This window comes from Paraglaciecola sp. (assembly GCF_051252315.1).
In the GTDB taxonomy this organism is placed as follows: Bacteria; Pseudomonadota; Gammaproteobacteria; order Enterobacterales; family Alteromonadaceae; genus Paraglaciecola.
In genome coordinates this window covers 1-44,375 of record NZ_JBPOFP010000032.1, presented here as the reverse complement: position 1 = coordinate 44,375, position 44,375 = coordinate 1, and the positions used below count along the sequence as shown (strand labels likewise).

44 protein-coding genes are annotated in these 44,375 nt (G+C 39.2%); 35 read left to right on the top strand and 9 right to left on the bottom strand.

All coding sequences use genetic code 11. From position 1 onward, the window contains the following. The 22 genes from ACSHXM_RS08495 to ACSHXM_RS08390 form a co-directional block, all read left to right on the top strand. Positions 1 to 280: hypothetical protein (locus ACSHXM_RS08495; protein ID WP_435688322.1), on the top strand; the 280-nt coding region annotated here is incomplete at its 5' end. Positions 281 to 1,043: 763 nt separating this feature from the next. Next, entirely contained in the window at positions 1,044 to 1,829 is a 786-nt protein-coding gene (locus ACSHXM_RS08490; protein WP_435688321.1) for a DUF3450 domain-containing protein, read from the top strand. 12 nt (positions 1,830 to 1,841) lie between these two features. Continuing rightward, entirely contained in the window at positions 1,842 to 3,239 is a 1,398-nt protein-coding gene (locus ACSHXM_RS08485; RefSeq protein ID WP_435688320.1) for a MotA/TolQ/ExbB proton channel family protein, read from the top strand. A gap of 8 nt (positions 3,240 to 3,247) precedes the next feature. Further along, the gene (locus ACSHXM_RS08480; RefSeq protein ID WP_435688319.1) at positions 3,248 to 3,772 is read left to right on the top strand and encodes a MotA/TolQ/ExbB proton channel family protein; all 525 of its coding nucleotides are present in this window, start codon (positions 3,248 to 3,250) and stop codon (positions 3,770 to 3,772) included. Between the two features lie 32 nt (positions 3,773 to 3,804). Then, a complete protein-coding gene (locus tag ACSHXM_RS08475; RefSeq protein WP_235311970.1) occupies positions 3,805 to 4,212 on the top strand; it encodes an ExbD/TolR family protein in 408 nt (135 codons plus the stop codon). A 32-nt stretch (positions 4,213 to 4,244) separates the two neighbouring features. Further along, a complete protein-coding gene (locus ACSHXM_RS08470) occupies positions 4,245 to 4,853 on the top strand; it encodes an energy transducer TonB (protein ID WP_435688325.1) in 609 nt (202 codons plus the stop codon). A gap of 4 nt (positions 4,854 to 4,857) precedes the next feature. Beyond that, positions 4,858 to 6,192, top strand: coding sequence for a tetratricopeptide repeat protein (locus tag ACSHXM_RS08465; RefSeq protein ID WP_435688318.1), 1,335 nt, complete (start codon positions 4,858 to 4,860; stop codon positions 6,190 to 6,192). 281 nt (positions 6,193 to 6,473) lie between these two features. Continuing rightward, positions 6,474 to 7,388: a porin gene (locus tag ACSHXM_RS08460; RefSeq protein WP_435688317.1), complete on the top strand. Its 915-nt coding sequence runs from the start codon at positions 6,474 to 6,476 to the stop codon at positions 7,386 to 7,388. Between the two features lie 349 nt (positions 7,389 to 7,737). After that, on the top strand, positions 7,738 to 9,231 hold the full coding sequence (locus tag ACSHXM_RS08455; RefSeq protein WP_435688316.1) for a methyl-accepting chemotaxis protein: 1,494 nt from the start codon (positions 7,738 to 7,740) through the stop codon (positions 9,229 to 9,231). 67 nt (positions 9,232 to 9,298) lie between these two features. Further along, positions 9,299 to 10,210 (top strand): LysR substrate-binding domain-containing protein, encoded by a 912-nt coding sequence (locus tag ACSHXM_RS08450; RefSeq protein ID WP_435688315.1) that lies wholly within the window; start codon positions 9,299 to 9,301, stop codon positions 10,208 to 10,210. 107 nt (positions 10,211 to 10,317) lie between these two features. Beyond that, entirely contained in the window at positions 10,318 to 10,860 is a 543-nt protein-coding gene (locus ACSHXM_RS08445; protein WP_435688314.1) for an RNA polymerase sigma factor, read from the top strand. Continuing rightward, entirely contained in the window at positions 10,853 to 11,554 is a 702-nt protein-coding gene (locus tag ACSHXM_RS08440; protein WP_435688313.1) for a hypothetical protein, read from the top strand. The genes ACSHXM_RS08445 and ACSHXM_RS08440 overlap by 8 nt, the downstream gene beginning before the upstream one ends. A gap of 10 nt (positions 11,555 to 11,564) precedes the next feature. After that, positions 11,565 to 12,518: a hypothetical protein gene (locus ACSHXM_RS08435; protein ID WP_435688312.1), complete on the top strand. Its 954-nt coding sequence runs from the start codon at positions 11,565 to 11,567 to the stop codon at positions 12,516 to 12,518. 124 nt (positions 12,519 to 12,642) lie between these two features. Then, entirely contained in the window at positions 12,643 to 13,767 is a 1,125-nt protein-coding gene (locus ACSHXM_RS08430) for a beta-ketoacyl-ACP synthase III (RefSeq protein WP_435688311.1), read from the top strand. A 43-nt stretch (positions 13,768 to 13,810) separates the two neighbouring features. After that, positions 13,811 to 15,829, top strand: coding sequence for an XrtA/PEP-CTERM system histidine kinase PrsK (gene prsK, locus ACSHXM_RS08425; RefSeq protein WP_435688310.1), 2,019 nt, complete (start codon positions 13,811 to 13,813; stop codon positions 15,827 to 15,829). Between the two features lie 25 nt (positions 15,830 to 15,854). Next, a complete protein-coding gene (gene prsR, locus ACSHXM_RS08420) occupies positions 15,855 to 17,213 on the top strand; it encodes a PEP-CTERM-box response regulator transcription factor (protein WP_435688309.1) in 1,359 nt (452 codons plus the stop codon). A 168-nt stretch (positions 17,214 to 17,381) separates the two neighbouring features. Beyond that, positions 17,382 to 19,094, top strand: a complete 1,713-nt coding sequence (locus ACSHXM_RS08415) for an Lcl domain-containing protein (protein ID WP_435688308.1) — start codon at positions 17,382 to 17,384, stop codon at positions 19,092 to 19,094. Next, complete coding sequence (locus ACSHXM_RS08410) at positions 19,091 to 19,591, top strand: DUF1566 domain-containing protein (protein WP_435688307.1); 501 nt, start codon at positions 19,091 to 19,093, stop codon at positions 19,589 to 19,591. The genes ACSHXM_RS08415 and ACSHXM_RS08410 overlap by 4 nt, the downstream gene beginning before the upstream one ends. Positions 19,592 to 19,684: 93 nt before the next feature. Next, entirely contained in the window at positions 19,685 to 20,455 is a 771-nt protein-coding gene (locus tag ACSHXM_RS08405; protein WP_435688306.1) for a DUF2884 family protein, read from the top strand. An 89-nt stretch (positions 20,456 to 20,544) separates the two neighbouring features. Continuing rightward, positions 20,545 to 21,630: a 6-phosphofructokinase gene (locus tag ACSHXM_RS08400; protein WP_435688305.1), complete on the top strand. Its 1,086-nt coding sequence runs from the start codon at positions 20,545 to 20,547 to the stop codon at positions 21,628 to 21,630. A gap of 14 nt (positions 21,631 to 21,644) precedes the next feature. Further along, positions 21,645 to 22,388 carry a DNA alkylation repair protein gene (locus ACSHXM_RS08395; RefSeq protein ID WP_435688304.1) on the top strand — a complete coding sequence of 248 codons (744 nt, stop codon included), beginning with the start codon at positions 21,645 to 21,647 and terminating at the stop codon, positions 22,386 to 22,388. Beyond that, the gene (locus tag ACSHXM_RS08390) at positions 22,385 to 22,861 is read left to right on the top strand and encodes an N-acetyltransferase family protein (RefSeq protein WP_435688303.1); all 477 of its coding nucleotides are present in this window, start codon (positions 22,385 to 22,387) and stop codon (positions 22,859 to 22,861) included. Before ACSHXM_RS08395 ends, ACSHXM_RS08390 begins: the two co-directional genes overlap by 4 nt. A 73-nt stretch (positions 22,862 to 22,934) precedes the next feature. Here ACSHXM_RS08390 and ACSHXM_RS08385 read toward each other — a convergent pair whose 3' ends face one another. The 4 genes from ACSHXM_RS08385 to srmB form a co-directional block, all read right to left on the bottom strand. Then, positions 22,935 to 24,032: an SMP-30/gluconolactonase/LRE family protein gene (locus tag ACSHXM_RS08385; protein ID WP_435688302.1), complete on the bottom strand. Its 1,098-nt coding sequence runs from the start codon at positions 24,030 to 24,032 to the stop codon at positions 22,935 to 22,937. A 104-nt stretch (positions 24,033 to 24,136) separates the two neighbouring features. Beyond that, complete coding sequence (gene hemW / locus ACSHXM_RS08380) at positions 24,137 to 25,300, bottom strand: radical SAM family heme chaperone HemW (protein WP_435688301.1); 1,164 nt, start codon at positions 25,298 to 25,300, stop codon at positions 24,137 to 24,139. 10 nt (positions 25,301 to 25,310) lie between these two features. Beyond that, the gene (locus ACSHXM_RS08375) at positions 25,311 to 25,943 is read right to left on the bottom strand and encodes an XTP/dITP diphosphatase (protein ID WP_435688300.1); all 633 of its coding nucleotides are present in this window, start codon (positions 25,941 to 25,943) and stop codon (positions 25,311 to 25,313) included. Next, positions 25,943 to 27,199 carry an ATP-dependent RNA helicase SrmB gene (gene srmB / locus ACSHXM_RS08370; RefSeq protein ID WP_435688299.1) on the bottom strand — a complete coding sequence of 419 codons (1,257 nt, stop codon included), beginning with the start codon at positions 27,197 to 27,199 and terminating at the stop codon, positions 25,943 to 25,945. The genes ACSHXM_RS08375 and srmB overlap by 1 nt, the downstream gene beginning before the upstream one ends. 154 nt (positions 27,200 to 27,353) lie before the next feature. On the opposite strand from srmB, the gene ACSHXM_RS08365 reads away from it, so the two are divergent. After that, entirely contained in the window at positions 27,354 to 27,971 is a 618-nt protein-coding gene (locus ACSHXM_RS08365; RefSeq protein ID WP_435688298.1) for a lysoplasmalogenase, read from the top strand. 25 nt (positions 27,972 to 27,996) lie between these two features. On the opposite strand, the gene ACSHXM_RS08360 is transcribed toward ACSHXM_RS08365, so the two are convergent. Beyond that, a complete protein-coding gene (locus ACSHXM_RS08360; protein WP_435688324.1) occupies positions 27,997 to 28,350 on the bottom strand; it encodes a RidA family protein in 354 nt (117 codons plus the stop codon). Between the two features lie 202 nt (positions 28,351 to 28,552). On the opposite strand from ACSHXM_RS08360, the gene ACSHXM_RS08355 reads away from it, so the two are divergent. Both ACSHXM_RS08355 and ACSHXM_RS08350 read left to right on the top strand, forming a co-directional pair. Next, the gene (locus ACSHXM_RS08355) at positions 28,553 to 29,134 is read left to right on the top strand and encodes a DUF2239 family protein (RefSeq protein WP_435688297.1); all 582 of its coding nucleotides are present in this window, start codon (positions 28,553 to 28,555) and stop codon (positions 29,132 to 29,134) included. Continuing rightward, the gene (locus ACSHXM_RS08350; protein WP_435688296.1) at positions 29,127 to 30,542 is read left to right on the top strand and encodes an MATE family efflux transporter; all 1,416 of its coding nucleotides are present in this window, start codon (positions 29,127 to 29,129) and stop codon (positions 30,540 to 30,542) included. Before ACSHXM_RS08355 ends, ACSHXM_RS08350 begins: the two co-directional genes overlap by 8 nt. A gap of 46 nt (positions 30,543 to 30,588) precedes the next feature. Here the strand turns inward: ACSHXM_RS08350 and ACSHXM_RS08345 are convergent, their stop codons facing one another. Both ACSHXM_RS08345 and ACSHXM_RS08340 read right to left on the bottom strand, forming a co-directional pair. Next, positions 30,589 to 31,281 carry a YceH family protein gene (locus tag ACSHXM_RS08345; protein WP_435688323.1) on the bottom strand — a complete coding sequence of 231 codons (693 nt, stop codon included), beginning with the start codon at positions 31,279 to 31,281 and terminating at the stop codon, positions 30,589 to 30,591. 34 nt (positions 31,282 to 31,315) lie between these two features. Beyond that, complete coding sequence (locus tag ACSHXM_RS08340) at positions 31,316 to 32,194, bottom strand: hypothetical protein (protein ID WP_435688295.1); 879 nt, start codon at positions 32,192 to 32,194, stop codon at positions 31,316 to 31,318. A 242-nt stretch (positions 32,195 to 32,436) separates the two neighbouring features. Between ACSHXM_RS08340 and ACSHXM_RS08335 the strand changes: the two genes are divergently transcribed. The 3 genes from ACSHXM_RS08335 to ACSHXM_RS08325 all read left to right on the top strand — a co-directional run bounded on the left by ACSHXM_RS08335 (position 32,437) and on the right by ACSHXM_RS08325 (position 36,674). After that, positions 32,437 to 33,366, top strand: coding sequence for a family 16 glycosylhydrolase (locus ACSHXM_RS08335; protein ID WP_435688294.1), 930 nt, complete (start codon positions 32,437 to 32,439; stop codon positions 33,364 to 33,366). A 259-nt stretch (positions 33,367 to 33,625) separates the two neighbouring features. Beyond that, on the top strand, positions 33,626 to 35,482 hold the full coding sequence (locus ACSHXM_RS08330; RefSeq protein ID WP_435688293.1) for a DUF5060 domain-containing protein: 1,857 nt from the start codon (positions 33,626 to 33,628) through the stop codon (positions 35,480 to 35,482). Between the two features lie 292 nt (positions 35,483 to 35,774). Further along, the gene (locus ACSHXM_RS08325; RefSeq protein ID WP_435688292.1) at positions 35,775 to 36,674 is read left to right on the top strand and encodes a WYL domain-containing protein; all 900 of its coding nucleotides are present in this window, start codon (positions 35,775 to 35,777) and stop codon (positions 36,672 to 36,674) included. 22 nt (positions 36,675 to 36,696) lie between these two features. Here ACSHXM_RS08325 and ACSHXM_RS08320 read toward each other — a convergent pair whose 3' ends face one another. Further along, complete coding sequence (locus ACSHXM_RS08320) at positions 36,697 to 37,254, bottom strand: AAA family ATPase (protein ID WP_435688291.1); 558 nt, start codon at positions 37,252 to 37,254, stop codon at positions 36,697 to 36,699. A gap of 141 nt (positions 37,255 to 37,395) precedes the next feature. On the opposite strand from ACSHXM_RS08320, the gene ACSHXM_RS08315 reads away from it, so the two are divergent. The 5 genes from ACSHXM_RS08315 to ACSHXM_RS08295 all read left to right on the top strand — a co-directional run bounded on the left by ACSHXM_RS08315 (position 37,396) and on the right by ACSHXM_RS08295 (position 41,716). Then, positions 37,396 to 40,206, top strand: a complete 2,811-nt coding sequence (locus ACSHXM_RS08315) for a bifunctional aconitate hydratase 2/2-methylisocitrate dehydratase (RefSeq protein WP_435688290.1) — start codon at positions 37,396 to 37,398, stop codon at positions 40,204 to 40,206. A gap of 131 nt (positions 40,207 to 40,337) precedes the next feature. Beyond that, positions 40,338 to 40,571 carry a hypothetical protein gene (locus ACSHXM_RS08310; RefSeq protein WP_435688289.1) on the top strand — a complete coding sequence of 78 codons (234 nt, stop codon included), beginning with the start codon at positions 40,338 to 40,340 and terminating at the stop codon, positions 40,569 to 40,571. A gap of 9 nt (positions 40,572 to 40,580) precedes the next feature. After that, complete coding sequence (locus tag ACSHXM_RS08305) at positions 40,581 to 40,859, top strand: hypothetical protein (protein WP_435688288.1); 279 nt, start codon at positions 40,581 to 40,583, stop codon at positions 40,857 to 40,859. Between the two features lie 22 nt (positions 40,860 to 40,881). Further along, on the top strand, positions 40,882 to 41,328 hold the full coding sequence (locus ACSHXM_RS08300) for a DUF192 domain-containing protein (protein WP_435688287.1): 447 nt from the start codon (positions 40,882 to 40,884) through the stop codon (positions 41,326 to 41,328). A gap of 34 nt (positions 41,329 to 41,362) precedes the next feature. Further along, on the top strand, positions 41,363 to 41,716 hold the full coding sequence (locus ACSHXM_RS08295; RefSeq protein ID WP_435688286.1) for a VOC family protein: 354 nt from the start codon (positions 41,363 to 41,365) through the stop codon (positions 41,714 to 41,716). Between the two features lie 95 nt (positions 41,717 to 41,811). Here ACSHXM_RS08295 and queC read toward each other — a convergent pair whose 3' ends face one another. Further along, positions 41,812 to 42,468 carry a 7-cyano-7-deazaguanine synthase QueC gene (gene queC, locus ACSHXM_RS08290; protein WP_435688285.1) on the bottom strand — a complete coding sequence of 219 codons (657 nt, stop codon included), beginning with the start codon at positions 42,466 to 42,468 and terminating at the stop codon, positions 41,812 to 41,814. Positions 42,469 to 42,574: 106 nt separating this feature from the next. Between queC and queE the strand changes: the two genes are divergently transcribed. Next, entirely contained in the window at positions 42,575 to 43,249 is a 675-nt protein-coding gene (queE, locus tag ACSHXM_RS08285) for a 7-carboxy-7-deazaguanine synthase QueE (protein ID WP_435688284.1), read from the top strand. A 27-nt stretch (positions 43,250 to 43,276) separates the two neighbouring features. Then, complete coding sequence (locus ACSHXM_RS08280) at positions 43,277 to 44,143, top strand: amino acid ABC transporter substrate-binding protein (protein WP_435688283.1); 867 nt, start codon at positions 43,277 to 43,279, stop codon at positions 44,141 to 44,143. Positions 44,144 to 44,375: the final 232 nt, after the last annotated feature.

Genomic DNA, 44,375 nt, shown 5'->3' with positions numbered 1-44,375 from the left:
CGAGTTAAAATTAACTGGAGAGGACATTTGGAGATTGTCGTATCCGAATTACTTTAATTTCGTACAAAATTCTAAAGTATTTGCCAAGGGACATTGGCGCACAACGATTCTGGTTTCAGTAATGCTCATAGCTTTCCCGTCTGTATTTATTATTCCCGTAATTGGAGTTATATCTGCTTACAAATACTTTTCAGTTTTTAGTTCAATTTTGCTTTTACTATCCATGGCAATCTACGCATGTGGTTTTCTCCTAACATCAAACTACAAAGTGATGAAATAAAATATCCAAGGCGTTCAAAAAGCGGACAAGTAAAAGTTGGCTCGGTTTCGCTCCGATACACACCGACGACTTTTTTACTTTGCCGTTTAACGCGGCGTTAAATTGTTTTTCTTAGTGGCTACGCCATGCTTTTGATTGTTACGCGACTACAAATTCCCCGTTAAATTGTTGGCTTGTCGAATGTCCGAACATGGACGTTCGGACAAGGCAATCTTTTATAGCTGGGAGCGGCTTATTGCCGTTTCGACACAAGAGCCAATGATTTGATGGATCAGGAATTTGATCGGAGCGCGGCATTTTTCTGGTGACTCTTTTTTTGCTGTTGTAAAAAGAGTCACTAGCTCGAAGGGATTCGAGTTAAAAACGTCATGGATGACAATACGCAAAGCGTATAAAGTGGCGAAGCCATAAGGTGAACGCAGTGAATGCTTGGTAAGCAAAGCGCATAGGTAAACGAAGTGAATAAAGTGAGTGTCGCTCATAAACAAACCAAGTGTTTGCTTTGTTTGTATAGAAAACTTCCCGTGTGCAAATTCCCCCCTGTAAATATTATATTTGTGTCATATAAATGCAATCTTGTTGGTGTTTAATTTATCAAGGCTAGTTGTCTAAGTGCCTGCTAAATTTGGCATTTTTTAATTATGACTCTGCTGTCATTTTACTGTCATGTGATTGTAATATTTCTGTCACACAAAGTGCTTATCCTGCTCCCAGTTTTGAATAATCAGTAAACCACTGATTGACAATTTTTAGGGTTTGAAGCATGAAACAATTAACCAGGGTACCTACCGCATTGGCGAAAGTATCTGCTGCATTAATAACAATATTTGCAGCGACAAACGGTCTTGCTCAGGAAGAAAAGTTCCTAGAGCCAGCGGTTAAAAAAGCGACTGAAATTAATCAATCAGCTGCTAAGTCTCAAGAAAAAATCAATAAAATTACTGACCAGATTGGTACAAAGTTACAGCAATTTAAGGCTGTGAATAAAGAAACAACTGGCTTAGACGTATATAACGGTCAGTTATCTAAACAAATAAAAAATCAAATGCAAGAAATGGCGGATTTAAACGCAGCCATTGATGATGTGAGTGTTATTGAACGCCAAATCACACCACTAATGTTGCGTATGATCACAGGTCTTGAGCAATTTGTTAGTTTAGACGTGCCTTTTTTACCAAAAGAAAGAACTAAGCGTGTCGACGAGTTGAAAATAATGATGGACAGAGCGGACATCGCTCCATCAGAAAAGTTTCGCCGTGTAATGGAAGCTTATCAAGTAGAAATGGACTACGGACGCACTTTAGAAGCGTATAGCGGATTACATATTATTGACGGTCAAGAGCGTGATGTTGACTTTCTGCGTGTAGGCCGTACTGCATTAATCTATCAAACCCGTGACGCCAGTTTACAAGGCTCTTGGAATAAGAAAACCGGTAAGTGGCAAGCACTTGATTCTAGTTACCGTACTCAAGTTACTAAAGGTTTACGTATGGCCAAGAAACAACTGGCTCCAGACCTACTTATGCTACCTGTAGCGATGACAGACTAAGGCTTGATGAAAATGAAATTATTGAATAAAAACCTACTGTTAATTTGTGTCCTTAGCGTTGTGACGACTTTTACTCATGCTAATGATGACAAAGCACTTGATCTAGATGCTTTATTACAACAATTAGAGCAAGGGAAGTTTGCCCAGAACCAACAAAATACTCAACGTGAAGTCGAGTTTTCACAAAAGCGTTCTGAGCAAGATGCCATGTTAAGTCAGGCAAAACAGACGCGTAATGCTGCTCTAGCTTTATCTGAAAGATTAGAAACCCAATTTGAAGAAAATGAATTTAAATTGGCTGACTTAAATGAAGCGATGAACAAACGTTTAGGTTCATTAAAAGAATTGTTTGGCGTGTTACAACAAGTATCGGGTGATACAAAGAGTAAATTTCAAAATTCTATTATTTCGGCACAAATTCCTGGTCGCGCTGAATTTTTGGATGAATTAGCCCAATCAATGGGAGCCAGTTCTAAGCTTGCGTCTATTGAAGAAATTGAGCGTGTATGGTTTGAAATGCAACGTGAAATGACTGAATCAGGAAAAGTCACTAAGTTCACTACAGATGTAATAGAAGCTGGTGGCAATAAAGTCAGCAAAGAAGTGCTACGAGTTGGGCCATTTGCTTTAGCTGCCGATGGTAAATACCTTGATTACAACGGTACTACTGGTTCAGTTGCTGAGTTAATTCGTCAACCTGCTGGCCGGTACGGTGAGAGCGCAGCCTCTTTACAACAATCTTCTGGTGACATGGTGGAGTTTGGCTTAGATCCAACCGGTGGTTCGATTCTTAAGTTGTTGGTTCAAGCTCCAAGTTTAAAAGAGCGTGTTGAACAAGGTGGTACGGTTGGTTACATCATTTTGTCTGTCGGTGCAGTTGGTTTGTTAATTGCTCTATGGCGTTTCATCGTGTTGGGTATTGAAGGTGCTAAAGTTAGCCGTCAATTAAAATCGACGACATTCAAAACTAACAATTCACTAGGCCGTGTGATGAAAGCCCGTGATGATTACCCAGAAGCAGATACAGAAGCCCTTGAGTTACATTTAACCGAAGCCATTTTAGGTGAAGTGCCTAAGTTAGGTCGCTTCTTGCAAATTATCAAAGTGATGTCTGTGGTAGCTCCTCTAATGGGTCTATTAGGTACAGTATCTGGGATGATTAATACTTTCCAAGCGATTACTTTGTTTGGAACAGGTGACCCTAAATTGATGGCTGGCGGTATTTCAACTGCACTTGTTACCACAGTACTTGGTTTGGTGGTAGCTATTCCAATGACATTACTTTACGCCATGCTTAACACTCGTAGTAAGAACATTGTATTTGTTTTACAAGAGCAAGCAGCAGGTGTTATCGCTGAACGTGCTGAAGCGCAAAATTCAAACCCTCAATCTAGCAAAACTAAAGCGTAAGCAACGTCATGATTGAAGTATTAGAGACCATTCGAGATTTTACCGAGACCGGTGGGCAAGTCCTACTGGTTATCGGCGCGCTTATTTTTGTGATGTGGTTGATGATTTTAGAAAGAGCTATGTACGTGTTTGTTACACACAAACAATACAAAAAAGCGATTATTGCTAAATGGAAAGCTAGAGCCGAACGTTCGTCTTGGAATGCCGAGCAAGTTCGCCAAGCAATGATTTCTAGAGTGTCACTTAAGTTAGGTGCAGGTATACCGATTATTCAATCACTTGTTGCCTTATGTCCTTTATTGGGTTTGATGGGCACAGTGACCGGCATGATTGAAGTGTTTGATGTTATGGCTATTTCTGGTTCGGGTAATGCACGTTCGATGGCATCAGGTGTATCTAAGGCAACCATTCCAACTATGGCTGGCATGGTAGGCGCGTTATCTGGAGTCTTTGCTTCGAGCTGGTTGTCACGTACCACCAAGTCAGAGCGAGCCAAATTAGAAGATGCTTTAATGATGGAACGCCATCGTTAAGTACTGAATGTAGACAAGATTAAGAGAAAACTATGAAACAACATTTTCAAAACATGATGGATGACGAAGAAGCCGCAATTGACATGACGCCTATGCTGGACGTTGTTTTCATCATGCTTATTTTCTTTATTGTGACGGCTTCTTTTGTAAAAGAAGCGGGTATTGATGTAAACCGCCCGGAAGCAGCTACAGCGGTGAAGAAAGATCGCGCCAATATATTAGTAGCGATTAGCGATAAAGGCGAAATCTGGATCAATAAACGTAAAATTGATGTGCGTGCTGTTCAAGCTAACATTGAGCGTTTGTATGCTGAAAACCCTCAAGGCACAGTTGTTATCCAAGCTGATAAAAAAGCTACGACTGATGTGTTAATTAAAGTGATGGATGCATCACGCGCCGCGGGCATATTAGATGTCTCGATTGCAGCACAAGAGCCTTAGGTTTAGTTATGCTACAAGCCATGCCTCAGACAATTTCAAGACTAACCATTGCAATCCTATTGGCGAGTATCGTCACTTTAGGATTGTTTTTCTTAATGCAATCCTTGATTCAAAGTGGTGGCAGTGCATTAACCGACGCGCCCAAAGGCAGTGTGCTTGACTTTGTCAGGGTGAAAAAAGATGAAGCGGTACAGAAAAAAGACCGCAAACCTAAAAAGCCACCCAAGCCGAAAGAGCCTCCACCGGATATGGCTCCGCCACAAATGGATGCGCCTAATCCAGACAGCGCAACTCAAGGTATGGATTTTGGTGCTGATGTAGCTGCTGATATCGCTTTAGATGGAGGGCTAGCTTTAGACTCAGGTGATGGGGAGTTTTTGCCTATTGTTCGTGTTGCTGCAGTTTATCCTAGACGAGCATTACAACGAGGCATAGAAGGTTTTGTTGATGTGACGTTTACAGTAACTAAATTGGGTTCGGTTAGAGAGCCAAAAGTATTGCAAGCTTCACCAGCAGGGATTTTTGACCAAGCGGCACTTGATGCCACGCTTAAATATAAATACAAACCGCGCGTTGTGAATGGTGAACCAATGGAAGTATCTGGTGTAGAAGTGCGCGTAACATTTGAAATTGGAGGCTAAGCTTATGAATAAGCATATATTGTCTAATCTAAATCTGCTTAAGGGAGCTGCATTTCTGTTATTTAGTGGATTGGTTTTTACCAGTTTGCAAAGCACAGTTGCTCAGGCTGAAGAAGCAAAAACAGAACGTAAAACCAAACGGGTTCCTACTTTGCGTTCTAAGGTTTACGATCAATTGTCACGAGCCCAGACTTTAGCTGATGAAAACAAACAAGCAGAAGCCTTTGAAGTATTAGATTTGGTTAAATCAAAGGCAGGCTCGATGAATAGTTATGAGTTAGCCATGATGTATAACTTTTATGCTTTTATTCATTATGAAGCCGAAAACTACGATGAAGCGATTCAAGCGTTTGAAAACGTAGTACAACAGCAACCGATACCTGAAACATTCGAACAAGCCACTTTATTCAGTTTGGCGCAGTTACACATGATGCGTGGTAACTACGATAAAACCATTGCCTTCATCGAGAAATGGGAAGATATTCAGCTTGCTCTTTTTCCGACTAAAGATATTCCTGCCAAAAACTTGGTATTAAAAGCCCAGGCTATGTATCAAAAACAAGATTACCCAGAGTCGTCTAAATACATTAATGCTGCGGTGGAACAAGTAGAAACCAATGATTTAGGTTTTCAGGTTGATGAACAATGGTATGTTTTACAACGTGCGGTTTATTATGAGTTGAAGCAGCCTGAACAAGTGAAAAATGTGCTACTTAAACTAATTAAAAAGTTTGAAGCCCCCAAATATTGGATCCAATTAGCTGGCATGTATGGCGAGTTAGGCTTAGAGGACAAGCAGTTAGCTGTAATGGAAATAGCTGAACAGTTGGGCTACGTAATGACTGGCTCAGATATGTTCAATCTAGCTCAGCTTTATTATTATCATCAAATGCCCTACAAGGCTGCGATCTTAATGGAGCAAGCTGTTCAATCTGGCAAGCTGGCAGAAGACGAGCGTAATTTAACCTTCTTGGCCCAGTCTTGGAATTTTGCAAAAGAATCAGAAAAAGCTATTCCAGTGATGATAGCAGCGGCTAAATTGTCAGAGACCGGTGAGTTGTATGCGCAACTTGGTCAAATGTATCTGAATATGGAACAATGGGATCAGGCAATTGAGGTGTCTCAACAAGCGATTGGAAAAGGCGGTTTACGTAATAAAGGTATGGCTCATTTAGTGATTGGTATGGCGCGTTTTAATGGCGGTGACTATAACGAAGCGATGAACGAACTTGCTAAAGCACAACAGTTTGATGGTAGTCGTGGAATGGCAACCCAATGGTTAAAGTTTGTTGAAGGTGAAAAGAAGCAGCTTGATACCTATGCTACAGTAGATAGCTAGATTGCAGTAATGCCTTAAACTTCAAAATAATTGTATAAGAAGCGCCTTCGGGCGCTTTTTTTTGGTTTATAGTCTAGTATTCCTATATTCGTATAAATATTGTGCGAAATTTCTTCTTTCCGCTAATTTATCAATCTTTTAGAATAAAAAGATATACTTACATATAATTTTTAATACCTAATATTTCATAAAAGTCACATAAAAGTGTCATAATAATTTCAAATTTATCTATATTTGCATATATAGTCATTTCATTATTCTTTTCATGTTGGAATTATTCTATGAACTTTAAACATTCTCTTGTTGCTTTGGCGCTTTCGTCAAGTGTACTTGTTTTTTCAGTTGCCGCTGACCCAATTACCGTTTATGGCAAAGCCAATATATCAGCTCAAATGACCGATGATGGTGAGGGCAGTTTTTCTGAACTCAAAAGTAATGCTTCTCGTTTTGGGGCAAAAGGTGATTTAGCTTTGGATAACGGTTTAACTGTCTTTTATCAAGTTGAATGGGGAGTGGATCTAGCTGATGCCTCAGGTAGTGACAATATAAAATCTCGAGACCAATACCTTGGTATAAAAGGTGATTTTGGTTCAGTCATTGTTGGCCGTAAAAATAGTGGACTTAAGAATTTAAGTAAACCCGTTGATACAATGAATGATTATGAAGGTGATTTAAAAGGATTAGGCTGGAAAGGCGAAAATAGATTCAGTGATTCTGTTACTTATATTAGCCCGTCTTTAAATGGCTTTTCAGTTGAACTTAATTATGCAGTTGAAGACAGTAAAGAAGGTGATAGTAGCTTAACTAGTGCTGTGTATTATGGTGATACTAAACTCAAAAAATCTAAGTGGTTTGCGGGGGTCGCTATGGAGTCTGACGTTAAGGGATATGACGTACAGCGTGCAGTGGCTCAAACAAAACTTGGCGCTTGGGTGCTGGGAGTTGTGGCACACAGTCAAGAAAGTGTAGCAACCGGCGATAGTGATTCTGGATTGGCTTTAAGCTCTCAATATTCAGTCAATGCTTGGAAATTAAAAGCCCAATACCAAACGTTAGAAGATGATAATAGTTTTAGCCTAGGTGCAGATTATAAGCTAGGTAAGTCCACTAAAGCATATGCGTTTTATACATCCAGAGATTTTGATGTAAATGAAGACCAGTCTTGGTTAGCGGTAGGCTTAGAACACAAGTTTTAATCAAGTATTGTTAGTTCAATTAAATGTAAATGTGTAGCCATTACTTTGAAAGTAATGGCTTTTTTTGGGAATACCGTTTACCTTTGGTTGGTCATTAAATAACCAAGACTATAGTTTTTAGGAAACTTGCCGATTAGTGGTATTGCAACTTTAATTATTTGCGAGTGAATCGTTTACAAGTATCGAATTAAGGATTAAATACATGTTCGACGTCATTAATAGCAATTTGAGAACAAAATTATTACTGTTATTCGCAAGCGTTATTTTACTTATAACGTTTTCCGTCTGGTTCGGCCTTAGCTCAATATTAGGCGTGGTAAATAAGTATGAGGACACGGTAAAAGGAGATGTGAAGTACGCTTCTCAGATTGCTGCATTAAACGTCGATTTTAAAATTCAGGTACAGGAATGGAAAAACACCCTTATTCGAGGTAAAGACGATAGCCAGCGAGATAAATATTGGGGGCGATTTAATCAGCGTGCCGATAAAATTCAAAAGTCATATCAAAGTATTTTACCTCAGCTGAACGCGAAACATCCTGCCTATGCTGATTTAGCTGCATTTGCCAAAAGTTATCCCCCTATGGTCAGTGCGTATCAAAAAGGTTATCAAGCATTTGTTGACGCCGGGTTTAATATTCCTATTGGCGACAAAGCGGTGTCAGGAATAGATCGAGAGCCCAGTAAACGTTTAACTGAAGCTGTAGATAAAATGAACCAGAATCTTGCTGTTGTTGAGCAGGAAAATAGTGATTATGCAACTTCAACTTTGACTTTTACTATCATTCAGTTACTAGTCGTGACAGTCATCGGATTTTTCGGATTTTATTGGTTTATAAGTAACAAAATATTAAAGCCGTTGAATGAAGTGACAGAAGTCTCTCGTTTAATAGCAGAAGGTGACTTTTCCAGTAATATAGAGGCCTCGGGAGATGACCAAATTGGACAACTTGCCGCACACTTTCGTTTAATTCAAAGCGATTTGAGCAATATGATTGGTGATGTCGTCAATGAAGTCAGCAAGCTTAGAAATATGACGCAAAAACTATTTGAAGCCTTCAGTAATGTTAAAGAAGGTTTAGACGAACAATCGCAAACCTCTTCTTCCGTTTCGAGTAGCATGACTGAAATGACTGAAATTGGTGAGTCTATTGGCGAATCGGTTGAAAAGGCTAACCAGTTCGTGAGCAACTCTACAGAACAAACCTCAAAAGGGTTAGAGATGTTTGTAAACAATGTTAAAACTAGCCAAAGTATGTTGGATGCAACAAATTCTGCCTCGGACATCATTGTTAAATTGAAAAAAGATTCTGACGATATTGGCAGCGTGGTGAGCGTGATTAATGGCATTGCTGAACAGACCAATTTGTTGGCTTTGAATGCTGCAATTGAAGCCGCCAGAGCTGGAGAGTCGGGTCGAGGTTTTGCGGTGGTAGCAGATGAAGTGAGAAGTTTAGCCACCAAAACCCAAGAATCTACGGAACAAATTTCACGTAATATTCATAAATTACAGCAAGCAGCTGATTCTGCGGTAAATGCAATGACTGAGGGTACCGAAAAAGCCACAACTAGTGTCGAACAAATCAAACAGTCACAATTGTTTATGCAAGAGTTAGCAGAGGTATTTGCTGAAATTGCCAAGTTAAACTCACAAGTAGATGAAGCTGTAACCTCGCAAAATATACAAAGTGGTCGAGTGAATGAGGGGTTAACTAGTATTTCTTCATTGGGTACGCGTTCACAAAATGAAGCGCAAGAAATGGAAACTGTTTCTACAGAATTAGCCTCTGTACTTGAGAATATTAGCCAATCTACTCAAAGGTTTAAGTTGAAACATCACTAACAATAAAATTGTGTAATATCAAAAAGCGATTTAAGATTCAGTTCTTAATCGCTTTTTTTGTATGTAGATGAAATTACCTAATCTAAAACACCTGCAGTATCTCGTTGCCTTACATCAAGAGCAGCATTTCGCCAAAGCTGCTCAACGTTGTTATGTTAGCCAATCAACACTTAGCACTGCCATTCAAAATCTTGAAGACCAATACTCAACTCAAATTCTTGAACGTGAACATAAAAACTTTGTATTTACCCCTTTTGGTATTGAGCTAGTAGAGCGCAGTAAACGTTTGCTTAATGAAGCGCATGAGTTAATCGACTTTGCTCACAGTGCCGGAGATTGGCAAGCTGGAAGTTTAAAAATAGGTGTTATTCCTACAATCGCCCCTTTTATGTTTGAAGGCGTTATTAAACAAGTTTCGTTGAATTTGCCTAAAATCGACCTGCAGCTTCAAGAAGATACAACAGCTAATTTATTGCTGAAGTTAAATGAAGGAAAATTGGACCTGTTAGTTTTAGCCTTGCCCATAGCAACACCAGGATGCAAAAGTTTGGTTATTGGTCATGATCCATTTCATTTAGTCGCACATTCAGACATGTTGAATTCGCTGCCAGATCCTTTTGATATGGTGGATCTCCCTAAACAAAGCGTATTTTTGTTGCATCAAGAGCATTGTATGACAGGGCATGCTGTGAGTGCGTGTGGTTTAAAGGACACGGAACAGGTGAGTTCATTAACAGCGAGTAGTCTATATACCTTGATCCAGTTAGCGAATAGTAAAATGGGATTTACCTTTATGCCCGAACTCGCCTTGAACAGCAATATATTGCTTTCGACTAGTTTACAGTCACGTCCTGCAGAGTCAGCGGCGTACCGGGAGATAGGGTTAGTGTGGAGAAATGGTACAACTCGAATTAGGTTATTTCGTTACTTAGCTGAGATATTCTCGCCACTCACTCCAAAGCCAACTTTTAACGTTTAAATTTTTAATATTGGAAACGATATAAATTTTATTTTTATAAAACTAAACTTTTTGCAGATAGCCCTCGACTTTGTCTATAACAACTTAAATTTAGGAAAACTAAAGCAGTGTTTGAAAAAAGCGATGAACAGCTAATTGAAAAAGCATTGCAGGGAAATAAACGAGCATGGTTGGATTTGCTCAAGCGTTATGAAAAACAAATATATAACTACGGAATGCGTATGACAGGCAAAAATGAAGACGCCTTGGACTTGATGCAGGAAGTTTTCATTTCGGTCTTTCGAAATTTGTCGACCTACAGAGGTGAAGGTAGTTTTAAAGGTTGGTTGTTTCGTATTGCACATTTTCGCTGTATTGAGTTTTATCGGCGCAAGAAACCCATGCAAGGATTAGAGGACGAACCAGAACCTGTGTGTGCCGATCCTGGAGTTGATGACAGTTTAAGTACTCATCAGGAAAATAAACAGTTAATAGAGGCAATGCAGCAATTGCCCTTGGCACAAAAATCAGTGGTTGAACTTAAATTTTTTGGACAATTTACTTTTGAAGAAATTGCCCATCAAACGGGTATTTCAGTCAATACTGTTAAATCACGATTATATGTGGCGTTAGATAAATTGAAGATGTTAATGGAGGTGGAATGTGTCTAATTCTAAATTAACCAACCCCGAGACTGGCCGCGAAAATAAGCAACAAATAAGTAATGAGATTTTGCTTGGACTTTGGTTAGACAATAATTTAAACCAAGAGCAAAGGTTGGTATTTGAGCAAAGGTGTATTCACGATGAGGCTTTTTCTCAGCAGGTTGAAATGGCAAATATTCTGAACGTGCAGGTAGAGTCCTATCAAGATGATGTCGTGCCAAATTGGGATAGAGAAGCAAGTTTTACTCAACCTGAAAAAGCAAAGTGGTGGCAATGGCAAGGATTACCCAGCCTATCATTGGGCGCGTCTGCATTAGCCATAGTGATGGTTTTAACGGGTGTACAGGTCAAACTTGACGATGGTTCAATGACGATCAGTTTCGCTGAACAACATAGTGCCCAAGAAATTGATCGTATCGTAGCCGCTAAGTTAAATGAGTTTAGCCAAAATCAACAATTAGCCTTGAATGAATACAGTTCTACTATGCAAGAACAACAATTGACTACCAGCGCTAAGCTCACTGAATATTTGCTTAAAGCGAGTCGACAAGAGCGACGGGAAGATTTTGCTGAATTAATAAAATATGTGAATGAACAACGTAGTGACGACCAAAATTTTTACGCTCGTCAATTAAATAAATTACAAAATGATATATACGACACTCCGGTAGAAACGGGCGTCAATAGTATTAATAAGTGAGGTACAAACCATGTATAAATTAATCAAAAAGACTGTAATCGCTCTAACTCTAGGTGGTTTGTTAATGAATACTGCGCAAGCAAAAAATGCACAGCCAGTGAGTAATATGCAAGAGATTAGAGATGAAGTTGGGATCATGCTGAATATTTTGCAGGCGACACTGAAACAGCGAACTACTAGCAGTAACATTCGTTTTAGAGCTGATGCGGCCACCTATTTGGCTGGACAAGGGGTTGTGTATGATATTGATACCGGTCGTCATCGTGGGCATTTTTTCGGTATCGACTTAGGCGGTATATTAAGTCAAATACCTAACGTACCCGCTGCGCCTAAAATTATTCAGACTGGCGAAAATCATATTGAGATAGATATAAATGAAGACGAAATAGAGAGAATGGTAAGAGCTTATGTTGGTCACGATGATGATTATGTTCATGATTCACAAGACAGAATTAGAGAAGTGGCTGAACAAGAAAGAGAACTAGCATGGCAAAAACGAGAGTATGAGCGTACGCGCCGAGATTTGGATTTTCAGAAACAAAGTTCAGATTCAGAAACCCGTAAAGAGTTAAATGAGGAAGTTGCTGAATTAGAAAGAAAGGTTGAAAAATTAGCTAAAAAAGCTAAAGAATTAAAGCAATACAAAGTAGAAATGACCACAGAGTATAAAAGAGAGTTAACAAAGCGACAAGCTGCCAAAAGCAAGCTTTACAGCCAGTCTTTAGCGTTATTTGAAGAAAAAGTGGGTAAAGTTTTGTGTCGTTATGGAGCTGGCTTTAAATCCTTGCCAGAGAATGAAAACATCTCTTTCGTTCTGTCGGACTTTATGCAGGCAGATGACGATAGTACTTTTCAAACTCATGATAAAGTTTATGTGTTTAACCAAAAAGATGTGCTTCAATGTGTGACAGGTAAACTGGAAAAAAATGAGTTGTTAAGTAGAGCCAACACTTATTTGTTCTAATCTAAGTTAATTTGTTTAAGATTAAAGTCAGCGATTAGCTGACTTTTTTGTTTTTAACAAAATGACTTTTTCGTTACAAACCGATAAGCTAAGCCCATTGCGATAATCAAAGTAAAAGGTTTATATGTCTTCTTCGGTAGTGATAAGTGGCTCTGGTTTATGGACCCCTGAATATAGCGTTTCAAATGAAGAGTTAGTCGATGCGTACAATGGATATGCGGAGCAATTTAATCTAACCAATAAAGACGCCATTAACAGTGGTGAAGTCGCCGCTAAACCATTTTCAAGTGCCGAATTTATTGAAAAAGCGTCCGGTATTTGTAGCCGATACACCTATATTAAAGATGGCATTTTGGACATTCATAGAATGCGTCCATTAATTCCTCAAAGAAATGAAGATGAATTGTCTGATCAAGCTGAGATCGCAATTCATGCTGCAAAATCTGCGCTTAAATCAGCCAATAAAACAGCGGATGATATCGATGTTGTCATAGTCGCTTGTGCATATACACAACGTTCGTACCCAGCTATTGCAATCGAAGTACAAGAAGCATTGGGTATTAAGGGATTTGGTTTTGACATGCTGGTTGCCTGTTCAGCGGCAACGTTTGCATTACATCGAGCCTATGAAATGCTTGCAGCAGGTACGGCAAAATCCGTTTTAGTGGTCAACCCTGAACTCACCTCTCCACAAGTTAATTATTGTGACAGAGACAGCCATTTTATTTTTGGTGATGTGGCCACAGCCGTTGTCGTAGAAAACAAAGAAACAGTGACATCTGAACATGCCTTTGAAATCTTAAGTACCAAAGCGGTGACACAATATTCAAACAATATTCGCTCTAATTTCGGTTATGTGAGTCGTGCAAACGATAGTGACCCTTTTGCTGCGGATAAATTGTTTCATCAAGCAGGTCGCAAGGTATTTAAAGAAGTCTGCCCTATGGCAGCGGAACATATTACAGAACACTTAGCTAGGCATCAGCTTACGTCTGAGCAAGTTAATCGTTGGTGGTTGCATCAAGCAAACATTAATATGAACACACTGATTACCCGTAAATTATTAGGTCGTGAACCTTCTAAACAAGAAGCACCCATAGTTTTAGATACCTATGCAAATACTGCTTCAGCAGGCTCTATCATTGCCTTCAATTTGTACCATCAGGATATGCAAGCCGGCGATTATGGGCTGTTATGCTCATTTGGCGCGGGTTATTCAATTGGCAGTTTGGTGTTGAAAAAATTATAGGCCCTCAGAAACAGATATTAGGGATAAAACAAAGGGCTTTATTATGATCACAACCATTGGTTATGCGATATGTTCGGTGGGATATGCATTTCTATTATTACTTTTATTAACGGTTCGAAAAGCGGGATTAGCTAAGTACCTGCTCATTTTGGCTACAGGATCTACTTGTGTTTGGTCTATAGCGCCATTCTTTATCCCGGCTATGTCTGTGGAGCAACTGTTATTATTTGATAATATTAAAAATGTATTCTGGCTGTTATTTTTAGCTTCTTGTTTAAAGGGCTATTTTAAAACCTTGGCGGATGTTATCTCTAGGGTGGATACTTGGTTAATTTTGTCTCTGCCTATCATTGCTATCATGTTATTGGTATTCGGCATACATGATAAACAACTGCAATTCTTACTTCAGACCATAATTGCTTTAGAAGTATTAGTTTTATTGGAGGTGATTTATCGACAGTCGGGCGAAAATGCTTGGGCTTTTAAACCACTTATTTTATACCTTGCTGCCACCAGTATTTTTGAGTTTGTGACCTTTACTAACGCACTAATGGTTGAACAAATTCATCCCTCTTACGTCATGGCTAGAGGTTATGTTTATACCGTTTTTATTCCATTTCTAATCTTAGCTATTCGCCGTGTTAAAACATGGGGGGTTGAAATTTATATCTCCCGTGAAGTGGTGATGCATAGCACTTTACTCATGGTCGCCGGTGCCTATTTATTAATTATGGCGTTAATGGGTTACGTGGTTCAGTATTTAGGCGGGGAGTGGAGTACAGCCATTCAAATAGTATTGGTTGCCTTGTCCCTAGCGTTATTAGCCAGCCTATTTTTGTCTTTAAGTTTTAGAACCAAAATAAAAGTGTTTATCACCAAACATTTTTTTGCTAATCAATTTGATTACCGTCAAGAATGGCTAAAGCTTACTACTTGTTTAGATAAAGGTGATGTTAACAATAATGTTTACGCCACTGGCCTAAACGGATTTATACAGGCGTTTGAATATAAATCAGGTAATTTTATTAAATTGAATAACGGCATCTTAGAGGTGTTAGCTGACGTTGATAAACCTCACGTTAGTCCCAATGAACATAAAGTATTATTTGAGTTTTGCGATTTTTTTCAAGCTAAAAATTGGATAATCGATATAGACGAATTGCGTGTTAAACCTTTTATGTATGAAGGGCTAAAAGTCAATCATGCCTTACTAAATGATGTGTCATTTCAACTCATTATCCCTATTTATAAAGAAGAAGTGTTATGGGGGCTAGTCACCATGGAAGGCGATGAAAATACCAGTAAAAAACTAAACTGGGAACTAAGAGATTATTTAACTGTGGTGACGGCGCAAATATCGAACTTTATTTTTCATCATCAAGCGGCCCATGAACTAGCAGAAAACGCGCAATTTTCTGCTTTTACGCGTATGTCTGCTTTTGTCGTGCATGATTTAAAAAATGTATTGGCACAGATTGATCTCATTTTATGTAATGCAGAACAACATAAAGATAACCCAGAATTTATTGCAGATACCTTTGAAACCTTGCATCATACTAAAGCGCGTATGGATAAAATGTTGCGACAATTAACTGAAAAAAATGTGGGTCCTGAAGGAACTGATTCATTGGTTCAGTTATCCACTTGTATCACTCAGGTCGTAGAACAACGTTGTGCATCATATTTGCCTAAACCAGGGATTGTCATTGTAGATGAAACTCCTGTGGTGTTAGAAGAAGACAAGTTTAGCAATGTGATATATCACTTAATTAGTAATGCACAACAAGCAACGAATGATGATGGAAATGTAAATATTTCCGTTGAAAAAACTATCGATGAACAGTTTATCGAAGTTAAAATAAAAGATAATGGAACAGGTATGAGTGAAGAGTTTATTCGCACTCGATTGTTTAAACCTTTTGATACGACTAAGGGCAACGCCGGTATGGGCATAGGTGCGTATGATGCCAAAGCCTATATGGAAAAAATCGGTGGTCAGTTATTAGTCGAAAGTGAAGAGCAAGTTGGCAGTACTTTTACATTACGTATTCCCGCAAATTAAAATTAAAAAAGTAAGGGTTTTATAAATGGATAAGATTTTAGTCGTGGATGACGATTTAGGGATTCAAAAACAGCTTAAATGGAGCTTCACTGGATATGAGGTGATATTTGCGGAAGATCGAGCCTCCACTATCGCCCAACTTAGGCGTCACGAACCTAAAGTGGTTACTTTAGATTTAGGTTTACCGCCCGATCCAACAAATGCTAGCGAAGGTTTAGCTACACTTGAAGAAATAATCGCCCTAGCGCCTCAAACCAAAGTGATAGTGGTAACGGGTAACAACGATAAGCAGAACGCTTTAAAAGCCATTGAGTTAGGCGCTTATGATTTTTATCAAAAGCCCATAGATTCAGATACCATCCAAATTTTAGTCAGCCGTGCTCTTAACTTATATAATTTAGAAATGGAGAACCGTCATCTTGCTGCAGTCGCGCCTTCCATGGATCGAATTTTAGGGCAAAGTGAAGGCATATTAGTAGCTAGTCGAAAAGCTGAACGAATTGCGCAAACAGACATTAGTACTTTGTTACTAGGTGAAAGTGGTACCGGTAAAGAAGTGTTTGCTCGTAGTATTCATGAGCATAGTTTACGCAAAGATAAACCTTTTGTGGCGATTAACTGTGCCTCTATTCCAGAAAACTTATTAGAAAGTGAATTGTTTGGTTACGAAAAAGGCGCGTTTACTGGTGCGAATAAAACCACACCGGGTAAAATTGAATCTGCTCAAAACGGTACATTATTTCTGGACGAAATAGGTGACATGCCGATTGGTTTACAAGCAAAAATGTTACGTTTTTTGCAAGAGAGAGTCATTGAACGAGTCGGTGGCCGTGCCGAAATTCCTGTGGATATTAGGGTGATTTGTGCCACACACAGAGATGTACAAAATATGGTGGCTGAAGAGACATTCCGAGAAGATTTGTTTTATCGTGTCGGCGAGATAAGTATTATGATCCCGCCATTAAGAGAGCGTGATAATGATGTGATATTGCTAGCTAAAACTTTCTTAGCGCAATACAACGAAGAATTTAAAACAAAAATTAAGGGGTTTAGTGACTCTGCAGTTTTGGCAATGCAACAACATCAATGGCCTGGCAATATTCGAGAACTACAAAACAAACTTAAGTCAGCCGTGATCATGGCTGAAGGCAGTCAAATTCAGGCTGATGACTTGAGTCTTATGGTGAAAGAAGATGGCCCTGCATTGAATACTCTAAATTTACGGGAAGTACGAGAACATGCAGAAAGTCGTGCAATTCGTAATGCTTATCTTGTGTCTGAGAAAAACATGTCTAAAACGGCAGAGTTATTAGGAGTGACTAGACCCACTTTATATTCGCTGATTGACAAGTATCACTTGGAAGATATCAAAACCGGCGTCTAGCGGGAATTTCACATAAACCAATTTCAAAAGGCAAATTATTATAATTTGCCTTTTTTCGTTAAAGCCAACAGAAATGACTAAATGAGTAGTTTGGTATAGTAAGTGCATTGGTTATCCAATACTTAAACATTTATTTTGCCTGTGGGCATTTGGTTTTGTTTTATCACTATGAATATATTGAAATATCCTTTTTCTATTATCGCTTTGTTGGGCTTCGTCCTAATGGCTTGTTCTGGAGGGTCGCTGGAAAGTGATACGAAACAAGTTCAGGACCAAGTATTGGTGAATGCAGGATCAGATAAAACCATTGATGAAGAGTCAGTTATTACCTTAAATGCGCAAGCTAGCGGGCAATCGGAAGAATTAACTTACAGTTGGACCGTTACACCTAATTTAACTATCACCCACGAAGATAATTCAACTGGCTCGGCTACTGTGATGGCGCCGATTACAACAGAACCCTTAGTATATACCTTTACAGCTACAGTCACTGATGCCAAAGGTAACCGTGGTACGGATCAAGTTATTTATACTGTATCTCCTATAAATGTTTTGCCAACGGCTATCCTCAGTGTACCTAAAATGGTGGATTTGGCCGTAAATCAGTTTCCAGCAGGTGAAACGATTGCCCTAGATGCGGCAGAGAGTTTAGACCCAGACGCAGCGGCAAACACCGTCCCCATTGCAGAGTATTTATGGCAACAAACCGCCGGGGAACCAGTGTTGGACGGGATCAGTACCCAAGGAAATGTTCTTTCTTTTACCACGCCAATTTTAGAAGATGAAAATACCGTCTCCATTACTTTGACAGTTACCGATCAGGAGGGAGGACAACACTCGTCTAATGTTGATTTGTTGATACAAAGTGCCAGTCAAACTTTACCTAAAGTTGCTGCCGGTATCAGTCACGAGGTTTTTACAGGAGAATCAATTAATTTATTTGGTGTTGCCAGTACTAATATCGTGTCATCTCAGCCCTTAACCTACCTATGGTTAAATGACTCAAATACCACTCCAATTATTAGTGATGTGAGTAGTTTACAAACCTATGCGGTTGCACCTAGAGTGTCTGAGCCAGAAGACATTACATTTACTTTATTAGTTCAAGATTTACTGGGCAATCAAGTCGAAGATACGTTGACAGTAACGGTTAAACCTTTGCCTATTCAGCCTATAAATGACACGGGTGTGTATCAACAAGCATCAAACACTCAAGTATTAACAAGCCGAAGTCATTTAGGAGATTTCCCTGGTCAGGATGGGCAGCGAGGCCAAGATATTATCCATGCCAATAATATGTCTGCAAAAGCAGGACGAGGTGAACAAGGATTTGATTTTACTAAGTTAGATATTGTTGGAGATGAAGTTGATGATCCTTCTCAAGACTGGAATTGTGTTAGAGACAATATTACAGGGCTAATTTGGGAAGTGAAAACGACAGCTGTTGCTGCCACGCTGCACAGTAACAATCATACTTACACTTGGTATCAAGATGAAATCAATGGTGGTTTTGATGGCGATATCACGGGTACTGCAGCAAGTTGCGGGCTCGCCGTTTGTAACACCAATGAGTATCTGGCTGAAGTTAATGCACAGGGATTATGCAATTTTAGAGATTGGCGTATTCCTACTCACGAAGAGTTGTTGTCTATCGTCCATTTTGGTCAACAAGCGGCTCCTACTGTCGATTCAAATTATTTTCCAAATACCACAGACTTGCTGACAGCACCTGTTTGGTATTGGACTCAAGATTCAAGTGCTGATGGAGTGTCTATCAATGGTGCGCAAAACGCATGGGCAATAGATTTTTCTTCAGGTAATGATAACTTTTTAGATAAATCAACGGCTGCATATGTGCGCTTAGTAAGGGCGGGACGATGAAATATATAATACTTCTGAGCGTTTTATGGACGACGAGTGTGTTGAGTCAAACATGTTTGTCCGATTTTGATGAGGAGGGCCAAGAAGAGGAATATATAGATAATGGTGACGGTACGGCAACAAATGCCACCCTTGGTTTAACATGGATGCGTTGTAGTTTAGGGCAAACTTGGGAAAATGAAACTTGTACCGGTGATGCCAGTGAACTCACTTGGTCACAAGCATTACAAGCGTCACACGGTTTTGTTTACGCAGGAAAGTCTGGCTGGAGAGTGCCAAATGTGAAAGAACTCGCCAGCTTAACTGAGCGTAGTTGTGTGCGCCCTGCCATTAATGAGATATTTTTTCCTAATACGCCCTCAGACGACTTTTGGACTTCTACACCTTCCGTGATTGACCCTCAACGGTCATGGGTTATTGCTTTTTTTAATAGCAGTAACTCGATCAAAGAAAAGAGCCTATTTGTGTTCACACGTTTGGTTCGAACGGCTGATTAACTTATCTTTTGCTTGTCTTGTCTTATCCTTTATTGATTTTTTTATTTTTGAAGGCACACTTAAGTATAGTTAATTGATTTGTTAAGAGGTGCCATGCGTATTGCAATTTTATTCTTCGCCTTAGTTAGCTCCTCAGTGTGGGCTGAATCGCAATGTGATGTGTCGTTGAACTATGGTGTAGTGGTGAGCCCTGAACAAATAAGGGTGTTAGGAGAAGGTGGGCGCACGGTTTATCAGATTAACGGTGCATCACAATTATTTGTCCAAGGCCATTGGATAGACCTAAACCAAGAACAAGAAAATAAGTTAACTCAATTATCTGTAGGCATTCATAAAGTCGTACCTAAAATGATTTTACTCGCTAACGAAGGCGTTGAGCTAGCTGTAGAAACGATTGAAAATGTTTATAGTGGATTAGTTAAAGACCAAGACAGTCAGGTGAAATTACAAAAGTCTCTTAAACGGGTCAAAAGCAGTGTAAAAGAAAAGTTTATTCGCGCTAATGACAATTTCTATATGGGACCTGGTCGCTTAGAGCAAGTAGACGAGCTCGTCGATGAAGAACTAGAAGAACAAATTGAACAAGCAATTAGTACTTCTGTTGGTGGCGTGTTGTCAGCCATCGGTGGCTTAGTGGCTAACGAACAAAGTACAGAAGACAAAATACAAGCGATTGCGCAACAACTCGAAAGTGTGGGGGAAAACATTGAGCAATCAATCGGCCCCAAAGCTGAAATGTTAAAACACAAAGCTAAATGGTTTTGTAATAAGTTCCGGGAATTAGATGCTATTGAAGAAGAATTAAAGTCGTCAATAACAGCACTAAAATCCTATGATGTCTTGTCTACTGGCAATGAATGGTGATCCTAAGTTGTTAATTGCAATACAAACTTTAAAAAATTCCAAGCCCGAACTATCCTGAGTTCAGACTAATTAATAATAGGAATGTTTTAGTGAGTAAATCTGGTTTACGTATAGGAATATTAACATCTGGTGGTGATTGTTCAGGATTAAATGCAGTTATACGTTCAGTCGCTAAAAGCTTAATGCTAAATCAAAATGCCGATATTATTGGTGTAAAAGATGGTTTTCTAGGACTCATTGAACAAAGAGTTACCCCCCTAACTTATCAAGACTGTAGTGGTATTTTGTCCTTAGGTGGCACCATTCTAGGTACCTGTAACAATGCCAACCCGTTTAGTTACAAGGGGCAAGATGTTTCCAAGTCAGTCATGGAATATTATCAACAATTAGAATTAGATGCGATTGTGGTAATAGGTGGTGACGGTTCTTTGTCGGTAAGCCATAAACTTTCACAGATGGGTATGAATATTGTGGGGGTGCCCAAAACCATTGACAATGATTTAATGGGAACAGACCGTACATTTGGTTTTGACACCGCGACAACAGTGGTAACCGAAGCATTAGACAGATTACAAACCACAGGACAATCACACAAAAGATTAATGATTCTAGAAACCATGGGGCGTTATGCTGGCTGGATTGCATTACATGGCGGAATGGCTGGTGGTGCAGATGTCATTTTATTGCCAGAGTACCCCTATGATATTGACGAAGTGATCCGTGCTTGTGAAAAACGTATGTGTGAAAAACATTATTCTATTTTGGTGGTGGCTGAAGGAGCAAAGCCTAAAAATGGAGAGCTAACAGTCCGTGAACGTGTTTGTACTAGCCACGATCCTCTCAGGCTAGGAGGGATCGCAGAAGCTCTCAAACAGCAAATAGCGGTTAAACTTGATGCAGAAATACGTGCCACTACTTTAGGCCATATTCAGCGCGGGGGCAGTCCTTCATCATTTGATCGTATTTTTGCAACTAATTTAGGATGTTATGCCGCCTCATTAGTCGCAAAGAAAAGTTTTGGGGTAGTGGCCGTGATGCAAAATAATCAAATGACAAGTTTGCCTTTAGAGCAAGTCGCGAATAAGTGTCGTTTGGTGACTACCAGTGATCAAACTTTTATTAGTGCTCGGGCACTAGGTGTGAGCTTTGGCGTAACGGATGATAATTTTGATTAAGCCGAATTCACCTTTTGCCTGAAATATATGTAGAACACCTCAAGCAGCAACTTGCTATAGTCAGTACGCTTCAAAAAGCCCAAGCTGCAAGGCGTTATTTCCCCCATGGCATTCAATGTATTGGGGCTAATGCGGCCGATATTAGGCTCATCATTAAACAATTTCATATTGATAATAGTGAGTTAACACCTAGCGAACTATTATCAATAACTGAGTCACTCATTCAAACTTCACAGTACAGTGAAGAAATTATGTTGGCCTATGGGCTCATTAACAAAAGCGTTAAAAAACACTATGACGATGATTTGCTGCAAAGGTTTGAATATTGGTTAGAAAACTACGCTAATAACTGGGCCTTGGTTGACGATCTGTGTATGAAAACTTTGTATAACTTTTTAATAGCGCGCCCACATCTAATCGAACAAACTCAAAAGTGGGCATACTCAGAGGTGTCCTGGTGTCGGCGAGCAAGCAATGTCGCCTGGGTGAAATTTATTCATCGTAAAATCGGTAAAACTGTCTATCAATTAGATAAAAGATTGGTTTTTAAAAACTGTGACTTATTGATCCATGATCCTGATGAATATGTACAAAAAAGTATTGGATGGTTGTTGAAAGTGACAGCTGTGCACCATAAAAATGACGTAATAAATTACCTTAAACAACATCATGATGTTATGCCTAGGGTAACTATTCGTTATGCGATAGAAAAACTGCCTCAAGAAGAAAGAGCACACATACTCAAGGAGTGCAGGTGATAGGCAATATTCGTTTTAGACAGGCTAATGATAAAGATGCCGACGCAATTAGTGCGCTAGTTTGTAAGCTAACCCAAGAAATAACTCAAAAAACTGGCGCAAGGTTGGAAAGTAATTTGGTTACCACGACAGCCTTATGTCGGCAGCTGATACGAGATGATAAATACGCCGCTTTATTAGCTATTGTAGATGACCAGATTATTGCACTTGCTACTTATGTTTTGACGCATGCGTTATATGCAGGGGGAAAAATGGGAGTCATACAAGAGTTTTACGTATGCCCAGAGTTTCGTAGGCAAAATATAGGCTCTTTGTTGTTAGCAGAATTAAAGGCCTACGGAAAATCAGAGTCTTGGAAGTGTATTGAGCTATGTACGCCTCCTTTACCCGAGTTTGACTCGGCTCTTACTTTCTATCAAAGAAATGGTTTAGTGCCAGTTGGTGGTCGCAAAATGCGAGAAAACTTGAGTTAAACCAATCCGAACTCCTGATAGTTGATGCTGTTTGGTCTGACACCAATTATCTAAAGTTCGGTCTTGTGAGTTGTTATTTAAGGTTTACGCTCAGTAGATAACCGTCTGACGTAATGTATAAGGTTTTTTCATCAGTCGTTAAAGTGCAGTTACCGTTTTTTTGCGTGGTACGAATTTTAGCTAACACTTCAGCTTCGGGCGTTAACAACCATACACCGCCGGGGGCTGTCGCAAAGATAATACCAGACGAATGCACTGCCATACCGTCAAAATTGCCTTGCTCACCGGGAAGGTCGATTAAATGTGTACCGTTGATAAACATACGTTTGTTACTGACCATGCCATTATCATCCAAATCGTAAGCATGAATCCCCGCATTATTTAATTCTTTGCGGCCGTCTGATACTGCAACATAAAGTGTTTTACCATCAGGAGATAAGTCGATTCCATTTGGAAAAGTAAGTTCATCGTCTAGCAAAGTGGGCGTGCCATCAGGATCGATTCTAAACACGCCTTGGTATGGCAATTCCTTTTTAGGATCTTTCAACATTTTCTTTAAACCATAAGGTGGATCAGTGATAAACAGTGAACCACTTTTATGCAGAACCACATCATTTGGACTGTTAAAACGTTTACCTTGGTAGTGTGATTGTACCGTTTCGAAGTCAGCTTCGGGATTGAGTACATCTGATTTCATTCTAGCTATTCGACGGTCGCCGACCTGCATAATTAATAGGTTGCCATCTTTATCTAGGTTAAGACCATTGGAGCCTTTGGAGTAATCATCCGGATATAGGTTAGTTGAACCAGACGGGGTTAAATAGACAGAGGTACCTTCTCCTGGTTTGAATTTGTAAACTGTGTTTTGTGGAACGTCTGAGAAGAGTAAAAATTGGCCTTTTTCTACCCATAAAGGACCTTCCATCCAATTAAAATTGTTTGCCTCGACTTTAATTTCTAAGTTTTTAGCTAATAAATCGTAAGCTTTGTCAGACAAAATCTCAATGTGGCCAATACTGCTCCCCACAGGTAGCATTTTTTTACCGTCGAATTGGTTGGTAAGCGCAGTTTTTCCCGTATTAGACTCAGATCCTGTATTACATCCAGTTAATCCAAACACACTTAACAGCAGCGTTGCGAACAGTATTTTATTTTTAGAATTTTTAACCATGATTCTTAGTGCACTTATTTAAAGGAAAAACAAATATTAACCTTTAAATAATTAATTTTAAACTATTGAATATTATTGAGGTGTTATTATGTGTAACTTTGGGGCTAAACCATCATTTCTAAAAGTGAGTTAAGGTAACGTCTTCCCAAAGGTGTTACCTGCCAGTATTCACTTGTTTCAAGCAGTAAACCTTTTGATATAGCCGTTTTCAAATTAGCACGGGTGTTATGATCAAGCGTTGTACCGGTGAAATCTTCAAAGTCTGATTTAGGGCAAGGTTCTACTAACCTAAAACGGTTCATAAAAAATTCAAATGCTAACTCATCTTGTACTATGGGTTTTGAATCACTTAAGTAGGGACGCGTGAGGTCCATATATCCTTTGGGATGTTTTACCTTTACCGTGCGAATGATTTGTTGTTTTTCAGTCAGCGTAATTTTTCCATGGGCGCCACAACCAATACCGAGATAATCACCAAACCGCCAATAATTTAGGTTGTGCTGACACTGGTAACCCGTTTTGCTATAGGCTGATATTTCGTATTGCTCATATCCATTGTCTGTTAACAGAGCATGGCCTTTTTCTTGGATATCCCATAACAACTCATCTTCAGGTAATTTAGGCGGTTTAGAATGAAATTGTGTATTTGGTTCAATGGTGAGTTGATACCAAGATAAATGGGGGGGAGATTGATTGATTGCTTGTTCTAAGTCAAAAATTGCGTCGTCTACATTTTGCTTCGGTAAACCATGCATTAAGTCTAAATTAAAACTATCTAGTCCAATTTTTTGCGCTGTATGTGCCGCGGCTTTAGCTTGTAGATCGTCATGAATTCGTCCTAGTTGGGTGAGTTTATCAGTTTGAAAGCTCTGTACCCCAATAGACAAACGTGTGATTCCAGCCTTTACAAAATCGGCAAATTTTTGCTCTTCAAAGGTACCAGGGTTAGCTTCCATGGTTACCTCTGCATTGGGTGAAAGATTAACTCTTTGTTTCACCCCTTCTAATAAGGTATGAATTGCATTTGCCGAAAACAAACTCGGCGTGCCTCCACCAATAAAAATACTATGTATGAGCCGCTGGCCTACTAATTTTGCATCCTGCGCCAAGTCATCTAATAAATGACTAATGTATTCTGACTCGGGTAACTGCTGATTTTTTTGTCCATGTGAGTTGAAGTCACAGTAGGGACATTTTTGCACACACCAAGGAATATGAATGTATAACGCTAGAGGTGGATTCTTTAGTTTTACATTGCAAGAGGGCATTACCAAAGAATTAACCAAGCTGGTTGTCTGTAATTTGAGTCTGTAATTGTAGTACGAGTTGTTTTAATGCTTTTCCACGGTGGCTTAATGCGTTTTTTTGCTCGCGAGTTAACTCGGCTGAGCTACAGTTTTGTTCATCTACCCAGAACACTGGGTCATAACCAAAACCATTTTCGCCCTGTTGGTTTTGAGTGATGTTACCCAGCCATTCTCCTTGACAGATAATAGGCGTGGGGTCATTAGCATGACGCATAAATACCAATACACACAAGAACCTAGCTTGCCGTTGACCTAGCGGCACATCTTGCATTTCAACTAATAACTTGTCGATGTTGGTTTGATCTGTGGCGTTTTCACCAGAGTACCTAGCCGAGTAAACTCCAGGAGCGCCACCAAGAGAATCAACGGCTAAACCCGAGTCATCAGCGATAGCCGGTAAACCTGTAATTTTGGCTGCATGACGGGCTTTGATAATGGCATTTTCAACAAAGGTCGTGCCCGTTTCTGCTACTTCATCAACTGCCAATTCATTTTGAGAAAAAACCTCAATGTCTAGTGCGGCTAACATATCGCCAAGCTCTTTGACTTTGCCTTGGTTACCTGTAGCCAGCACTACCTTTTCGAAATTCTCAATAGAAGGCATTACGCTTTTTTACCTCTACCTTTTTTCTTTTTCTTACTGCTGGCTACGCGTTTAGCTTTTAACGCAGCTTTTTTGGTTTTGGTGCTAATCTTTTTCTTAGTTGGCGGTTTAGCTTCTTTATTTTTAGGTCTAAGTTCGCTGATTACACGGCGTTTAAGCACTTGTTCTGTGTAGCGTTCAATTTTAGGAACAATACCAATATCGTGAGCTTCTACTAATGAAATTGCTGTGCCCTTATTGCCCGCGCGACCCGTTCGGCCGATTCTATGTACGTAGACATCTGCCGTGCGCGGCATGTCGTAATTGATCACGTGACTAATGTTGTCCACATCTATTCCACGAGCCGCGACATCTGTTGCCACCAATATTTTGACTTCGCCCGTTCTAAAGCGCTCCATTGCCGCATTGCGTTTATCTTGTGGCATTTCACCTTGTAACCAACCACATGGAATATCAGCAGAGTTTAGTTGGCCAACTAATGTGGCCAAACGCTCACGTGTCTTGACAAATACGATGGCGGTTTCAACTTGGTTGCTTAAAATATGTGTCAGTAAGGCTAATTTATGATTAGCGTTATCAGCTAAATGTATCCACTGATGGATCACGCCTTTTTCTTTTCGACTTGATTCGGCTTCAAGCTCTACTGGCTCATTGAGTAAGTCGTCAGAAAAACGAGCAATGCCTGTGCCTTCCAAAGTGGCAGAAAACAACATGGTTTGTTTACGCCATCTGGCCTCTGCAGCTATTTGATTTACTATGGCAGAGAAACCCATATCCAACATGCGGTCTGCTTCATCTAAAATGAGACATTCAATATCTCGACAATCAAAACTTTCGGTTTCGATATGTTCAAATAATCGTCCCGGTGTGGCCACCAAAATATCTAGATTTTTTTCTAGCAAGTCACGGTCAGTTCCGTAATTGATCCCACCCGTTATTACGCCGCAGTTAATATGCGGCAAGTATTTACACAGTGCTTTTGCTTGTTCGAAAATTTGTAAAGCCAACTCTCTAGTTGGCGTTAAAATTAATATGCGCGTCGCACCGGGTTGACGTCTTGGGTAATCTAATAAAAATTGGCATGCAGGCAACAAAAACGCAGCTGTTTTACCTGTGCCAGTTGGGGCAGAAGCAAGAATATCTTTGCCTGCCATTGCCTCTGGAATAACCAAAGACTGGATGCTAGTAGGGGTTTTGTACCCCATATCCACAACCGCGTGGATCAAATCATCGTCTAATTCTAATTGTTCGAACATTTACTCTGCCTAAGCTTTTTATGCGGGCTAACTCGTTGCGGTGGATTATAAATGAGTTAAAAGGTAATTGCTTAAATATTATGAACCCTTTAAGTTTGGGAGGCTTAGTGTGTTACGTTATTTGGAGTTATAAAATGAAGGCTAGCTGGTAATTATGACCAAAAATACTCGATTATCTTTTGCAGTTTTGTCAATTGGCTATGTAGCCTCATTACATTTAAATATACCCGTATCGGGTTTGTTTAAAATTTTGCCTTTATTGGTATTGTTTATTGCCGTCACTATTTATGCATCTCCGCCCAAAAGACACTTTTTATTAGTAGCGCTGTTTTTTAGTATGTGTGGTGATTTGTTATTAAATGAAAACCAGTTTGTTTTCGGTGTTGCTGCATTCTTATTAGCCCAATTAAGTTACGCATTTTTATTTGTACGAGATTGGCAGGGCATGACTAAACGTTTACCCATAAGCGGCTTTTTGTTGCTTTATTTAGGTGTGGTTTTGTATTTATTACTGCCTAATTTAGGCTCTTTATTAATCCCAGTAATGGCTTATATCTTTGCTATCGGTTTTATGGGGTTTGCAGCTATACAATCTAAATTGAACGCAAAGTATTCCGTGGCAGGCGCTTTAGTGTTTATCTTGTCTGATTCGTTGATTGCTTTTGAGAAGTTTTTACTGCCCATACCCTACAATGACTATTGGATAATGAGCAGTTATTACTTGGCCCAATGGTTACTTATAGAAGGCTTTTTTAAGCAAGACCAAACTTAGTTAACCGGAGCTCAGGGTAAGCCGTTTATTTTTGCGCAGCGACCACAGATATTTCAACCAATAATTCAGGTCTTGCCATCGATGCCTGCACACAAGCTCTGGCTGGGGCGTGACCTTCTGGAACCCAAGCATCCCAAACAGCATTCATGGCTTTAAAGTCCAGCATATCTTTGATGTAAATAGTGGCTGATAAAATGTGCTCTCTGTCGCTTCCGGCATCGATTAATAATCCATCTACTTTATCTAACATGGTTTGTGTTTGCTCGGTAATATCCTTGTCGGCATCAGCTGCAACTTGTCCGCACAGATAAACTGTACCTTGATGGACCACAATGCGACTCATACGTTGTTTGGTTTCTTTTCTAATAATTTCGGTCATTTGGATTCTAAATATACTGGATAATTTGACGTGAATAATACCAGTCACTGCAATGTTCGTCATGGTGGATCCTGAATAAGGTATGACGACCTTTAGTTTTAATGTATTACCCGGGTAATATTGATCTTTTATTTATATCAGGGTAATATTGGTTTTGTGTTTTTATCTGGGTAATATTCCGGGTAATTAACTGGACAATTAAATGAGAAAAATTATGTCAAATCACTATGTAGCCATTTATCAACAGAAGTTTTTAGCAAAAGGTTTTTTAGATGAGATTATCCAACAGGTTAAGGCTATTGGCCTAGATATCGAGCCAATAGTCATTGAAGTCGATACTTGTCAGCGAATTGATTTTAGTTGGCAAGGTAGTGCGAAAACAGTACTCGATAGTTTACCCAGCAATTTATTAGCGGGAAGCTCGGTCATACACAAGCGAGGTCGACCAAAGTTAGGGGTGAAATCGAAAGAAGTTACTTTATTACCAAGACACTGGGAGTGGTTGGCCAGACAAAGAGGTGGTGCGTCAGCAACCCTAAGAAGGTTAGTAGAAGAAGCCCAAAAAAATCCATCGACTGAAGAGCTAATTTTGGAAAAACAGCAACAGTTAGATACCTTTATGTCGATATTTTTAGCTGATGAAACAGGTTACGAAGAAGCTAGTCGCGCTTTGTATCGAAATAGTCGCGTGAGTTTTGATTCGGCGATCCAATCTTGGCCAGCGGATATAAAACAATTTGTTTTAGAAAAATTTAATCAGATACACGATTTACATAATGGATAGCATAAAATTGGATAGCACTGAAATGGAAACAACAGAACAATCACCCAAGGATAATAAGTTTTTGCAAGGCTCCTTATCGTCCGTCTTTTTTAAGACCGCGGCACCCATCATATTTATGATGTTAGTGAATGGTTCGTTTACCTTGGTCGATGCATATTTTTTAGGCACCTTTGTCAGTGCCCATGCCTTGGTTGCTGTTACCTCTATGTTTCCTATTTTCATATTTTTAATCGCATTATCTACTTTGGTGTCGAGTGGTTTTTCGAGTGTCATGGCTCGGTTGTTGGGTGCAAATAAGTTAACTCTAGCAAAAGAAGTATTTACACAGGCGATTACGTTGTCACTGTTAGTGGCAGGCGTATTAATCCTTCTATTTTTAATGTTAGGTGAACCTTTAAGTCGCGCCTTAAATAACGACGATTTGGCTCTGGCAAACATGAGTTACACCTACGTATCTATCCTGTTACTGGGTTCGCCTTTAATGTTTTTATTAAATGTAAATAGCGACAGTTTACGCTGTGAAGGTCATATCGGCATGATGGCAGTTGTTTCTTTGTCGTCAGTTTTATTAAACGGCGTGTTTAATTATGTATTGATTGTGCATCTTGAATATGGCGTTGCGGGCTCTGCTCTAGGCACCTTGTTGGCCCAGTCAAGTTCGTTGTTATTGATCGTTGTTTTTAGATTAAAACGACAGGGATCCATGCAGGCTAATGTACTGTCTTGCTCTTGGTCGAGGAGTTATTGGCGCGAGTTTTTGGCTATAGGCGCCCCTTCAAGTTTGACTCATCTTGGATTTGCTTTGTCTTCCGGTGCGATTTTTTATAATTTGCAGATTTGGGGAGAAGGAGCCTATGCAGATACCGTTGGGGCATATGGGATCATGACCCGCTTAATGACTTTTATATTTTTACCTCTATTGGGTTTAAGTTTGGCGTTTCAAACTATTGTGGGTAACAACTTAGGTGCAAAACAATTTCAACGGGTTAACTCAAGTATCAAAATAGCGGTAGTGGCTTCTTTCATTTATTGCTTAACATGGCAATTAATTATTTATTTTAATCATCAACACTTAGGTGCGTTATTTGTTAGTGATGTTGGCATTATCAAAGAAGTGAGCCGTATTACACCTGCCTCAACCATGAGTTTGTTTTTACTCGGGCCAGTGATGATGATTACTATGTATTTCCAAGCAATCGGAGATGCTAAACGAGCAGGGTTATTGAGCATGGCAAAAACCTATGCTTTTCTATTGCCATTATTGTTTCTTATGCCCTTGGGGTTTGCAGAGTGGGGCATATGGTACGCGGGACCAGTGGCTGAGGTGTTGGGTTTGATGTTAACTATTGTGGTGTTGTTTCACCGACAAAAATCTGCTGGGTATAAATTGGGTTTGTTTAAAGTCTAGTTCTTGCCCATCAGAATATAAATATTCTGATGGGGATGTCTGTTGATTACTCTGACAAAATATCCACTAATTCTTTTACTTCAGTGAGTTGTTGCGTGAGATCAGCAACTTGTTGTTCAAGTTGGGCGATGCGTTGTAGTGCATCATTATCTATTTGTTGGGGAGCTGGTGGTGTCGATGAGCTGAAATTACTCGTTATCACTTGTTGGTTAGTCGCAATTAACTCTGGCTCGCCACTAAACAAATGGGCGTATCGTGAGTCGCGTTTACCGGGTTCTCTTTCAAGTTTAACCACCAAACATTCGTCGTTTAGATTTGTGAGTTGTTGTAAGGCTAGTTCAACCTCTTCTACATTGGTAAATTCTGCCAATCGATTAGTGCGGGTTCTAAGCTCTCCTGGCGTTTGAGGGCCACGTAATAATAGGACACAAACTATGGCAAGTTGTTGGCGATTAAATTTTAAGTCGCTAAATTCAGTATTACAAAACCTGTGTTTGTACTTAACCACTCGACTACCCACACCTGTGTATTCCAATATCAATTTTTTATGGGTTAGGTCATCCAATATATTTTGTACTTCAGTTTCACTAAAACTAACAACAGGCTCTCTATTACTTTTTTGATTGCAGCCTTGGGTCAAACCATTTAACGAAAGTGGGTATTGGTCTGGTGTGGTGATTTCTTTTTCGAGTAATACGCCGATGACACGGGCTTCATTTGGGGTAAGTTGAATTAAAATAATGATTTCCTTTTTTTCAGGGGGAATGTTTAGCCTAGAATAATTTGAGCCATAATTCTTTTCTATGAATTGGTGTCGAATCAGGTAACAAAGGGTTTTGCAATTGAATAATTTTTCGCTTATTTAAGTTCAGCTCGTCTAAACTTTTTTGGTGAAACTCTAAAAATATCTTATCAAAACTGCCATCTTTTATTGCACTTTCTAACCCATTTAACACTTGTGTATGCAAAAATTTATTTGCCTTATTCACGAAGAAATACATAGCTGTTGGATAGTATATAGCAATATGTTTATCGATAATTAATGGTAATGTCTTGTGCCTACTTAAGTCGTTTTTTATTTCTGCGATACTTCTGGGAAAGTAATCAAAACGTTTTAGCGCTAACATTTTAAACAAAGCATTGAAGTTGACCCCATTTGTAACACTAATCCCATTATGACGAAGAATTTTAGCATCTGACCAGGCATCTAACTGGCCTGCTGAATGTGACCGCAAGTCTTTGAGGATCATGGTTTGTTTAAATAGGTTTTCCGATTGTTGGTGGATTAGTGGGATGCGTAAACCTAATAGCCCTTTTAATAGAGGTATTTGAACAGCTAGATAACCTTCGTCTCTGTCGTTTCTTGAGGTGCTCCATAATATTTGTACAATTTCGTTTTGTTCTAAAAGTTTAAAGTTTCGTGCAGTAGGAATGCTTTGGCCATTAGCTTCGACTAAAAACTGGTGTTCACTATAAGACAAGGCATGTTTTAACAGTTCAATTTGATATTTTGAGCGTAGATTACTTTGTTTAACACCTGGGTAAAGTAGTGGGTATATATTCTGTTGCTTTAAGTCAGCCTGTGTTTGCGCTTTCACTTGAATTAGCGAAGGAATAAATAACAAACTTATTAACAATAAGAATTTACGCATTAACTTGCCTGTATAAAAATTAAAATTTTAACCACTCTTTTACTTTTATCAATAGCTTAAGATTAACCTATAGCATGATTCAGTGGTTAGATAAAACCTTAACCTTTATTTTTTGAATGTTAATAAATTAGTACACCTGGGTACTCCATTTAAATATGCACTTGCTTTTTCATATCTGGTTGAGTGGCGTTTTTTTTAGGTGTATTATTGTTAACAATTTTTTAGTTAATGGTGTGTATACAATGTTTTGTCGTTTTGTGGTGTTAATTAGTATTTTTGCTACTTTGTTTAGTTGCTCTAACTCTTCAATAAATCATATAAATAAACCTGATTGGGACGGGCTATCTTTACCGTCAAATGTAGGGAAATTAGACAACTGGCAGCTGATTACAAAGGTCAGTGACAATTTTAATTATTCTGGTAAAACCGCTGAGTTTAATCAGAAGTGGCATGACAATCACGCCCGCGGTTGGAAAGGCCCTGGAGCCACGTATTTTAGTGCCAAACACAGTCAGTTGTTAGATGGTAACTTAGTACTTAGCTCAGCTGTGGTTCCTGAACCTGAACAGGGAAAAATTGTTGATTATGGAAATTTTAAATCTAAAAAAACTATTTATACTGGATTTGTTACGGCTAAAGAATCAATCACTTATCCTATCTATGTTGAAGCGAGTATGAAAATTTCTAGTATCGCTTTAGCCAGTAATTTTTGGATGCTCAGTGATGATGATAAATATGAAATAGATGTGACTGAAACCTACGGTGACACTAAACATAATGTACAACAGATGTCGACTAACTATCATATTTTTAAGCGCGACCCAGTTACCAATGAATACCTTGAAGACTATGGGCATAAAGCTAAGCACTATAAAACCTCTGATAAAGCATTGTTAAATCAGGATTTTCATCGTTTTGGGTTTTATTGGAAAAGCCCGACACATATGGAGTTTTACTTGGATGGAAAGTTTGTGCGTGAACTTTCATCGAACACCGATTTGACTGATCCTGATGGCCATTTTTTTGATAGACCAATGCGCATTATTTTTGATATGGAAGATCATGTATGGCGTGCCAGAAAAGGTATTACCCCTACAGTTCAAGAATTGAATGATCCGACTAAAAATAGAATGTATGTAGATTGGATCCGAGCTTATCGCCCTGCTCAATAACGAGAAGCTCCACTATGCAAACCTGATAAAAGTTATATTATAATATTTATTTGATTATTTGTGTATTTTGTTATTTGGATCGCAATGTTAAATAGCTCAATATAGCATTGTTAACAATCATCAGTTGAGAAGAAGTGTTGGCTCAACAAAAATGATTAATCGGTCACTTTTGACAACAATTTGCATTTTGATAGGTTGCTTGATCGTTGGCCTTAATAATAACTAACCCTGAACTATTAATTAAAATAAGGAGAGCGTTATGAGGTTTACTAAGATTAGCAAGCTAAGCTGTTTGCTTATTGCTGCTATGCTTACCGCTGCTTGGAATGTGATGGCTGACACTAAAGTTGAGTTGTCGGGAGAACTACGTAAGTGGCATTCGGTATCTTTAATTTTTGATGGACCGGCTACGTCCGAAGATAATAAATACAACCCATTTGTAAATTATAGATTGAATGTAGAGTTTACTCATAAAGTAACAGGTAAAAGTTATGTCGTTCCTGGATATTTTGCAGCAGACGGCAATGCCGCAAACACAGGCGCTACGGCTGGAAATAAATGGCGAGTTAACTTTACTGCTGATGAAGAAGGTAAATGGGATTGGCATGCAACCTTTAGAAAAGGCCGATTTGTTGCTGTTTCGAATAAAGCGTTAGCCGGTGCTACAGCTGGATTTATGGATAATCAAACAGGTCGCTTTGAAGTTAAAGCAACGAATAAGGCTTACCCAGATTTTCGTCAGCGAGGCCGTTTACAGTATATTAACCTGCCTTATCTGCGTTTTGCAGAAACTGGAGAATACTTTATTAAAGCTGGGCCAGACGCACCAGAAAATCTACTTTCCTATGCCGATTTTGACGGCACGTTTCACAATGACGGACATAAAGACAATTTAGTAAAAACTTGGGCACCTCATTTAAAAGATTGGAAAAAAGGGAACCCAACTTGGGGAGAAGGCAAAGGTAAGGCCTTGATAGGTGCACTAAATTACCTCGCTGAGAAAGGCATGAACTCCATTTCTTTTTTAACTTTGAATATTATTGGTGATGACCAAAATGTATTCCCTTATGTGGATTACGATACTTACGATCGGTTGGATGTGTCTAAACTCGATCAGTGGAACATCATCTTTAGCCACGCTCAGAAGAAAGGCTTATTTTTACATTTTAAAACCCAAGAAGTTGAGAACCAAGGTTTATTGGATAACGGAGGATTAGGTTTACAACGCCAGCTTTATTATCGCGAACTTATCGCTCGTTTTGGTCACCATTTGGCTTTAAATTGGAATATGGGGGAGGAAAATGGTGAGTGGGTTCCTAACCACAAGTCTATGCCTCAATCTACCATTCAACGTTTAGCCATGGCGAAATATTTCCACAATAATGACCCTTACAATCATCATGTTGTGATCCATAACGGTAATGACTACAACGACCTTACTGGGCCAGATAGTTATTACACTGGGGCTTCAGTTCAAACCAGCCGCAAAGACTTTAGCAGCATTCATGGGGCAGTTAAGCGTTTACGAGAATGGCCACTAACTAATGGTCGTCCTTTTGCTGTATCAGTCGATGAACCAGGGGACGCACACGATAGTTTGTTACCTGATAGTATTAACCCTAAACACACTAATGCTAGAAAAAATGGTTTATGGGGAGCGTTAACTGCTGGGGCTTGGGGAACAGAATGGTACTTTGGGTATGCACATCCTCATTCTGATTTGACCGCTCAAGATTGGCGCTCACGGGATCTATTTTGGGATCAAGCTAAACATGCGTTAGATTTTTTCAAAATTGCAGATGTGCCGTATCATAAAGGTAAAAATCTAGATAATTTGTCTAATGGTCATTGGGTGTTAGGTGAAGAAGGCCAGTTTTATATAGTGTTTGTTAAAGATGCTTCAAAACAGGTTAATTTGAATATTTATTTTGGTAAAGCAGATTATTCTGTGCAGTGGTACAACCCTAGAGAAGGTGGAAAGCTTCAAAACGGTAGTGTGGAAAAAGTGTCAGTGACTAAAAACCGTACTAGTTATCCAAAGTATGAGCGGTTGGCACTAGGTGCGGCTCCGAGTGATACAGATAAGGACTGGGTGATTTTAGTTAAGCGATTGTAATGCGATAATTAACCCATTAAAAGCTGCCTATTTTAGCTTTCAACTTAAATGTTGATTTTTTAACGACGAGTAAGCCAATTGCAAAAGCAGTTGGCTTTTTTATTTGTAATTTTACGTCGTTAATATGATAAAAGTGGAGGTGAAAATGAGGGGCGTGTACCTACTTTTTACTGACCACTTCCTTTGTCATCCGCTTCATTAAATCTCCCCAACTAAGATCTAATCAAAATGATTGCATTTTAAATTAAGATAAATTAATCTTTATATATCGAATCATTATGAGTTTATCTTTATGTCTAATCTTGAACATCAGCATCCAGCGGTAAAGCAGGCGTTATCTGAATTACCACAAGCCCAAAAAGATCGTTTGGCTTTTATTGATTTTAGTTTGCAGTATTTTGGCCATGTGGCACGAACTGATCTTATCCAAAGGTTTAAAACTGGGCTTGCGGCTAGTACGCGAGATTTCAGCGCTTATAAAGAGTTGGCGCCAGATAATCTGGTGTTGAAGCATCAGACTAAGAATTACCACAGAACGGAAGATTTCACTCCGGTGTTTAAGCATGATCCTGAGGTGATTTTAACTTCATTAAGTCGTGGTTTTGGTAACGGTATCTCTACTGGAACTCAACCGTCAGAACAGTGTTTTGATACGGTACGTTTAATTCATCCTGATCCGGCCATTATTGCTGGGATCATGCGAGCCATTCATAACAAAAAAGCCATTAAGTGTGGCTACGTTTCGGTGTCTTCCGGGGAATCCCAACGATCTTTAGTACCACATTCTATTGTAAATAATGGTCACCGCTGGCATGTACGCGCCTATGATAGAAAAAACAATAGCTTCCGAGATTTTGTGTGTACACGGTTTACGCGAGTCGAAGTAATGCCTGAAGATACGCATGTACATGAAACCAGTCACTATGATGAACAGTGGCAGCAATTGGTTGAGCTAGTGTTAATCCCTCATCCTAGCCTTAAACAGACTAAAGCAATTGAAATGGATTACGCCATGCAAGACGGTAAATTAGTGTTACAGCTTAAAGCTGCCGTTGCTGCCTATGTGTTACGCCAATGGCAAGTTGACTGCTCGGTTGAGCACCAAATTAATAACCAAAGCTGTCAATTGGCTTTAGCTAATCATAGTGTGCTTGAACAAATTGCTAGCTCTGGCCTGTTATTAACTAGCTAGGCTAATTAATAACAGGCCATTATTAACCACTTAAAACCGGTACACCTAGTCGATTGAACCATTCTAATGTGGTTCGGTCTTTTAGCGATAATATGCTTAATATATTTTGCCCAGACAATAATTCTACTAAGTAACTGACCTCTTGATTGGCGTACCTGTCATGAGAATCTTTTACATCAGCACGTTTACCAAATAGGGCATCAGCTTCATCAAAAAATAATATCCATTTGTTACTTTGGGCTTGAGCAATTAGTTTTGCTATGTTTTTCTCGGTTTCACCTATGTACTTTGCGGTGAAAGAGTTGCAATCGACAATACAAATCGTTGCTTCAAGGCTCTCTTGCTTTAGGTGCTGGGCCACATAATTGAGTACTAATCCAATATCACTTTTTGAATATCCATTTAATACAATTTGGCTTGTTAGTTGTTTACTACTTTTTACCAAAGCGTCTTTTAAACAACTTAAGGCTTCATCTTTTAACGGTACGCTATACTTTACGTCCGCTGGTTTACTTAGAAGATGTAATGGTGTGATGTAACCTTGTTGATATTCACTAAACTTGGTGCGATATATTTTCACGGGTTATTTCTCCATTTATAACTAATGTGAATAGTGGTAATTTTTTTAAATGATGAATAATCAATTAAAAATCAGGTAAACTATGCGCAAATTTGCCCCTGCTAATTATAATGTTATTAGCTACTGCCCTATGAGGTTTATATGAGTTTATTTTTAGAGTACATCGAAGAAATTGCAAGTCGTAAAAAAGATTTAGGATTAGCGCCTAAACCAATCGATAGCGCTGATTTAGTAGCAGAAATTATCGAGCAAATTAAAGATCAAGGACACGCCCACAGAGCTGAGTCACTTGATTTTTTCATTTATAACACCTTACCAGGCACAACGAGTGCAGCTGGCGAAAAGGCTAAATTCTTAAAAGCTATTATTCTTGGCGAAGAAACGGTTGCAGAAATTACTCCAGAATTTGCTTTTGAATTGTTGTCACACATGAAAGGTGGCCCTTCTATTGAAGTGCTTCTTGATTTGGCTCTAAGCGATGACGCTGCTGTTTCAGCGCCTGCTGCTGACGTATTAAAAACCCAAGTATTCTTGTATGACGCTGACACTTCTCGTTTAGAAGCGGCATTTAAAGCAGGTAATGCCATTGCTAAAGGCATTTTAGAAAGTTACGCACAAGCAGAGTTTTTCACTAAATTACCAGACGTAGAAGAGAAAATTGACGTAGTGACTTATATTGCTGGTGAAGGTGATATTTCTACAGATTTACTTTCTCCAGGACACCAAGCTCACTCTCGTGCCGACCGTGAATTGCACGGCCAGTGTATGATTACCCCAGAAGCACAAAAAGAAATCCAAGCACTTCAAGCTAAGCACCCTAACGCAAAAGTAATGTTGATTGCTGAAAAAGGCACTATGGGTGTGGGTTCTTCTCGTATGTCTGGTGTGAATAACGTTGCACTTTGGGCTGGTAAACAAGCAAGCCCATATGTTCCTTTTATTAACATTGCTCCAGTGGTTGCTGGTACTAACGGCATTGCGCCAATTTTCTTAACGACTGTTGACGTTACCGGTGGTATTGGTCTTGACCTTAAAAACTGGGTTAAGAAAACCGATGCAGACGGTAACACTGTCACAGACGCTAACGGTGATGCAGTATTAGAAGAAGCCTACTCTGTAGCTACAGGTACAGTGTTAACTATCGATACTAAAGCTAAGACGTTATTCAACGGCGACAAAGAACTTGCTGATATCTCGTCAGCTTTCACACCGCAAAAAGTTGAGTTTATGAAAGCTGGTGGTTCTTACGCGGTAACATTTGGTAAGAAACTACAAACATTTGCTGCAGAAACATTAGGTGTACAAGCCGCGAATGTTTATGCGCCATCTAAAGAAATTTCTCATGAAGGGCAAGGCCTAACAGCAGTTGAAAAAATCTTTAACCGTAATGCGGTGGGTGTTGCATCAGAGACTGCATTACATGCAGGTTCTAACACGCGCGTTAAAGTCAATATTGTTGGCTCACAGGACACTACAGGGCCAATGACCTGCCAGGAATTAGAAGCCATGGCTGCTTCTACTATTTCTCCACTTGTTGACGGCGCATACCAATCTGGCTGTCACACAGCATCGGTTTGGGATAGCAAAGCGAAAGCGAATATTCCAAAACTTATGTCGTTCATGAACAAGTTTGGTTTAATCACGGCACGTGATCCAAAAGGTGTTTATCACGCAATGACAGATGTTATTCATAAAGTATTGAATGACATTACCATTGACGACCGCTCTATCATCATTGGTGGTGATTCACATACTCGTATGTCTAAAGGTGTTGCATTTGGTGCTGACTCGGGCACGGTTGCAATCGCATTAGCGACAGGTGAATCGGCAATGCCAATTCCTGAGTCTGTAAAAGTAACCTTTAAAGGCAACATGCAAGGTCACATGGATTTTCGTGATGTAGTACACGCAACTCAAGCACAAATGCTTAAGCAGTTTGGTGGCGAAAACGTTTTCCAAGGTCGTATTATCGAAGTTCATATTGGAACGCTTATGGCTGACCAAGCGTTTACCTTCACAGATTGGTCTGCAGAAATGAAAGCAAAAGCTTCTATCTGTATTTCAAATGACGAAACGTTAATCAAGTCAATTGAGCTGGCTAAGAGCCGTATCCAAATCATGATCAACAAGGGTATGGAAAACGAAGCGGGTATGTTGGCTGGCCTAATTAAGTTAGCTGACGAACGTATCGCTGGAATCAAGTCTGGTGAACAACCAGCACTATCACCAGATGATAACGCTAAGTACTATGCTGAAGTGGTTATTGATCTAGACGCAATCGCAGAACCTATGATTGCCGACCCAGACGTAAACAACGAAGACGTATCTAAGCGTTATACTCACGACGTGATCCGTCCGGTTTCATTCTATGATGGTAAGCCAGTTGATTTAGCCTTTGTTGGTTCATGTATGGTGCACAAAGGTGACATGCAAATCATCGCGCAAATGTTACGTAATCTTGAAAAGCAAAATGGTAGCGTGAGCTTTAAAGCGCCACTAGTAGTTGCTCCACCTACGTATAACATTGTTGACGAGCTTAAAGCTGAAGGCGACTGGGAAGTGTTAGAGAAATACTCTGGATTTGTATTTGACGACGCTAACCCGAAAGGCGCGGCACGTACTAAATATGACAACATTCTGTATCTTGAGCGCCCTGGTTGTAACTTATGTATGGGTAACCAAGAAAAAGCAGAACCGGGTGATACGGTAATCGCTACGTCAACTCGTCTTTTCCAAGGCCGTGTAGTAGCAGATTCTGCTGAGAAAAAAGGTGAGTCATTATTAGGCTCTACACCGCTAGTTGTACTTTCGTCAGTATTGGGTCGTTTCCCTTCTATGGACGAATATAAAGCGGCGGTTGAAGGCATTGACTTAACCCGTTTTGCACCGCCTACCGAAGAAATGACGACTAAATTTTCTGGACAAGCTGTACCAGTAAAAGTTGTAAGTTAATTCGTTTAGCTAAATAGTTATTTCCAAAGGGTTACTTTTTTGAGTAACCCTTTTTTTATGGCTAGATAATTTTATGGAACTTTTGGTGTGTATTATTCTCTGACACATAAGTTTGAGAGAAGGAGGAATTAATGAAAAAATCATTTATAGTATCCATGGTTATTTTTAGCATATCGTTACTTAGTAGCTGCACGACTAAACAAGCTCAACAACTAATTGGCCACGCAATAGCAGATGGTGCCAATACCGAAGTACGTTATAACGCCTCACAATGTCGTACGTTACAAATGCGGTGTGTACAAGGTGAGTTTCAAGAGTGGGAAACCAGTGACAAAGAAATGGGCTGCTCTTGCAAAAAACTTTAGAGGTTTAATATGTTAAAGTTTATATGTTTATTAAGTACGAGCTTTATACTGTCTTGTAACTCAAAAGTACCTTCTCAGCCGCCTTTTCCTCAAGAAATGCCAATAAACAGTCAGGTAACCCATAAGCAATATTTTTATGATCCTATGCAGTGCCAAACGTTACAACATCAATGTGGAGGAAAGTATATTGCTTGGGATAAGGATTCAAATAGAGAAAACAAAAACCAAGGGAATGTTGGCCATATCGAACATGTTCCCAAACCAGTAGGTTGTGCCTGCCAGCGATAATGAGTTGTTGATTGGAGTCAAAATGAGTGTGAAGCGTTTTATTTATGTTATCAGTTTTGTTTTTAGTCTGCTGGCTTACCATATAGGTGCAGAAGAACAACAAGTCATGTTCTCATCGGTTGAAGTACAAGTGAATGACACCAGTTATTCACTTGAATACGCACAAACTCATAAACAACGAGCACAAGGTCTAATGCACAGAAACTCTATGTGTGAAAGTTGCGGCATGTTGTTTAACTTTCAACAGGCTCGTGGTGTGAGTATGTGGATGAAAGATACTCATATTCCGTTAGATGTAGCCTTTATTCGTGCAGATGGTTTTATTGTAAACGTTGAGACCATGAAGCCCCTTGAACTTAGTACGACAAGTTCTTCTGGAAAAGTGCTGTATGCTTGGGAGATGAATAAAGGTTGGTTTGCCAAAAATGGAATTGGCGTTGGAGACACTGTTTTGGTATCTGATAAATAATGTGTAGTAAATAAGGTTGTAATCAGGGGGAGTAATGAAAGGTCCGGCGCAATTTGGTGTCATAGTGTATTCCACTGATATTAAGGGTTTAGCAGAGTTTTATGTGGCTATGTTTGGCATGAGTATTGGCCGAGAAGCTACCGAGTTTATTAGCTTAAGTCATGATGGATTTAATTTAATTATTCATGTTCCTCCTGTTGAAATTCCCACAAATAACTTTAATACAATTAAGATATTTTTAACTGTAGACAGCCTTGAACAGGCAAAGCTTAAAGTGATTAGATTAGGAGGCGATACTTTAGAGGGAGAATGGGGAAACCCCATTTTTAAGGTGTGTAATATTGCCGACCCCCAAGGAAACCATATTCAATTGCGGGAGTTTATTTAACCTTGTGTCAACCGGCTAGTTGACACAAGGTATTGTTTCATAACCGTGTTAAACAAGGCTAGATGTAAGAATATAATGTTTAGAAAGTAGGTTTATTATTCGTAATCCAAGGGATCTACAGTTTGATTCTTTGCAAATGCTTCTAGGCGCTCTTGGCAGGCGCCACATTTTCCACAGGCTTTTTCTCTGCCGTTGTAACAGGTCCAGGTTTTTCCGTAGTCTAATTCCATCTTTAGGCCGGCTGTTAATATGTCGATTTTACTCACGTTTAAATATGGTGTAATGATTTCTACTGCTTCATAATTGGCAATGGCACATACGTCATTCATTTTATGCACAAATTCTGGTCTACAGTCAGGGTATATTGCGTGGTCTCCTGAGTGTGCGCCGTAAAATACTTTATTGGCTTCTAATGACACGGCATAACCTACAGCCATTGATAGTAAAATCATATTTCTGTTAGGCACAACAGTGGTTTTCATGCTTTCTTCAGCATAATGCCCTTCAGCGACATCGATATCAGACGTGAGTGACGAACCACCTATTAATTGATTGATAGCAGATATATCGACAATTTTGTGGTGTACACCTAACTCTTTACAGGCATTGCTTGCATAGTCGAGCTCTTTTTTATGCCTTTGCCCGTAGTTAAAAGATAATGCAAATATCTCGTAACCTTGTTTTGCTGCTAAGTTAAGAACGGTAAAAGAGTCCATTCCTCCAGAAAAAATTACCACTACCTTTTGTGCCATTTAGTTTGCTTCTCTATAATCAAGCGGTTTAATGGTAATGTTAAGTGATCTATAAGGAAATTCCTATCTTAGTCGCTAATTCTAAAAGAGTAATAAAGGTGTATTTTTGAGTTCATATAAAATCAACGAAGTATTTGAGTCTTTGCAAGGAGAGGGGAGTTACACGGGGTTACCTTCAATTTTTGTGCGTTTGCAAGGTTGTCCGGTGGGGTGTCCATGGTGTGATACTCAACATACATGGACTGTCGATCCTGATTTTGAAAAAACGAGTGACTCTGTGATGGCTGAGAAACAAGAATCAAATTCCTGGTTTGAACACTCTACCGAGCAATTATTGGATTTATTTAATAGAAATGGATATGTGGCTAAACATATTGTGATCACGGGGGGAGAACCTTGTTTGTATGACCTCACGCCAATTACTAGTCAATTAATCGAAAAAGGGTATTCGGTACAGATAGAAACCAGTGGTACCTATGAGATTTTAGCGCATCAAGACACTTGGGTTACGGTATCCCCAAAAGTGAATATGCCAGGAGGCAAACACGTTTTGGTTAGTGCTATGCAAAGAGCGAATGAGATAAAACACCCTGTGGCTATGGAAAAACATATAGAAGAATTAGACTCAGTTTTGTTGTTGTTAGGTGATAGCCCTAAACCCAATATTTACTTACAGCCAATTAGCCAACAAAAAAGAGCGACGGAACTTGCAATTAAAACGTGTATAGCGCGTAATTGGCGTTTGTCGTTACAAACACATAAATTTATCGGTATAGAATAAACTTTTATATCAGGGGGACTAGTTAGTATGAATCGCAAACTAATTTGTTACTTATTAAGCAGTTTATTGTTATTGCTAAATTGCAATAAAGTTATGTCCGCATCTTGGGAAATTACCTATCCAAGAACTAGCTCTGATAGTGATAAAAGTACAGATTACCCTTTAAAAGTACTAGCACTAGCTCTTGAGCAGACAGGTGTTAACTTTCAACTTATTCCTTCTGAAAAACATTATACACAAGGCAAGAATCTAAGCAGATTAAAAGACAATAGAGAAATAAATGTTGTCTGGAGTATGACCGATCGCCAACGGGAAAAAGACTTACTGCCAATCCGTATTCCCATTTATAAAGGCCTGATTGGTTGGCGTTTGTTTTTAATCCGTGAAGATATGGCCGACCGGTTTAAATATATTCAAAAGGTAGATCACTTGCTAAAGTTATCGCCGATTCAAGGCCGTGATTGGCCAGATACAAAAATATTGCAGGCAAATAGTTTCAATGTGGTTACTAACATTAACCATAGTGCTTTAGGGCCCATGTTATCAAACGCACAAGGTGATTTTTTCCCACGGTCTATGCTAGAAATATGGGATGAAATTGAGACCTTACAAACAGATAATAAATTAATAATTCAAGACAGCTTAGGACTACAATATCCTGCGGCCATGTATTTTTTCGTTAATAACCAAAATAGGCCGTTAGCTCATTTAATTAGGACAGGCTTGGAAAAGGCGGTCGCTAATGGAAAATTTGATAAGTTATTTAATCAAACTTACCAATCTTATATTGATAGAACTAAGCTTAAAAAACGTAAGTTTTATCGTTTGAAGAATACGTTTTTACCGTCAGAAACGCCTTTAGATAGGAAAGAGTTATGGTTTAAGCCTAATTAACTTATTGGTAATTTTTTGAAATTTATATAAAAACTAAAACGACACTTATTATCCTGAACTTAGGTTTATTAAATCAAGTTCGGGCTTATTAAAAAATCGTAGTTAGGCATTGAGCGTTAACCATATTTATCAAAAAAATTAGGAGTGACAACACTACAATTTCTACCTTTTGCCTTTGCTTGATATAAGGCTTTATCAGCAGCCTTAAAAGTGATGTCGAATTGTTCAGTAC

Excerpts from the sequence above, each read along its gene's own strand:
- ACSHXM_RS08490 (WP_435688321.1), top strand. The coding sequence starts at position 1,044 with ATGAAACAATTAACCAGGGTACCTACCGCATTGGCGAAAGTATCTGCT.
- ACSHXM_RS08485 (WP_435688320.1), top strand. The coding sequence starts at position 1,842 with ATGAAATTATTGAATAAAAACCTACTGTTAATTTGTGTCCTTAGCGTT.
- ACSHXM_RS08480 (WP_435688319.1), top strand. The coding sequence starts at position 3,248 with ATGATTGAAGTATTAGAGACCATTCGAGATTTTACCGAGACCGGTGGG.
- ACSHXM_RS08475 (WP_235311970.1), top strand. The coding sequence starts at position 3,805 with ATGAAACAACATTTTCAAAACATGATGGATGACGAAGAAGCCGCAATT.
- ACSHXM_RS08465 (WP_435688318.1), top strand. The coding sequence starts at position 4,858 with ATGAATAAGCATATATTGTCTAATCTAAATCTGCTTAAGGGAGCTGCA.
- ACSHXM_RS08460 (WP_435688317.1), top strand. The coding sequence starts at position 6,474 with ATGAACTTTAAACATTCTCTTGTTGCTTTGGCGCTTTCGTCAAGTGTA.
- ACSHXM_RS08450 (WP_435688315.1), top strand. The coding sequence starts at position 9,299 with ATGAAATTACCTAATCTAAAACACCTGCAGTATCTCGTTGCCTTACAT.
- ACSHXM_RS08435 (WP_435688312.1), top strand. The coding sequence starts at position 11,565 with ATGTATAAATTAATCAAAAAGACTGTAATCGCTCTAACTCTAGGTGGT.
- ACSHXM_RS08430 (WP_435688311.1), top strand. The coding sequence starts at position 12,643 with ATGTCTTCTTCGGTAGTGATAAGTGGCTCTGGTTTATGGACCCCTGAA.
- prsK (WP_435688310.1), top strand. The coding sequence starts at position 13,811 with ATGATCACAACCATTGGTTATGCGATATGTTCGGTGGGATATGCATTT.
- prsR (WP_435688309.1), top strand. The coding sequence starts at position 15,855 with ATGGATAAGATTTTAGTCGTGGATGACGATTTAGGGATTCAAAAACAG.
- ACSHXM_RS08415 (WP_435688308.1), top strand. The coding sequence starts at position 17,382 with ATGAATATATTGAAATATCCTTTTTCTATTATCGCTTTGTTGGGCTTC.
- ACSHXM_RS08410 (WP_435688307.1), top strand. The coding sequence starts at position 19,091 with ATGAAATATATAATACTTCTGAGCGTTTTATGGACGACGAGTGTGTTG.
- ACSHXM_RS08405 (WP_435688306.1), top strand. The coding sequence starts at position 19,685 with ATGCGTATTGCAATTTTATTCTTCGCCTTAGTTAGCTCCTCAGTGTGG.
- ACSHXM_RS08385 (WP_435688302.1), bottom strand. The coding sequence starts at position 24,032 with ATGGTTAAAAATTCTAAAAATAAAATACTGTTCGCAACGCTGCTGTTA.
- hemW (WP_435688301.1), bottom strand. The coding sequence starts at position 25,300 with ATGCCCTCTTGCAATGTAAAACTAAAGAATCCACCTCTAGCGTTATAC.
- ACSHXM_RS08375 (WP_435688300.1), bottom strand. The coding sequence starts at position 25,943 with ATGCCTTCTATTGAGAATTTCGAAAAGGTAGTGCTGGCTACAGGTAAC.
- srmB (WP_435688299.1), bottom strand. The coding sequence starts at position 27,199 with ATGTTCGAACAATTAGAATTAGACGATGATTTGATCCACGCGGTTGTG.
- ACSHXM_RS08365 (WP_435688298.1), top strand. The coding sequence starts at position 27,354 with ATGACCAAAAATACTCGATTATCTTTTGCAGTTTTGTCAATTGGCTAT.
- ACSHXM_RS08360 (WP_435688324.1), bottom strand. The coding sequence starts at position 28,350 with ATGACCGAAATTATTAGAAAAGAAACCAAACAACGTATGAGTCGCATT.
- ACSHXM_RS08355 (WP_435688297.1), top strand. The coding sequence starts at position 28,553 with ATGAGAAAAATTATGTCAAATCACTATGTAGCCATTTATCAACAGAAG.
- ACSHXM_RS08350 (WP_435688296.1), top strand. The coding sequence starts at position 29,127 with ATGGATAGCATAAAATTGGATAGCACTGAAATGGAAACAACAGAACAA.
- ACSHXM_RS08340 (WP_435688295.1), bottom strand. The coding sequence starts at position 32,194 with ATGCGTAAATTCTTATTGTTAATAAGTTTGTTATTTATTCCTTCGCTA.
- ACSHXM_RS08335 (WP_435688294.1), top strand. The coding sequence starts at position 32,437 with ATGTTTTGTCGTTTTGTGGTGTTAATTAGTATTTTTGCTACTTTGTTT.
- ACSHXM_RS08330 (WP_435688293.1), top strand. The coding sequence starts at position 33,626 with ATGAGGTTTACTAAGATTAGCAAGCTAAGCTGTTTGCTTATTGCTGCT.
- ACSHXM_RS08325 (WP_435688292.1), top strand. The coding sequence starts at position 35,775 with ATGTCTAATCTTGAACATCAGCATCCAGCGGTAAAGCAGGCGTTATCT.
- ACSHXM_RS08315 (WP_435688290.1), top strand. The coding sequence starts at position 37,396 with ATGAGTTTATTTTTAGAGTACATCGAAGAAATTGCAAGTCGTAAAAAA.
- ACSHXM_RS08310 (WP_435688289.1), top strand. The coding sequence starts at position 40,338 with ATGAAAAAATCATTTATAGTATCCATGGTTATTTTTAGCATATCGTTA.
- ACSHXM_RS08305 (WP_435688288.1), top strand. The coding sequence starts at position 40,581 with ATGTTAAAGTTTATATGTTTATTAAGTACGAGCTTTATACTGTCTTGT.
- ACSHXM_RS08300 (WP_435688287.1), top strand. The coding sequence starts at position 40,882 with ATGAGTGTGAAGCGTTTTATTTATGTTATCAGTTTTGTTTTTAGTCTG.
- ACSHXM_RS08295 (WP_435688286.1), top strand. The coding sequence starts at position 41,363 with ATGAAAGGTCCGGCGCAATTTGGTGTCATAGTGTATTCCACTGATATT.
- queC (WP_435688285.1), bottom strand. The coding sequence starts at position 42,468 with ATGGCACAAAAGGTAGTGGTAATTTTTTCTGGAGGAATGGACTCTTTT.
- ACSHXM_RS08280 (WP_435688283.1), top strand. The coding sequence starts at position 43,277 with ATGAATCGCAAACTAATTTGTTACTTATTAAGCAGTTTATTGTTATTG.